The organism is Blastococcus sp. TML/C7B, from assembly GCF_016612845.1.
Classification (GTDB): domain Bacteria; phylum Actinomycetota; class Actinomycetes; order Mycobacteriales; family Geodermatophilaceae; genus Blastococcus.
In genome coordinates this window covers 1305442-1359063 of record NZ_JAEOAA010000002.1, presented here as the reverse complement: position 1 = coordinate 1359063, position 53622 = coordinate 1305442, and the positions used below count along the sequence as shown (strand labels likewise).

The 53622-nt window shown below is 74.6% G+C and carries 63 protein-coding genes, 1 tRNA gene and 4 pseudogenes (2 of these 68 cut by a window edge); 36 read left to right on the top strand and 32 right to left on the bottom strand.

Annotated elements, in window-relative coordinates; genetic code table 11:
* Positions 1-793: the 5' portion of a winged helix DNA-binding domain-containing protein gene (locus JKP76_RS19495; protein ID WP_200492440.1), read on the bottom strand. It extends 272 nt beyond the left edge of the window; only the first 793 of its 1065 coding nucleotides appear in the window; the start codon lies at positions 791-793; the stop codon falls past the left edge of the window.
* 190 nt (positions 794-983) lie between these two features.
* Here JKP76_RS19495 and JKP76_RS19490 point away from each other — a divergent pair, with 190 nt between their 5' ends.
* From JKP76_RS19490 to JKP76_RS19480, 3 genes are all read left to right on the top strand, one after another.
* Positions 984-1424, top strand: a complete 441-nt coding sequence (locus JKP76_RS19490; RefSeq protein ID WP_200492439.1) for a DUF1801 domain-containing protein — start codon at positions 984-986, stop codon at positions 1422-1424.
* An 86-nt stretch (positions 1425-1510) separates the two neighbouring features.
* The gene (locus JKP76_RS19485; RefSeq protein WP_200492437.1) at positions 1511-1759 is read left to right on the top strand and encodes a three-helix bundle dimerization domain-containing protein; all 249 of its coding nucleotides are present in this window, start codon (positions 1511-1513) and stop codon (positions 1757-1759) included.
* A gap of 41 nt (positions 1760-1800) precedes the next feature.
* Positions 1801-3432: an ATP-binding cassette domain-containing protein gene (locus tag JKP76_RS19480; protein WP_309233063.1), complete on the top strand. Its 1632-nt coding sequence runs from the start codon at positions 1801-1803 to the stop codon at positions 3430-3432.
* A 102-nt stretch (positions 3433-3534) separates the two neighbouring features.
* Here the strand turns inward: JKP76_RS19480 and JKP76_RS19475 are convergent, their stop codons facing one another.
* Positions 3535-4362 carry a DUF4190 domain-containing protein gene (locus JKP76_RS19475; protein ID WP_200492435.1) on the bottom strand — a complete coding sequence of 276 codons (828 nt, stop codon included), beginning with the start codon at positions 4360-4362 and terminating at the stop codon, positions 3535-3537.
* Between the two features lie 298 nt (positions 4363-4660).
* Here JKP76_RS19475 and JKP76_RS19470 point away from each other — a divergent pair, with 298 nt between their 5' ends.
* The gene (locus JKP76_RS19470; protein WP_200492434.1) at positions 4661-5977 is read left to right on the top strand and encodes a D-arabinono-1,4-lactone oxidase; all 1317 of its coding nucleotides are present in this window, start codon (positions 4661-4663) and stop codon (positions 5975-5977) included.
* Between the two features lie 123 nt (positions 5978-6100).
* Here the strand turns inward: JKP76_RS19470 and JKP76_RS19465 are convergent.
* The 3 genes and pseudogenes from JKP76_RS19465 to JKP76_RS19455 all read right to left on the bottom strand — a co-directional run.
* Positions 6101-6904: pseudogene (locus tag JKP76_RS19465) on the bottom strand (oxidoreductase); the annotation flags it as partial.
* 40 nt (positions 6905-6944) lie between these two features.
* Positions 6945-8207, bottom strand: coding sequence for an MFS transporter (locus JKP76_RS19460; RefSeq protein ID WP_309229503.1), 1263 nt, complete (start codon positions 8205-8207; stop codon positions 6945-6947).
* A 36-nt stretch (positions 8208-8243) separates the two neighbouring features.
* The gene (locus JKP76_RS19455; protein WP_200492430.1) at positions 8244-9425 is read right to left on the bottom strand and encodes a zinc-dependent alcohol dehydrogenase; all 1182 of its coding nucleotides are present in this window, start codon (positions 9423-9425) and stop codon (positions 8244-8246) included.
* A 502-nt stretch (positions 9426-9927) separates the two neighbouring features.
* On the opposite strand from JKP76_RS19455, the gene JKP76_RS19450 reads away from it, so the two are divergent.
* The 3 genes from JKP76_RS19450 (at position 9928) to JKP76_RS19440 (ending at position 12784) form a co-directional block, all read left to right on the top strand.
* Entirely contained in the window at positions 9928-10728 is an 801-nt protein-coding gene (locus tag JKP76_RS19450) for a M23 family metallopeptidase (protein WP_309229504.1), read from the top strand.
* Positions 10729-10824: 96 nt separating this feature from the next.
* Positions 10825-11739 (top strand): cation diffusion facilitator family transporter, encoded by a 915-nt coding sequence (locus JKP76_RS19445; protein ID WP_200492428.1) that lies wholly within the window; start codon positions 10825-10827, stop codon positions 11737-11739.
* Positions 11740-11815: 76 nt separating this feature from the next.
* Entirely contained in the window at positions 11816-12784 is a 969-nt protein-coding gene (locus JKP76_RS19440) for a cytochrome c oxidase assembly protein (protein ID WP_309229505.1), read from the top strand.
* 72 nt (positions 12785-12856) lie between these two features.
* On the opposite strand, the gene JKP76_RS19435 is transcribed toward JKP76_RS19440, so the two are convergent.
* The gene (locus JKP76_RS19435; RefSeq protein WP_309229506.1) at positions 12857-14443 is read right to left on the bottom strand and encodes an MFS transporter; all 1587 of its coding nucleotides are present in this window, start codon (positions 14441-14443) and stop codon (positions 12857-12859) included.
* Between the two features lie 78 nt (positions 14444-14521).
* Between JKP76_RS19435 and JKP76_RS19430 the strand changes: the two genes are divergently transcribed.
* The 4 genes from JKP76_RS19430 (at position 14522) to serB (ending at position 19112) form a co-directional block, all read left to right on the top strand.
* Positions 14522-15031 (top strand): metallophosphoesterase, encoded by a 510-nt coding sequence (locus JKP76_RS19430; RefSeq protein WP_200492424.1) that lies wholly within the window; start codon positions 14522-14524, stop codon positions 15029-15031.
* Positions 15028-15894, top strand: a complete 867-nt coding sequence (locus JKP76_RS19425; protein WP_200492423.1) for a putative RNA methyltransferase — start codon at positions 15028-15030, stop codon at positions 15892-15894. Before JKP76_RS19430 ends, JKP76_RS19425 begins: the two co-directional genes overlap by 4 nt.
* 90 nt (positions 15895-15984) lie before the next feature.
* Positions 15985-17736 carry a cytochrome c oxidase subunit I gene (gene ctaD / locus JKP76_RS19420; protein WP_200492422.1) on the top strand — a complete coding sequence of 584 codons (1752 nt, stop codon included), beginning with the start codon at positions 15985-15987 and terminating at the stop codon, positions 17734-17736.
* A 122-nt stretch (positions 17737-17858) separates the two neighbouring features.
* Positions 17859-19112 carry a phosphoserine phosphatase SerB gene (gene serB / locus JKP76_RS19415; protein ID WP_200492421.1) on the top strand — a complete coding sequence of 418 codons (1254 nt, stop codon included), beginning with the start codon at positions 17859-17861 and terminating at the stop codon, positions 19110-19112.
* A gap of 66 nt (positions 19113-19178) precedes the next feature.
* On the opposite strand, the gene JKP76_RS19410 is transcribed toward serB, so the two are convergent.
* The 3 genes from JKP76_RS19410 to JKP76_RS19405 are packed head-to-tail and all read right to left on the bottom strand — an operon-like array spanning position 19179 to position 21067.
* On the bottom strand, positions 19179-19748 hold the full coding sequence (locus JKP76_RS19410) for an isochorismatase family protein (protein ID WP_200492420.1): 570 nt from the start codon (positions 19746-19748) through the stop codon (positions 19179-19181).
* Positions 19749-19758: 10 nt separating this feature from the next.
* Positions 19759-19917: a hypothetical protein gene (locus JKP76_RS21905; protein ID WP_242472026.1), complete on the bottom strand. Its 159-nt coding sequence runs from the start codon at positions 19915-19917 to the stop codon at positions 19759-19761.
* Positions 19895-21067: a nicotinate phosphoribosyltransferase gene (locus JKP76_RS19405; protein ID WP_242472025.1), complete on the bottom strand. Its 1173-nt coding sequence runs from the start codon at positions 21065-21067 to the stop codon at positions 19895-19897. Before JKP76_RS19405 ends, JKP76_RS21905 begins: the two co-directional genes overlap by 23 nt.
* A gap of 59 nt (positions 21068-21126) precedes the next feature.
* On the opposite strand from JKP76_RS19405, the gene clpS reads away from it, so the two are divergent.
* Together clpS and JKP76_RS19395 are read left to right on the top strand one after the other, a co-directional pair.
* Complete coding sequence (clpS, locus tag JKP76_RS19795; RefSeq protein ID WP_200492419.1) at positions 21127-21423, top strand: ATP-dependent Clp protease adapter ClpS; 297 nt, start codon at positions 21127-21129, stop codon at positions 21421-21423.
* Positions 21420-21920 carry a DUF2017 family protein gene (locus JKP76_RS19395; protein WP_200492418.1) on the top strand — a complete coding sequence of 167 codons (501 nt, stop codon included), beginning with the start codon at positions 21420-21422 and terminating at the stop codon, positions 21918-21920. Before clpS ends, JKP76_RS19395 begins: the two co-directional genes overlap by 4 nt.
* Here JKP76_RS19395 and JKP76_RS19390 read toward each other — a convergent pair.
* Positions 21859-22212, bottom strand: coding sequence for a hypothetical protein (locus tag JKP76_RS19390; protein WP_200492417.1), 354 nt, complete (start codon positions 22210-22212; stop codon positions 21859-21861). The two genes, JKP76_RS19395 and JKP76_RS19390, sit on opposite strands and share 62 nt — an antisense overlap.
* A gap of 98 nt (positions 22213-22310) precedes the next feature.
* Here JKP76_RS19390 and JKP76_RS19385 point away from each other — a divergent pair, with 98 nt between their 5' ends.
* The 7 genes and pseudogenes from JKP76_RS19385 to JKP76_RS19355 all read left to right on the top strand — a co-directional run bounded on the left by JKP76_RS19385 (position 22311) and on the right by JKP76_RS19355 (position 27469).
* Entirely contained in the window at positions 22311-22796 is a 486-nt protein-coding gene (locus tag JKP76_RS19385) for a Mov34/MPN/PAD-1 family protein (RefSeq protein ID WP_200492415.1), read from the top strand.
* A gap of 128 nt (positions 22797-22924) precedes the next feature.
* Positions 22925-23203: a MoaD/ThiS family protein gene (locus tag JKP76_RS19380; RefSeq protein WP_200492413.1), complete on the top strand. Its 279-nt coding sequence runs from the start codon at positions 22925-22927 to the stop codon at positions 23201-23203.
* 46 nt (positions 23204-23249) lie between these two features.
* A pseudogene (locus JKP76_RS19375) lies at positions 23250-24201 on the top strand (PLP-dependent cysteine synthase family protein).
* Positions 24202-24268: 67 nt separating this feature from the next.
* Positions 24269-25096: a glutamate racemase gene (murI, locus tag JKP76_RS19370; protein ID WP_200492412.1), complete on the top strand. Its 828-nt coding sequence runs from the start codon at positions 24269-24271 to the stop codon at positions 25094-25096.
* Entirely contained in the window at positions 25093-25836 is a 744-nt protein-coding gene (locus JKP76_RS19365; protein WP_200492411.1) for an MBL fold metallo-hydrolase, read from the top strand. Before murI ends, JKP76_RS19365 begins: the two co-directional genes overlap by 4 nt.
* Before the next feature lie 97 nt (positions 25837-25933).
* A complete protein-coding gene (locus tag JKP76_RS19360) occupies positions 25934-26893 on the top strand; it encodes a DNA polymerase domain-containing protein (RefSeq protein WP_200492410.1) in 960 nt (319 codons plus the stop codon).
* 93 nt (positions 26894-26986) lie between these two features.
* A complete protein-coding gene (locus tag JKP76_RS19355) occupies positions 26987-27469 on the top strand; it encodes a DUF4262 domain-containing protein (protein ID WP_200492409.1) in 483 nt (160 codons plus the stop codon).
* A 3-nt stretch (positions 27470-27472) separates the two neighbouring features.
* Here the strand turns inward: JKP76_RS19355 and bcp are convergent, their stop codons facing one another.
* The 3 genes from bcp to JKP76_RS19340 all read right to left on the bottom strand — a co-directional run bounded on the left by bcp (position 27473) and on the right by JKP76_RS19340 (position 29215).
* Positions 27473-27967, bottom strand: coding sequence for a thioredoxin-dependent thiol peroxidase (gene bcp / locus JKP76_RS19350; protein ID WP_200492408.1), 495 nt, complete (start codon positions 27965-27967; stop codon positions 27473-27475).
* Between the two features lie 86 nt (positions 27968-28053).
* Positions 28054-28458 carry a YjbQ family protein gene (locus JKP76_RS19345; protein WP_200492407.1) on the bottom strand — a complete coding sequence of 135 codons (405 nt, stop codon included), beginning with the start codon at positions 28456-28458 and terminating at the stop codon, positions 28054-28056.
* A gap of 97 nt (positions 28459-28555) precedes the next feature.
* Positions 28556-29215 carry a DUF4337 family protein gene (locus JKP76_RS19340; protein ID WP_200492406.1) on the bottom strand — a complete coding sequence of 220 codons (660 nt, stop codon included), beginning with the start codon at positions 29213-29215 and terminating at the stop codon, positions 28556-28558.
* A 122-nt stretch (positions 29216-29337) separates the two neighbouring features.
* Between JKP76_RS19340 and rph the strand changes: the two genes are divergently transcribed.
* Together rph and rdgB are read left to right on the top strand one after the other, a co-directional pair.
* Positions 29338-30078, top strand: a complete 741-nt coding sequence (gene rph, locus JKP76_RS19335) for a ribonuclease PH (protein WP_200492404.1) — start codon at positions 29338-29340, stop codon at positions 30076-30078.
* On the top strand, positions 30075-30689 hold the full coding sequence (gene rdgB / locus JKP76_RS19330; RefSeq protein ID WP_200492403.1) for an RdgB/HAM1 family non-canonical purine NTP pyrophosphatase: 615 nt from the start codon (positions 30075-30077) through the stop codon (positions 30687-30689). Before rph ends, rdgB begins: the two co-directional genes overlap by 4 nt.
* On the opposite strand, the gene JKP76_RS19325 is transcribed toward rdgB, so the two are convergent.
* Positions 30676-30861, bottom strand: a complete 186-nt coding sequence (locus JKP76_RS19325) for a hypothetical protein (RefSeq protein ID WP_200492401.1) — start codon at positions 30859-30861, stop codon at positions 30676-30678. The genes rdgB and JKP76_RS19325 overlap by 14 nt on opposite strands.
* A 52-nt stretch (positions 30862-30913) precedes the next feature.
* Positions 30914-31444 carry a VanZ family protein gene (locus tag JKP76_RS19320; protein WP_200492400.1) on the bottom strand — a complete coding sequence of 177 codons (531 nt, stop codon included), beginning with the start codon at positions 31442-31444 and terminating at the stop codon, positions 30914-30916.
* A gap of 109 nt (positions 31445-31553) precedes the next feature.
* Here JKP76_RS19320 and JKP76_RS19315 point away from each other — a divergent pair, with 109 nt between their 5' ends.
* The gene (locus tag JKP76_RS19315) at positions 31554-32186 is read left to right on the top strand and encodes a dihydrofolate reductase family protein (protein WP_200492398.1); all 633 of its coding nucleotides are present in this window, start codon (positions 31554-31556) and stop codon (positions 32184-32186) included.
* Between the two features lie 10 nt (positions 32187-32196).
* Here the strand turns inward: JKP76_RS19315 and JKP76_RS19310 are convergent.
* Positions 32197-32277: transfer RNA gene (locus JKP76_RS19310), tRNA-Leu, on the bottom strand.
* Between the two features lie 88 nt (positions 32278-32365).
* On the opposite strand from JKP76_RS19310, the gene JKP76_RS19305 reads away from it, so the two are divergent.
* Both JKP76_RS19305 and JKP76_RS19300 read left to right on the top strand, forming a co-directional pair.
* Positions 32366-32596 (top strand): DUF3618 domain-containing protein, encoded by a 231-nt coding sequence (locus JKP76_RS19305; protein ID WP_200492396.1) that lies wholly within the window; start codon positions 32366-32368, stop codon positions 32594-32596.
* A gap of 4 nt (positions 32597-32600) precedes the next feature.
* Entirely contained in the window at positions 32601-33092 is a 492-nt protein-coding gene (locus JKP76_RS19300; RefSeq protein WP_200492394.1) for a DUF427 domain-containing protein, read from the top strand.
* An 18-nt stretch (positions 33093-33110) separates the two neighbouring features.
* Here the strand turns inward: JKP76_RS19300 and JKP76_RS19295 are convergent, their stop codons facing one another.
* Both JKP76_RS19295 and JKP76_RS21900 read right to left on the bottom strand, forming a co-directional pair.
* Positions 33111-33743, bottom strand: a complete 633-nt coding sequence (locus JKP76_RS19295) for a TetR/AcrR family transcriptional regulator (RefSeq protein ID WP_200492392.1) — start codon at positions 33741-33743, stop codon at positions 33111-33113.
* Between the two features lie 18 nt (positions 33744-33761).
* Positions 33762-34472, bottom strand: coding sequence for a hypothetical protein (locus JKP76_RS21900; protein WP_242472023.1), 711 nt, complete (start codon positions 34470-34472; stop codon positions 33762-33764).
* A gap of 70 nt (positions 34473-34542) precedes the next feature.
* Here JKP76_RS21900 and JKP76_RS21895 point away from each other — a divergent pair, with 70 nt between their 5' ends.
* Positions 34543-34998 (top strand): EAL domain-containing protein, encoded by a 456-nt coding sequence (locus JKP76_RS21895; RefSeq protein ID WP_309233062.1) that lies wholly within the window; start codon positions 34543-34545, stop codon positions 34996-34998.
* 24 nt (positions 34999-35022) lie between these two features.
* On the opposite strand, the gene JKP76_RS19285 is transcribed toward JKP76_RS21895, so the two are convergent.
* Positions 35023-35652, bottom strand: coding sequence for a histidine phosphatase family protein (locus JKP76_RS19285; RefSeq protein WP_309229508.1), 630 nt, complete (start codon positions 35650-35652; stop codon positions 35023-35025).
* Between the two features lie 58 nt (positions 35653-35710).
* Here JKP76_RS19285 and JKP76_RS19280 point away from each other — a divergent pair, with 58 nt between their 5' ends.
* The gene (locus JKP76_RS19280) at positions 35711-36565 is read left to right on the top strand and encodes an aldo/keto reductase (protein ID WP_200492390.1); all 855 of its coding nucleotides are present in this window, start codon (positions 35711-35713) and stop codon (positions 36563-36565) included.
* A gap of 78 nt (positions 36566-36643) precedes the next feature.
* On the opposite strand, the gene JKP76_RS19275 is transcribed toward JKP76_RS19280, so the two are convergent.
* Positions 36644-37525, bottom strand: coding sequence for a DUF559 domain-containing protein (locus JKP76_RS19275; protein WP_200492388.1), 882 nt, complete (start codon positions 37523-37525; stop codon positions 36644-36646).
* 162 nt (positions 37526-37687) lie between these two features.
* Between JKP76_RS19275 and JKP76_RS21890 the strand changes: the two are divergent.
* From JKP76_RS21890 to JKP76_RS19265, 3 genes and pseudogenes are all read left to right on the top strand, one after another.
* Positions 37688-37957 (top strand): annotated as a pseudogene (locus tag JKP76_RS21890) (acyl-CoA dehydrogenase family protein); the annotation flags it as partial.
* A 61-nt stretch (positions 37958-38018) separates the two neighbouring features.
* Positions 38019-38843, top strand: coding sequence for an acyl-CoA dehydrogenase (locus JKP76_RS19270; RefSeq protein WP_309233079.1), 825 nt, complete (start codon positions 38019-38021; stop codon positions 38841-38843).
* Positions 38836-39507: a PaaI family thioesterase gene (locus JKP76_RS19265; RefSeq protein ID WP_200492386.1), complete on the top strand. Its 672-nt coding sequence runs from the start codon at positions 38836-38838 to the stop codon at positions 39505-39507. The genes JKP76_RS19270 and JKP76_RS19265 overlap by 8 nt, the downstream gene beginning before the upstream one ends.
* Positions 39508-39511: 4 nt before the next feature.
* Here JKP76_RS19265 and JKP76_RS19260 read toward each other — a convergent pair whose 3' ends face one another.
* The 6 genes from JKP76_RS19260 to JKP76_RS19235 all read right to left on the bottom strand — a co-directional run bounded on the left by JKP76_RS19260 (position 39512) and on the right by JKP76_RS19235 (position 45223).
* Positions 39512-40612, bottom strand: a complete 1101-nt coding sequence (locus tag JKP76_RS19260) for an NAD-dependent epimerase/dehydratase family protein (protein WP_200492384.1) — start codon at positions 40610-40612, stop codon at positions 39512-39514.
* Positions 40613-40657: 45 nt separating this feature from the next.
* The gene (locus JKP76_RS19255; protein WP_200492381.1) at positions 40658-40996 is read right to left on the bottom strand and encodes a cupin domain-containing protein; all 339 of its coding nucleotides are present in this window, start codon (positions 40994-40996) and stop codon (positions 40658-40660) included.
* Positions 40899-42275, bottom strand: a complete 1377-nt coding sequence (locus JKP76_RS19250) for an MFS transporter (RefSeq protein ID WP_200492380.1) — start codon at positions 42273-42275, stop codon at positions 40899-40901. Before JKP76_RS19250 ends, JKP76_RS19255 begins: the two co-directional genes overlap by 98 nt.
* The gene (locus JKP76_RS19245; protein ID WP_200492378.1) at positions 42272-42856 is read right to left on the bottom strand and encodes a helix-turn-helix domain-containing protein; all 585 of its coding nucleotides are present in this window, start codon (positions 42854-42856) and stop codon (positions 42272-42274) included. The genes JKP76_RS19250 and JKP76_RS19245 overlap by 4 nt, the downstream gene beginning before the upstream one ends.
* A gap of 138 nt (positions 42857-42994) precedes the next feature.
* The gene (locus JKP76_RS19240) at positions 42995-44347 is read right to left on the bottom strand and encodes an MFS transporter (RefSeq protein ID WP_200492376.1); all 1353 of its coding nucleotides are present in this window, start codon (positions 44345-44347) and stop codon (positions 42995-42997) included.
* 42 nt (positions 44348-44389) lie between these two features.
* Positions 44390-45223 carry an alpha/beta fold hydrolase gene (locus JKP76_RS19235; RefSeq protein ID WP_200492375.1) on the bottom strand — a complete coding sequence of 278 codons (834 nt, stop codon included), beginning with the start codon at positions 45221-45223 and terminating at the stop codon, positions 44390-44392.
* A gap of 85 nt (positions 45224-45308) precedes the next feature.
* On the opposite strand from JKP76_RS19235, the gene idi reads away from it, so the two are divergent.
* From idi to JKP76_RS19210, 6 genes and pseudogenes are all read left to right on the top strand, one after another.
* Positions 45309-45851 carry an isopentenyl-diphosphate Delta-isomerase gene (gene idi / locus JKP76_RS19230; protein ID WP_309229509.1) on the top strand — a complete coding sequence of 181 codons (543 nt, stop codon included), beginning with the start codon at positions 45309-45311 and terminating at the stop codon, positions 45849-45851.
* A 183-nt stretch (positions 45852-46034) separates the two neighbouring features.
* Positions 46035-46517, top strand: a pseudogene (locus JKP76_RS24265) (polysaccharide deacetylase family protein); the annotation flags it as partial.
* A 55-nt stretch (positions 46518-46572) separates the two neighbouring features.
* Entirely contained in the window at positions 46573-46824 is a 252-nt protein-coding gene (locus tag JKP76_RS19220) for a hypothetical protein (RefSeq protein ID WP_200492650.1), read from the top strand.
* A gap of 73 nt (positions 46825-46897) precedes the next feature.
* Positions 46898-47038, top strand: coding sequence for an SDR family NAD(P)-dependent oxidoreductase (locus JKP76_RS23075; RefSeq protein ID WP_304504745.1), 141 nt, complete (start codon positions 46898-46900; stop codon positions 47036-47038).
* Positions 47035-47673, top strand: coding sequence for an SDR family oxidoreductase (locus JKP76_RS19215; protein ID WP_309233061.1), 639 nt, complete (start codon positions 47035-47037; stop codon positions 47671-47673). The genes JKP76_RS23075 and JKP76_RS19215 overlap by 4 nt, the downstream gene beginning before the upstream one ends.
* A 25-nt stretch (positions 47674-47698) precedes the next feature.
* Positions 47699-47965 carry a hypothetical protein gene (locus JKP76_RS19210; protein ID WP_200492643.1) on the top strand — a complete coding sequence of 89 codons (267 nt, stop codon included), beginning with the start codon at positions 47699-47701 and terminating at the stop codon, positions 47963-47965.
* 4 nt (positions 47966-47969) lie between these two features.
* Here the strand turns inward: JKP76_RS19210 and JKP76_RS19205 are convergent, their stop codons facing one another.
* The 6 genes in view from JKP76_RS19205 to JKP76_RS19180 are tightly spaced (at most 48 nt apart) and all read right to left on the bottom strand, a layout consistent with a single transcriptional unit that may run on beyond the window.
* On the bottom strand, positions 47970-50297 hold the full coding sequence (locus JKP76_RS19205) for a SpoIIE family protein phosphatase (RefSeq protein ID WP_200492374.1): 2328 nt from the start codon (positions 50295-50297) through the stop codon (positions 47970-47972).
* The gene (locus JKP76_RS19200) at positions 50294-50929 is read right to left on the bottom strand and encodes a biliverdin-producing heme oxygenase (RefSeq protein WP_200492373.1); all 636 of its coding nucleotides are present in this window, start codon (positions 50927-50929) and stop codon (positions 50294-50296) included. Before JKP76_RS19200 ends, JKP76_RS19205 begins: the two co-directional genes overlap by 4 nt.
* An 11-nt stretch (positions 50930-50940) precedes the next feature.
* Positions 50941-51498, bottom strand: coding sequence for a DUF488 family protein (locus JKP76_RS19195; RefSeq protein ID WP_200492372.1), 558 nt, complete (start codon positions 51496-51498; stop codon positions 50941-50943).
* Positions 51499-51524: 26 nt separating this feature from the next.
* Positions 51525-51869, bottom strand: a complete 345-nt coding sequence (locus JKP76_RS19190) for a hypothetical protein (protein WP_200492370.1) — start codon at positions 51867-51869, stop codon at positions 51525-51527.
* A gap of 48 nt (positions 51870-51917) precedes the next feature.
* Positions 51918-52748 carry an ABC transporter permease gene (locus JKP76_RS19185; RefSeq protein ID WP_200492368.1) on the bottom strand — a complete coding sequence of 277 codons (831 nt, stop codon included), beginning with the start codon at positions 52746-52748 and terminating at the stop codon, positions 51918-51920.
* Positions 52745-53622: the 3' portion of an ABC transporter ATP-binding protein gene (locus JKP76_RS19180; RefSeq protein ID WP_200492366.1), read on the bottom strand. The gene runs 52 nt beyond the window's last position; the window shows 878 of its 930 coding nt (coding positions 53-930); the start codon falls outside the window, past its right edge — the gene reads right to left on this strand; the stop codon is at positions 52745-52747. Before JKP76_RS19180 ends, JKP76_RS19185 begins: the two co-directional genes overlap by 4 nt.

Here is a 53622-nt window from a genome sequence, read left to right as displayed (position 1 = left end):
CCTCGCGGTGAGCGGCCAGCAGCTCCGGCGTCGCGGGGTCGAGGAAGTACTCGGTGCCGTCGACGGTGGTGGCCTCCAGGTCCGCCCGGGCCGCGGCCAGGCCGGCGCGGGCGTCGCGCACCGTCAGCCCGGACCAGCGGGCCAGGTCGTGCACGGTGGCCGGGCCGTGGCCGGCGAAGAACCGGCCGGCCAGCTCGGCCAGCGCCTCCTCCCGCTCGAGCCGGCGGGGCTCGGGCACCCACTCGTCGAGCAGCACGAACTGCTGCTCGCCGTCGACCGTCGGGCCGAGCACGCCGTGCCCGCACTGCGCCGCGTACCAGAGCAGGTGGTAGCCCCGCTGCCCGGTGACGGCGACGCCGGCGGCGTCGATGGCGGCCAGCAGCTCGGCCCGCGACAGCCGCATCCCGCCGGAGAGCGCGGCGACGACCGCCTCGCACGCCCGCGCCGCGTCGTCGTCACCGAGCCCGAGGCCGGCCCGGCGCTTGGCCGCACCGGCGAGGGCCCGGCCGCCCATGAGCTCCAGCATCCAGTGCAGGTCCTCGGCGGCGGTCAGGTGCAGCGTGCCGCGCATCGGCCAGGAGCGGACGATCTCGCCGCGGTCCAGCGCCGCCACGACCGCGGCCCGCGACCGCTCGGCCGTCCGCAGCGCCACCGAGGTGAGGGCGCCGGGTTGGTCCTGCCCCTGGGCGGCGAGCAGCCGGCGCACCGCCCCGACGGGGCCCTCGGCGCGGGGGCCGGCCAGCCGCTGGGCGACCAACCGCAGCAGCCCGATCTCGGAGGGCGTCGTCGTCACCCGCCCACCGTGGCACCGGGGTCCGACGATTCCCAGGCGGGCGCGCACGCCGGTAGCGTGCCGGGGGTGACTGGGATGCGGGGTTCGCGGGCGGAACGGCGCAGGCGGATCGTGGCCGCCGTCCTCGTGTTCGCGATGATCATGGCGGCCGCGGCGACGGCGCTCTCCATCGCTCTGGGCTGAGGCCGTCGTGACGTCGGCGATCGAGGAGTGGTTCGCCGCGGCGGGCCCCCGCGAGGCCGAGCTGCGGCGGGTCGACGCGCTCGTTCGTGAGGCCGCCCCGGCGCTGGACCGGCAGCTGGTCCCGGCCGGCTCGGGGCAGATGCTCGGGTACGGGCTGATGCCTTACCGGCCGCGCTCGGCGAAGGTCGCGACGACCTGGCCGCTGATCGCCCTGGCGGCGCAGAAGCGGCACCTCTCCCTCTACGTCTGCGCCGTCGTCGACGGGGGATACCTCGCCGAGACGCGGGCCGCACGGCTGGGGAAGGTCTCCTGCGGGAAGAGCTGCATCCGGTTCAGCTCGCTGGACCGCGTCGACGCCGACGAGCTGGGTGCGCTGCTGCGCGACGCCGTCGCCAGCACGTCGTCCGGGCGCAACGGGTACTTCACCAGCGCGTCGCCCCCGGCGTGACCTAGGTCCCTGGCGCGGGGGTGGGCGCCCCGGCACGGTGGAGGAGCCGGAGTGATCCGGCACTCCCTAGTCCGCGGAGGACGTCGATGACCCTGACCGTCCCGTCGAGCCACCCCGACCCGTCGTCCGAGCTGCCCTGCACCGAGATCGGTGACCCCGCCGTCGAGCAGGCCGTCGACCGGCTGCGCGGTGAGTTCGCCGGCCGGGTGCGTCCGCAGCTGGTCGTGCGCGTGGTCCGGGAGAGCCGGCGCGACCTCGGCGGATCGCCGGTCGGGGCCATGCCCGAGCTGGTCGAGCGGCTGGCCCGCTACCGCCTGGACACGCACATCGGCTGACCGCCCGGCAACCGGCTTGCCCCCGCCGGGAGGATGTCCGCGTGGGCATCGGAGCGGGATCGGTCGACGTGAGCGGGGTGCGGCACACCCTGTCCGACGGGCGGGTGCTGCTGGACGACGTCTCCTTCCGCATCGGCGAGGGGGCGCGGGCTGCCCTGGTCGGCGAGAACGGCGCGGGCAAGACGACGCTGCTGCGGATCATCGCCGGCGACCTGGTCCCCGAGGCCGGGGCGATCGCGCGGACCGGCGGGCTGGGCGTCATGCGCCAGTTCATCGGCTCGGTGCGCGACGACACCACGGTGCAGCAGATGCTCGTCGACCTCTCGCCGCCCGCCGTCCGCACCGCCTGGGACGCCGTGCAGGCCACCGAGCTCGCGCTCATGGAGACCGATGACGAGCGCTCCCAGATGGCCTACGCCGAGGCGCTGGGCCAGTGGGGCGACGTCGGCGGGTACGACGCCGAGGTCACCTGGGACACCGTGACCGTCGCGGCGCTCGGCGTCCCCTACGACCGGTGCAAGTACCGCGAGCTGTCCACCCTCTCCGGCGGTGAGCAGAAGCGGCTCGCGCTGGAGGCGCTGCTGCGCGGGCCCGACCAGGTGCTGCTGCTCGACGAGCCGGACAACTACCTCGACGTCCCGGGGAAGCGGTGGCTGGAGGAGCGGCTGCTGGAGACCCGCAAGACGGTGCTGTTCGTCAGCCACGACCGCGAGCTGCTGGCCCGGGTGGCCGACCGCGTCGTCACCGTCGAGGGCGGAGCGGCGTGGGTGCACGGCGGTGGCTTCGTCAGCTACCACGAGGCGCGGGCCGCGCGGCACGAGCGGCTGGCCGAGCTGCGTCGGCGCTGGGACGAGGAGCACCAGCGGCTCGTCGACCTGGTGCGCACCATGCAGCAGCAGGCGGCGAACTCGCCGGACATGGCCAACCGGTACCACGCGATGCAGACCCGGCTGGCGAAGTTCGAGGCGGCCGGCCCGCCGCCCGAGCGGCCGCCGGAGCAGAAGGTGTCGATGCGGCTGCGCGGCGGGCGGACCGGGGTGCGCGCGGTGACCGCCGAGCAGCTGGAGCTCTCCGGGCTGATGCAGCCCTTCGACCTGGAGATCTTCTACGGCGACCGCGTCGGCGTGCTCGGTGCCAACGGGGCGGGCAAGTCGCACTTCCTGCGGCTGCTGGCCGGGCAGTCCGTCGCGCACACCGGCGACTGGCGGCTCGGCGCCCGCGTCGTCCCCGGGTTCTTCGCGCAGACCCACGCCCACCCCGACTGGCAGGACCGCACGCCGGTCGACCTGCTGTGGCACGGCGAGCCGGGGCGGCCGGGGGTCGACCGCGGCCGCGCCATGGCGGCGCTGCGCCGGTACGGGCTCGCGGGCGCAGGGGACCAGCCGTTCCGCACCATGTCCGGCGGGCAGCAGGCGCGCTTCCAGATCCTGCTGCTGGAGCTCTCCGGCGCCACGCTGCTGCTGCTCGACGAGCCGACGGACAACCTCGACGTGCTGTCGGCCGAGGCGCTGGAGGAGGCGCTGGCCGCGTTCGACGGCACCGTGCTCGCGGTGACCCACGACCGCTGGTTCGCCCGGTCCTTCGACCGCTTCGTCGTCTTCGGCGCCGACGGCCGGGTCTACGAGTCGGCCGAGCCGGTGTTCGACGAGACCCGCGTCGCCCGCGCCCGCTGACCACGTCCGGCAGGCGATGGGTCGGGGCCCGAGCTGATCACCGTCTGCGAGCACTGGTAGGGGTGCGGCGCGCGAGGAGGGTGATCAACTCGGGTCCGGAGGTCACTCGATGGCGAAGAAGACCCGCTCGTCGGAGTCCCAGCTGAACGTCGGCTCGATCGAGAGCTGACCGCCGACCAGCCCCGCGGGGGCGACGTCCATGCAGAACTCGAAGGTGTCCGATCCACCCGGGTTGAGTGTCGGGGCGTCCATCGAGTCGTCCGGAGTCACGGCGGAGCACTCCGAGTCGCTGTACTGGCGGGAGTCGGAGCCGTGGAAGATCGCGGTCAGGTCGAAACCGGGCTGTCCTTCGTCCGCGCCCGTGTACGTGACGGTCAGCTGCGCGAGGACGTACTGACCCTCCGGCGCGTCGTTGAACTGGTTCGCACCAGCCACGATGTCGTTGGCGTCCAGCTGCACGGAGTCCACGACGACCTCGTAGTCCCCGATCTGGGCCGGGGTGCCGAGCGGCACCACCTCGTCGACGGCCTCGTCCTCCTGCTGCGACGTCTCCTCGGCGGGCGATTCGCCGATGGACGAGGTGCTGGTCTGCCGGTCGAGGTCTTCGGCGACGTCGTCGAGGACCTCCGAGTAGAACGCCTGCGTGGCGAGCACGATCGCGAATGCCAAGACCGATGTGACGAGCCCGGCCACCGCGAACCCGAAGCCGTGGTGAGTGCCCTTGCGTGCCCGCAGGAGCGCCGGGATTCCGAGGCCCAGCCCGACGAGCGCGAGCACCGCTGCGAGGTTGTTGATGATCGGGATCCAGCTGAAGATCAGAGCGATGATGCCCAGAACCATGGACGCGATCGCCAGACCTGCGCCCTTCTTTGTCGGGGCGTACGGCGGCGGCGCGTAGGACTGGTACGGCGCCTGCGGGGGCTGGGACAACGGAACTCCTCGTCACGGGTGGCGATACGAGGCGGGACCGTATGTCGGATCGGTCAAGGTCTCTTCTTCCCGACACGCGACGAACGGACACGTCATGGCATCTCGGCACCCCAACCGTCACGAGGGCCCGTACCGCCCCGCGTGACTCGCGCGCTCCCGGCCCCGCCGTGCGCTGGTGCACCTCCGTGATCGACGTGGTCCGGGCGTGAGCCCGGGTGAGGCGCTTGACCAGGACGGGGACCGGTCGAGAGGCTGCCCGGGTCCAGGCGCGGGACGTGCCCGGCGAACCGGAGGAATCATGGCGGGCGACGGCACGTGGCGGAACTGGGCGGGCAACCAGCGGGCGGGGGCGGTGGACGTCGTCCACCCCGCGGACGCCGAGGCCATCGCGACCGCCCTCGTGCAGGCCGCCGCCGCCGGCAGGCGGGTGCGGCCGATCGGCTCGGGCCACTCGTTCACCGCCATCGGCCGGCCCGAGGACGTGCAGCTGGTGCTCGACCGGCACGACCGGCTGGTGGGCATCGACGACAGCGGCCTGGTCACCGTGCAGTCGGGCATGCCGCTGCACCGGCTGAACGCCGAGCTCGCGGCGCGCGGCTGGTCGCTGACCAACCTCGGGGACATCGACCGGCAGACCGTGTCGGGCGCGCTGTCCACCGGCACGCACGGCACCGGGGCGCGGTTCGGCGGGCTGGCCACCCAGCTGCGGGCCCTGGTCCTGGTGCTGCCCGACGGCTCCCGGCTGCAGTGCTCGGCGACCGAGAACGCGGACGTCTTCGCCGCCGCCCGGGTCGGCCTCGGCGCGCTCGGCGTCCTCGACACCGTGACCCTCCAGGCGGAGCCGGCGTTCGCGCTGCGCGCCGAGGAGGGCCCGGCCCGGCTCGGCGAGCTGCTCGAGGGGTTCGACGAGTTCATGACCTCGACCGACCACGTCGAGTTCTACTGGTTCCCGCACACCAGCCGCTGCCTGACCAAGCGCAACACCCGCGTCCCGCTGGACGCCGGGCTGTCACCGCTGCCGCGGTGGCGCGCCGTCTGGGAGGACGAGGTGCTCTCCAACGCCGTCTTCGCCGGCATCGTCGCCGCGGGCCGGCGGCGGCCCGAGCGGATCCCGCGGCTGGCCGCCTTCGCCTCCGGCGGGCTGGGCGCGCGCACCTGGACCGACGCCTCGCACCGGGTCTTCGTCAGCCGGCGCCGGGTCCGCTTCCTGGAGATGGAGTACGCCGTCCCGCGCGCGGAGGCCCCGGCGATCCTCACCGAGCTGCACCGCATCGCGAAGGCGGGGGAGTTCCACGCCGCCTTCCCCGTGGAGGTCCGGGTGGCCGCCGCCGACGACATCACCCTGTCCACCGCCTCCGGCCGCGACACCGCCTACATCGCCGCGCACGTGCCGGCCCGCACCGAGCCCGGTGCGTGGTTCGCCGCGCTCGAGTCGATGGCCGGCAGCGTCGGCGGCCGGCCGCACTGGGGCAAGCTGCACGGCCTGGACGCCGCCGCGTTGCGCACCCGCTACCCGCGTTTCGACGAGTTCACCGCGCTGCGCGCGCGGCTGGACCCGGCCGGCGTGCTCGGCAACGCCCACCTGGACCGCGTGCTCGGCCCGGTCGGCGGCTGAGCCGCCGCCCGGGCCGGTGGCCGGCTGACGCCTACAGGTCTCGACGTCGGGCTCGCCGGTGCCGCCGATGCGGTCGAGCTCCTGCAGCTCCAGCGGCCCGAGCTCGCGCGCGGAGGCGAGCATGTTCTCCTCCAGGTGCGCCACCGACGAGGTGCCGGGGATGAGCAGCACGTTGGGGGATCGGGCCAGCAGCCAGGCCAGCGCCACCTGCATCGGCGTCGTCTCCAGCCGACGGGCCACCGTCTCCAGCGCCGCCGACTGCAAGGGGGTGAACCCGCCGAGCGGGAAGAACGGCACGTAGGCGATGTCCTCGCGGGCGAGCGCGTCGATCATCGGGTCGTCGTCCCGGTGCACGAGGTTGTAGTGGTTCTGCACGCACACGACCGGGGCGATCGACCGGGCCTCGGCCAGCATCTGCGTGGTCACGTTGCTGACGCCGAGGTGCTTGACCAGCCCCTCCTGCTGCAGCCGGGCCAGGGCCTCGAACGGCTCGGCGAGGGAGCGTTCCTCGGGTGCGGCGAAGCCGGGCATCCGCAGGTTCACCACGTCGATGGCGTCGACCCCGAGGTTGCGGAGGTTGTCCTCGACCGCGGAGCGCAGCTCCTCGGCGCCGAGCGCCTCGGGCCACCCGCCCTCCGGCGTCCTCCGCGCACCCACCTTGGTCACGAGGACGAGGTCCTCGGGATAGGGGTGCAGCGCCTCGCGGATGAGCTCGTTGACCACGTGCGGGCCGTAGTAGTCGCTGGTGTCGATGTGGTTCACGCCGAGCTCGACGGCCCGCCGCAGCACGGCGACCGCCTCGGCGCGGTCGGCCGGCGGCCCCATCACGTGCGGGCCCGCGAGCTGCATGGCGCCGTAGCCGAGGCGGAAGACGGGCCGCCCGCCGAGCGGGTAGGTGCCGGAGGGTTCTGCGGTGCCGATGGTCATGGCCGCCTCCCTACCCGGATGCGGCCGGTCATGCGCGGGCTCAGCGCGCGCCGACGGGCTCCGGGAGTGCTGCCGGGGCGGCGGGGGGCGTGCTCGTCACCGGACGGCGGTGACCCCGCCGGACCTGGAGCGCGAGGCCGGCGCCGGCGACGGCCAGCCCGGCGCCGACCCACATCGGGGCGGTGAGGCCGTACCCCTGGGAGATGACGAGCGCGCCCAGCGCCGCGCCCAGGGCGTTGGCCACGTTGAACGCCGCCTGGTTGGCGGCCGAGACGAGGCTGCCGCCGGGTACGTCGGCCGCCTCGATCACGCCGTTGAGCACGATCGGTCCCAGCGCGAAACCGAGCGCGCCGAACAGCACCAGCAGGACGACGGCGGCGACGGCGCTGCGGGCGGAGAACGCGAACACCGCGAGGACGACGGCGACGCCGAGCATCCCGACGGCGACGAACCCGAACGCCCAGCGCGTGCCCAGCCGGCCGCCGACCAGCGTGCCGATCGTGGTGCCGACGCCGAAGAGGGCGAGCACCGGCGTGACGCTGCCGGAGGAGAAGCCGGCGAGGTCGGTGAGGATCGGCGTCACGTAGCTGTAGACGGCGAAGGTGGCGGCGAACCCGACCATCGTCAACGACAGCACGAGCCAGACCTGCCGGCTGCGGAAGGCGGAGAGCTCGGTGCGGAGGTCGGCCGGCTCGCCGGCGTCCGAGGGCAGCCAGGCGAGCAGGCCGGCGATCGTGAGCAGGCCGATGCCGGCGATCGCGGCCAGCACCAGCCGCCAGCTGGTCTGCTGGGCGACCCAGGCGCCGGCCGGGACGCCGACGACGTTGGCCAGCGTCAGCCCGGTGACCATGAGCGAGATCGCCTGGGTGGCGCGCTGCGGGGCGACCAGCCGGCGGGCCGCGATCGCGCCGACGCCGAAGAACGAGCCGTGCGCGAGCGCGGTGAGCACGCGCGCCGCGGCGAGCGTGCCGTAGGTGGGGGCGGCCGCCGCGAGCAGGTTGCCGACGGTGAACACGGCCATCAGCGCGACGAGCGTCTGCCGGGGCGTGAACCGCAGGCCGACCGCCGTGAGGGTGGGCGCGCCCACGACCACGCCGATCGCATAGGCGGAGATGAGCAGACCGACGGCGGAGACCGAGACGTCGAGGCCGTCGGCGATCTCGGGCAGCATGCCCATGACGACGAACTCCGTCGTCCCGATGCCGAAGGCGCCGATGGCGAGGGCGAGGAGGGCGCGGGGCACGAGGGGGTACAGCTCCCGGGCGCCCCGGCCCATGCCCCGATCGGCGGTGCGGCTGCTCACACCGGGGGCGGGCGGGTGCCCGCCCCCGACGAGCGGTCAGGGCTGGAGCAGGACCTTGACGGCGCCGTCCTTCTTCTCGCGGAAGTTGGCGTAGGCCTCGGGGGCCTGCTCGAGCGGCACGCGGTGGGTGGCGAAGTCGTCCACGCCGAGCGGGTCGCCGTCCAGCAGCAGCGGGAGGATGTCGGGCACCCAGCGCCACACGTTGGCCTGGCCCATGCGCAGCTGGATCTGCTTGTCGAACATGCGCATGAGCGGCATGGGGTCGGTCGCGCCGCCGTAGACGCCGGACAGCGAGATGGTGCCGCCGCGGCGGACCGCCTCGATCGCGGTGTTGAGCGCGGCGAGCCGGTCGATCCCGGCCACCTGCATCACCTTCTCCATGATCGCGTCGGGGACGACCGCCGTGGCCTTCTGCAGCGCGGAGGCGATGGGGGAGCCGTGCGCCTCCATGCCGACGGCGTCGATGACCGCGTCGGGCCCGCGGCCGTCGGTGAGGTCGCGCACGCGGGCCACGACCTCGTCCTGCGCGGTGCTGTCGATGACGGTGATCCCGTTGCGCCGGGCGCGCGCGAGCCGCTCGGGGACGACGTCTGCGGCGATGACCTGGCCGGCGCCGAGGTGCTTGGCGATCCTGGTGGCCATGTCGCCGATCGGGCCCAGGCCCAGGACGAGGACGCTGCCGCCCTCGGGGATGCCGGCGTACTGCACCGCCTGCCAGGCGGTGGGGAGGACGTCGGAGAGGTAGACGTAGCGGTCGTCGAGCGGGGCGTCGGGCACCTTGATCGGCAGGGTGTTGCCGAAGGGGACGCGGAGGTACTCGGCCTGCCCGCCGGGCACCTGCCCGTAGAGCTTGGTGTAACCGAACAGCGAGGCGCCGAAGCCCTGCTCGCGGTTCTGCGTGGTCTCGCACTGGGAGTTCAGCCCCTGCGAGCACATCCAGCAGGTGTTGCACGAGATGTTGAACGGGACGACGACGCGGTCACCGGCCTTGAGCGCGGTCACCTCGCTGCCGACCTCGCGGACGACGCCCATCGGCTCGTGCCCCATGATGTCGCCGACGGTCATGAACGGCGCCATGACCTCGATCAGGTGCAGGTCCGAGCCGCAGATGCCGGTCGAGGTGATCTCGACGATCACGTCGGTGGGGTCCTGGATCGTCGGGTCGGGAACGGTGTCCACCCGGACGTCGCCTCGGCCGTGCCAGGTCACTGCGCGCATGTCGTTCGCTCCCTCTGTAGAGCCGGAATTCGGCCGTCGCGAGGGTCTTCTGCCCCTCCGTGAGCCAGGTCGCGCGACTTTCAACCACACGCCGCGCGCCTCTTACCGAGCGTTACCGACTGGCTACTCGATGTTGAATGCCAGCCGTGCAGTTCCGTGGTGCGGACCACAGAACTGCAGGTCGATACCCCGTCGCGCAGATCACGAACCGATCACGACGTGTTTACATGGGCCCCGCCCTTCTCCCCGGGGGCACGGCAATGCCCCCTACGGAAGCTCCAGGTGCATGACTTTGCTCCACCACGATCGCCGCGTCGACGACGGTCGGGGGACCGCTCCGGCGGCCCCGGCCGGAAGCCCCGCCCCCACCCGCGCGACCGCGCGGAGCCGGGCCGGCCGGGTCGATGCGACGACACCCTCGCGGGTTCCCGAGCAGCGCCAGGGGACGGCGCAGCCCGAGGGGACCACCGACCGGCCCGACGCGGCTGAGCGCACCCGTCCCGTGCCGTTCCCGCGGACCGGGGCCGAGGCCCTCGACGCCGCCGGGACGCCGCGCCCGCGGCGCGGCCGGCACCGGGTCCCGACCGTCCGCCGCCGTCCGGCGTTCTACCTCGCCGCCGGTCTGGTCGGTGCGGTGAGCCTGGGTGCGCTGATCGACACCGCGCCCTCGGCGGGCGCCGAGGGCACCACCGCGACCGAGACGGTCAGCGTCGCCGAGCAGCTGGGCATCGACGCGTCCGCGACCGCGACCCTCCCGTCCGACACCGACTCCACCCGGCTGCTGCAGGACATGGTGGCCAGCCGGAACGCGCGCGACGCCGAGTCGACCGCCGCCGCGACCGCCCAGGCGCAGGCCGACTTCCTCGTCGCCGCCGCGGCCGCGGAAGCAGCCGCCGAGGCGGCCCGCCCGAAGGTGGTCGCCCCGATCCAGGGCGCCCGCCTCACCAGCGGCTTCGGCGGTCGCTGGGGCACGGTGCACACCGGGATCGACCTCGCCGCCCCGATGCGCACCCCCGAGTACTCGGTCATGGACGGCGTGGTCCTCGAGGCCGGTCCGGCCAGCGGTTACGGGCTGGCCGTCTACATCCAGCACGACGACGGCACCGTCACGGTCTACGGCCACATGGACGAGATCCTCGTCCAGCCCGGCCAGGTCGTCCGGGCCGGCGACACGATCGCGCTGCTGGGCAACCGGGGGCAGTCCACCGGCCCGCACCTGCACTTCGAGGTGCACCTGGGCGGGCTGGACGGCACCAAGGTCGACCCGCTGCCGTGGCTCCGGGAGCGCGGCGTCCAGATCTGACGTCCCCCACGCGCACGGCGACGCCCCCGACCGGATCCGTCCGGGCCGGGGGCGTCGCGCGTCCGGCACACTTCCCCGCAGGGGAGAGGAGGACGCATGGGGCACGACCACGGGCACGCGGGCACGGCCGCCGGCAACCGGCGCGGCCGGCTGGCCGTCGTCCTCGGCCTCACCCTCGCGGTCCTGGTCGCCGAGGTCGTCGGCGCGGTCCTGAGCGGGTCGCTCGCCCTGCTGGCCGACGCCGGGCACATGGCCACCGACGCCGTCGGTATCGCGCTGGCGCTGGCCGCGGTCGGCCTGGCGCAGCGGCCGCCGAAGGGACGGCGCACCTTCGGCTGGCAGCGCGCCGAGATCCTCGCCGCCGTCGCCAACGGGCTGCTGCTGCTCGGGGTGGCCGGGTACGTGCTGGTGGAGGCGGTCCGCCGCATCGGCGACCCCCCGGAGATCGCCTCCGGCCTGGTGCTCGCCGTGGGCTCGGTGGGCCTGGCCGTCAACGTGGTGTCCCTGGCCGTCCTGCACCAGGGGCGGGGGGAGTCGCTCAACGTGCGCGGCGCCTACCTCGAGGTGCTCGCCGACGCGCTCGGCTCGGTGGCGGTCATCGCCGCCGCGCTCGTCATCACCGTCACCGGCTGGACGCACGCGGACACGGTGGCCTCCCTGGCCATCGGCGTCCTCGTGCTGCCCCGGGCCTGGAGCCTGCTGCGGGAGGCCCTCGACGTCCTGCTCGAGGCCGCGCCCCGGGGTGTCGACCTCGAGCACGTCCGCGAGCACATCCTCGGTGTCGACGGCGTCCTCGGCGTCCACGACCTGCACGCCTGGACGATCACCTCGGGCTCGCCGGTCCTCTCGGCGCACGTCGTCGTCACCGACGAGGCGCTCGCCGCCGGGCACGGCGGCCGGGTCCTCGACGCGCTGTGCGAGTGCCTGGGTGCGCACTTCGACATGGACCACTGCACCTTCCAGCTGGAGGCGCAGGCGCACGCCGGCCACGAGGCCCCCGTCCACGACTGACCGGGCCCGGCACCCGCCGGCCGCCGCGGGTGGGACAGTGGTGCCGGACGGTCGGACGGTGGGGACGGAGGCGTCGGTGGAGCACGACCACGGGCACGGGCACTCGGGCATGTGGGTGCCGGACGAGCCACCCACCTGGGGCCGGGTCTTCCTGCCGCACCTCGAGCCCTGGTCGGTCCTCGCCGTCCTCGGGCTGGTCGGGCTGGTGCTCTACCTCGTGGCCGTCGTCCGGCTGCAGCGGACCGGCGTGCGCTGGCCGTGGTGGCGGACCGCCGCCTGGATCGCCGGCACGCTGTCGCTGTTCGCGGTGACCGGCACGTGGCTGAACGGCTACAGCATGGTGCTGTTCAGCCTGCACATGGTCCAGCACATGGTCCTGGCGATGATCACGCCGATCCTGCTGCTGGTGGCCGCCCCGGTGACACTGGCGCTGCGCACGCTGCCCCGCGGGCAGGGCGCCGCCGCCGCGCCGCGGGCGCTGCTGCTGAACTTCCTGCACAGCCGGTTCACCCGGTTCCTCGCGGCGCCGGGGTTCACCGTGCCGCTGTTCATCGCCAGCCTGTACGGGATCTACTTCACGCCGATCTTCGACGCGCTGATGAGCACCCCGGCCGGGCACCAGTTCATGCTGGCGCACTTCGTCGTCACCGGGCTGCTGTTCTTCGGCCCGGTCATCGCCCAGGACCCGTGGCCGAACACCCACAGCCACCCGACCCGCATCCTCGAGCTGGTCATCCCGGTGCCGTTCCACGCCTTCTTCGGCGTCGCGGTCATGATCGCCAGTTCGCTGCTGGTCGACAGCTTCGCCGACCCGCCGGCGTCCTGGGGCATCGACCCGGTCGGCGACCAGACGGTGGCCGGCGGGATCGCGTGGTCCTTCGGGGAGCTGCCGACGGTGATCGTGCTCATCGTCGTCCTGGTCTCGTGGATGGGCTCCGACGAGCGCCGCGCCCGGGCCCTGGACCGTGCTGCCGACCGCGACGGCGACGCCGAGCTCAGCGCCTACAACGCCCGCCTGCGGGCCATGGCCGAGCAGAGCCGCTGACAGCAGCGGCGCGCGCCCGCGGGTGCGGACCCGGCGGGAGGCCTCCGGCCCCGCGCCGGGTCCGCACACGTGCTAGCCGGCGTGCACGAGGGCCTCGCCCTCGGCCGGCAGGTCCTCCTTGGTCGCCTTGATCAGCACCGCGGCGACGACGGCGCCCAGCACCAGCAGCACCGAGGCCCAGGTGAAGGCCGTGGTGTAGCCCTCGACCTGCGCCGCGAGGCCGACCCGCGCGTCCTGCGGGTCGGCGCCGCCGGCGATCGCGTCGGCGGTGGAGGAGCTGATCGCCGCCACCGACAGCGAGGCGAGGACGGCGGTGCCGATGGAGGCACCCACCTGCTGGGTGGCGTTGAGCATCGCGCTCGCCGCACCCGCGTCGTGCTCGCCGGCACCCACCAGCGCCAGGTTCGACAGCGGCACGAAGGTGAAGCCCAGGCCCAGGCCCAGCAGCACCTGGCCCGGGAACGGCAGCGCCCAGAAGCTGGTGTCCAGGTCGACGAACGACAGCGTGAACAGCCCGGACGCGGCCAGCAGCCCACCGGCGACCATGAGCGGCCTGGGCCCGATCCTCGGCAGCAGCGCGCTGGAGGCGCCCGCCGCGATGAAGACGCCCAGGCTGACCGGCAGCGAGGCCACGCCCGCGACCACCGGCTCGTACCCGAGCACCTGCTGGAAGTACAGGCTGAGGAAGAAGAAGGCGCCGATGAGGCCGGCGCCGACCAGTGTGGAGGTCAGGAACGCCCCGCCGCGGTTGCGGTCGAGCACGATGCGCATCGGCAGCAGCGGGTTGCGGGTGCGCAGCTCGAGCACCACGAACCCGACGACGAGCAGCAGCCCGGCGACGATGAACAGCCAGGCCGGGCCGTCGGACCAGCCGCTGGCCGCCGTCACCATCTCGCCGCCCCCGCGGGCGTTGGCCTCCGCGGCCTCCGCCGCGTTGGACTGCGCGGCCTCGGAGACGCGGGTGAAGCCGTAGACGATCGAGGCCAGGCCGAGGGTGACCAGCACCGCGCCGGGGATGTCGTAGCTGGTGTCACCGGGCGCCCTGCTCTCCGGCACGACCGGGATGGCCAGCACGATGGCGAGCAGCGCCACGGGCAGGTTCACCCAGAAGCACCAGCGCCAGTCGGCGTACTCGGTGAGGACGCCGCCGAGCAGCAGGCCGATCGCGGCGCCACCGCCGGCGATCGCGCCGTAGACGCCGAAGGCCTTCGCGCGCTCCTTGGGCTCGGTGAACAGCACGGTGATCAGCGCCAGCGAGGCGGGGGCGAGCAGCGCGCCGAAGACGCCCTGCAGGGCGCGGGCGCCGAACAGCATCGCCTCGTTCTGCGCGAAGCCACCCAGCGCGGAGGCGGCGGCGAAGCCGGCGGCGCCGACCAGGTAGGTGCGCTTGCGGCCCCAGAAGTCGGCGATGCGGCCGCCGAGGAGCAGGAAGCCGCCGAAGGTCAGCGTGTAGGCGGTGACGATCCACTGCTGCGAGGCGGTGCTGATGCCCAGGTCGTCGGTGACGGCCGGGAGTGCGATGTTGACGATCGTGGCGTCGAGGATGACCAGCAGGACGGTCATGGCGATGACGCCCAGCGCCAGCCATCGGCGCTCGTAGGGCTCCTCGGCGGGGGCCTGCGCGCCGGCGGCGGAGGCGGGTCGTTCGGGGTGGGTCACGAGGTCCTCATCGGTCGTTCGGGTGGGGCGGGTTCGCCGGCCGAGGGGAGCGCCGGGGCCGCCTGCGACCATGGGGCCGTGCCGGTCTCCCTGGTGATCACCTCGGACACGCACGTCCCGAAGCGGTCGCGCGATCTGCCGCATTCCCTGTGGACGGCGATTTCCTCCGCCGATGTGGTGATCCACGCAGGTGACTGGGTCGACGTCGCGCTGCTGGACCTCCTCGAGGAGCGCTCGCGCCGGCTGGTGGCCGTGCACGGCAACAACGACCACGGTGTGCTCCGCGAGCGGCTGCCCGAGGTCGCGCGCGTGGAGCTGGAGGGGCTGCGGTTCGCCGTCGTCCACGAGACCGGCGACGCGAAGGGCCGGGAGGCCCGCTGCGCGGCGCGCTTCCCCGGCACCGACGTCCTCGTCTTCGGGCACAGCCACATCCCCTGGGACACGACGGCCCCCACCGGGCTCCGGCTGCTCAACCCGGGCTCGCCGACCGACCGGCGGCGGCAGCCGCACGGCACCTTCCTCACCGCGGTCGCGGACGCCGGCCGGCTGCGGGACGTCGTCCTGCACGCGGTGCCGCCGCGCGCATGAGCACCCGCCCCCCGCTGCCCGCGGCCGCCGTCGCCGTCCTGGCCTGCCCCGTCTGCGCCGCGTCGCTGGCGGTGGGTGAGGGCGGCGACGTGCTGCGCTGCCCCGCCGGGCACTCGTTCGACCGCGCGCGCCAGGGGCACGTCACGCTGCTGCCGCCCGGGCACCGCGCGCCCTCGGGCGACTCGGCCGAGATGGTGGCCGACCGGATCGCCTTCCTCGCCGCCGGCCACTACGCCGGCGTCAGCGCCGCGCTCGGGGATGCCGTGCTCGACGCCGGTGGGGCGCCGCCCGCGCGGCTGCTGGACCTGGGCGGGGGCACCGGCCAGCACCTGGCCGCCGTCCTCGACCGGCTCCCGGCCGCGGCCGGGGTCGTGCTGGACTCCTCGCCCTACGCCGCCCGCCGGGCCGCCCGCGCGCACCCGCGGGCGCTGGCCGTCGTCGCCGACACCTGGGCCCGGCTGCCGGTGCGCGACGGGGGAGCGGACCGCGTCCTGGTCGTGTTCGCCCCGCGCAACGGCCCGGAGATCGCCCGCGTGCTCGCCCCGGAGGGCCGGCTGGTCGTGGTCACGCCGGCCGCCGAGCACCTCGGCGAGCTGGTCGAGCCGCTCGGGCTGTTGCGCGTGGACCCGGACAAGGCGGCCCGGCTCGCCGGCGCCCTCGAACCGCACCTCGCACCGGTCTCCCGGACGGCCCGCCGCGACGTGCTGCGGCTGGACCACGCCGCCGTCGGCACCCTGGTCGGGATGGGGCCGCACGCCCGCCACCTCCCGGCCGGCGTCCGCGCCGCCCAGCTGGCCGCCCTGCCCGAGCAGGTCGAGGTCACCGTCGCCGTCGACGTCGCGGTCTACCGCCGCGCCGGCTGACCCGCGGCCCGGCCCGGACGACGGCGCCCCGCGACGCGCCCGCCCCGTCCCGCGGCAGGGTCGGCGGAGGGCCCGTCTAAGCTGCCGGACGTGACGATTGCACCGGCGCCCATCGTGAGTCGGCCGAGCCCGGCTCATGTGGTCGAGAAGGGCTCGCGGCTGTCCAACCTGCTGCGGACCACCGACCACAAGACCATCGGCCTGATGTACCTGACGACGTCGTTCGTCTTCTTCATCCTGGGTGGCCTGATGGCCATGCTGATCCGGGCGGAGCTGGCCCGACCGGAACTGCAGTTTCTGTCGCCGGAGCAGTACAACCAGCTGTTCACGATGCACGGCACGCTGATGCTGCTGATGTTCGCGACGCCGCTGTTCTTCGCGTTCTCGAACCTGATCATGCCGCTGCAGATCGGTGCGCCGGACGTCGCGTTCCCGCGGCTGAACGCCTTCTCCTTCTGGCTGTTCCTCATCGGGTCGCTGATCGTGGTGTCGAGCTTCGCGACCCCGGGTGGCGCGCCGGACTTCGGCTGGACGGCCTACACGCCGCTGTCGAACGTGGCGCACAGCCCCGGCGTCGGCGGCAACCTGTGGATCGGCGGCCTGGCCGTCAGCGGCCTGGGCACGATCCTCGGTGGCGTCAACTTCATCGCCACGATCATCTGCCTGCGCGCTCCGGGCATGACGATGTTCCGGATGCCGATCTTCACCTGGAACACCCTGGTGACGTCGGTCCTGATCCTGCTGGCGTTCCCGATCCTGACCGCGGCCCTGATGGGGCTGCTGCTGGACCGCAACCTCGGGTCGCTGATCTACTCCGCCGAGAACGGCGGGCCGATGCTGTGGCAGCACCTGTTCTGGTTCTTCGGCCACCCCGAGGTCTACATCATCGCGCTGCCGTTCTTCGGCATCGTCACCGAGATCATCCCGGTGTTCGCCCGCAAGCCGCTGTTCGGCTACAAGGGCATGGTCGGGGCGACCCTCGCGATCGGCTTCCTCTCGCTGGCCGTCTGGGCGCACCACATGTACGCCACCGGCGCGGTGCTGCTGCCCTTCTTCGCCTTCCTCACCTACCTCATCGCGGTGCCGACCGGCCTGAAGTTCTTCAACTGGATCGGCACCATGTGGCGGGGTCAGATGACCTTCGAGACGCCGATGCTGTTCTCCATCGGCTTCATGGTCACCTTCCTCCTGGGTGGGCTCACCGGTGTGCTGCTGGCGTCCCCGCCGCTGGACTTCCACGTGCACGACTCCTACTTCGTGGTCGCCCACTTCCACTACGTCGTCTTCGGCACCGTGGTGTTCGCCGCCTACGCCGGCATCTACTTCTGGTTCCCCAAGATGTGCGGCCGGATGCTGGACGAGCGGCTGGGCAAGCTGCAGTTCTGGATGACTTTCATCGGCTTCCACGGCACCTTCCTCGTGCAGCACTGGCTGGGCAACGAGGGCATGCCGCGCCGCTACGTGGACTACCTGCCCACCGACGCCTTCACCACGCTGAACATGATCTCCACGATCTTCAGCTTCGTCCTCGGCGCCTCGGTGATCCCGTTCCTGTTCAACGTGGTGCGGTCCTGGAAGTACGGGAAGCTCGCCCTGCGCGACGACCCCTGGGGCCACGGCAACTCCCTGGAGTGGGCCACCTCGTCCCCGCCGCCGCGGCACAACTTCGTGGAGATCCCGCGCATCCGCTCCGAGCGCCCCGCGTTCGAGGCGCACTACCCCCACCTGGTCGACCGGCTGCAGCACGAGGCGCACGCCGGCAAGCGCCACGACCCCTACGCCAGCGAGCTGCTCGCCGGCACGGGTCCGCGCCAGGGGCCGAACGACCCCGACCCGACCTGAGCACCGCCCCGTCCACGCGGGGAGCACGACCTCCGAACGCCCCGTCGGCCTCACGGCCGGCGGGGCGTTCGCCGTCAGGGGCACCCGCCGGGGCCGCGGAGCCGGTGCGGCACGATGACGGCGTGCCGCTGGACCCCACGCCCCGCCTGCCCGAGGACACCTCGGCCGTCACCGCCCGCGCGCTCCTGACGGTCAGCGGCGCCGACCGCCCCGGCGTCACGGCCCGGCTGTTCACCGCCCTCGCCGGGGGCGGGCCCGCCGTCGAGGTGCTCGACGTGGAGCAGGTGGTCGTGCACGGGCAGCTCGTGCTGGGCGTGGTCGTCGGCGTGCTGCCCGTCGACGGCGACCCCGCGGTCGACGAGGCCGCGCTGCTCGCGCACCTCGGCCGGCTGGCCACCGCCGTCGCGGCCGACGCCGGCGTGCGGGTCGACGTCGAGCCGGCCACCACGGACCCCGCGTCCGTCGCCGCGGGCCGCCCGCACCACGTCATCCTGCTGGGCCGTCCGGTCACGCCCGAGGCGGTCGGCGGCGCGGCCCGCGCGATCGCCGCGGTCGGCGGCAACATCGACGCCATCCGCCGGCTGTCGGACTACCCGGTCACCAGCTTCGAGCTGACCGTCTCGGGGGCCGCGGCCACCGCCCTGCGCACCGAGCTGGCCGCCGTCGCCGCCGCGACCGGCACCGACATCGCCGTCGAGCGGGTCGGGCTGGCTCGGCGCAGCAAGCGGCTGATCGTCCTCGACGTCGATTCCACCCTGGTGCGCGGCGAGGTGATCGACGAGCTGGCCGCCCGCGCCGGTCGCGCCGCCGAGGTCGCCCGCATCACGGCCGCCGCCATGAACGGCGAGCTGGACTTCGCCGAGTCGCTGCGCAAGCGGGTCGCCGTCCTGGCCGGGCTGCCGGTGGAGGTGCTCGACGAGGTGCGCGAGCACCTGGTGCTCACCCCGGGCGCCCGCACGCTCATCCGCACGCTGCAGCGGCTGGGCTTCCGCTGCGGCATCGTCAGCGGCGGCTTCACCCAGATCACCGACCCGCTGGCCGAGAGCCTGGGCCTGGACTTCGCCGCGGCCAACACCCTCGAGGTCGTCGACGGGAAGCTGACCGGCGGGCTCGTGGGCGAGATCGTCGACCGGGCCGGCAAGGCGCGCGCCCTGGCCCGGTTCGCCGCCGAGCACGGCATCCCGCTGGACCAGACCGTGGCGGTCGGCGACGGCGCCAACGACCTGGACATGCTCAACACCGCCGGGCTGGGCATCGCGTTCAACGCCAAGCCGTTCGTCCGCGAGCAGGCGCACACCGCGCTCAACCAGCCCTACCTCGACGCCGTCCTGCAGGTGCTCGGCTTCACCCGCGACGAGGTCCTCGACGCGGTGTGACAGGGACTTTCGGTACCGAAAGTCCCCCGGCTCTCCGGACTTTCGGTACCGAAAGTCCCGAGGGGGTCAGGCGGGGGTGTGCGGGCTGCCCTCCAGCTCGACGCCGGCGGTGCGGAGTTGGACGAGCGCGGCCTCGGTAGTGGCCTGCGAGACGCCGGCGGTGAGGTGCAGCAGCACCCGGGTGGTCAGCCCGTTGGCGACGGCGTCCAGGGCGGTGGCGCGCACGCAGTGGTCGGTCGCGATGCCGACGACGTCGACCGCGTCCACCCCCTGCGCCCGCAACCACTCGGCCAGCCCGACGCCGTCGGCCGACCCCTCGAAGCCCGAGTAGGCGGCGGCGTACTCGCCCTTGTCGAACACCGCCTCGATCGGCCCGCGGTCCAGTGACGGGTGCAGCTCCACCCCGTCGGTGCCGACGACGCAGTGCCGCGGCCAGGAGTCGACGAAGTCCGGGGCGTCGGCGAAGTGCGCGCCCGGGTCGATGTGGTGGTCCCGGGTGGCGACGACGTGGTCGTAGCCACCGCCCGCCATGTGCCGGGAGACCGCGGCGGCGACGGCCGCACCACCGGCGACGGCCAGCCTGCCGCCCTCGCAGAAGTCGTTCTGCACGTCGACGACGATCAGTGCGCGGGTCATCGGAGCTCCCTCAGGCGGTGACGGTGTCGAGGACGGGCTCGCCGCGGGACAGCGCGAACGCCTCCGGCGGCAGGGCACCGATGGCCTCGGCGTGGTGCGCCTTCGCCCGCCGCAGCGCCTCGGCGGGGGAGACCGGCTCGGTGATCTCACCGCCGCGCACCAGCGGCACGAGCAGGTCGCGGTCGCCCGGGCGCGCGGCGACAGCGCCGGCGGTGACCAGCTCGGCCGTGGCCACGCCGTCGCCGTCGTGCCGGCGTACGGCGGACTTTCCGGCCGCCCACCGAGCGCTTGCCCTCGGACTTCTTGGCCACCGGCACGCCGTCCCGCTCGACCAGCTTGTAGACCATGCCGACCGTGGGGGCGCCCGAGCCGGTGACCAGCGAGGTGCCCACGCCGTAGCCGTCGACCGGGGCAGCGGCCAGGCCGGCGATGGCGTACTCGTCGAGGTCGCTGGTGACGACGATGCGCGTGACGGTCGCGCCGAGCTCGTCGAGCAGCTCGCGGGCGCGGGTGGCCAGGGTCGGCAGGTCGCCGGAGTCCAGCCGGATGCCGCCGAGCTCGGGGCCGGCGACCTCGACCGCGGTCCGGATGCCCTGCTCGACGTCGTAGGTGTCGACCAGCAGCGTGGTGCCCTTGCCGAGTGCGGCGACCTGCGCCTCGAAGGCCGACCGCTCGTCGTCGTGCAGCAGCGTGAAGGCGTGCGCGCTGGTGCCCGTCGTCGGCACCCCGTAGCGGCGGCCGGCCTCGAGGTTCGAGCTGGTCGAGAATCCGACCAGGTGCGCGGCGCGCGCGGCGGCGACGGCGGCCTCCTCGTGCGTGCGTCGGGAGCCCATCTCGATGCAGGGCCGCTCGCAGGCGGCGGAGATCATGCGTGCCGCCGCCGACGCGATCGCGCTGTCGTGGTTGAGCACTGACAGCGCGAGGGTCTCCAGCAGCACGCCCTCGGCGAAGGACGACCGCACGGTGAGCACCGGGGAGCCGGGGAAGTAGAGCTCGCCCTCGGCGTAGCCGTCGATGTCGCCGGAGAAGCGGAAGTCCGCCAGCCAGTCCAGCAGCCGCGCGTCGGTGAGCCCCTGCTCGCGCAGGGCGGCGAGCTCGTCGTCGCCGAACCGGAAGTGCGGCAGCGCCTCCAGGAGCCGGCCGGTGCCGGCGAGCACCCCGTACCGGCGGCCGTGCGGCAGCCGGCGGGCGAAGACCTCGAAGACGCACTGGCGGTCGGCGGTGCCGTCGGCCAGGGCGGCGGCGACCATCGTCAGCTCGTAGCGGTCGGTGAAGAGCGCAGGAGACGGTGGGGGAGTCAGCCCGGTGTCCACAGCCATGATCGGGAAGCGTAGGCGGGCGCCGGGAGCGGGGCAGATCGGCGTCCTATGGTGGAGCCGTGGCCGGACCTCTCGCTCCGACGTGGACGCCGGAGAGCACCAGCGAGGAACGCAGCGACCTCGACCGCCCGTGGGTGACCATCGTCTGGAACGACCCGGTCAACCTCATGACCTACGTGACGTTCGTGCTGCAGGAGCTCTTCGGCTACGACGAGGCGACGGCGACGTCGCTGATGCTGCAGGTGCACCACGACGGCAAGGCGGTCGTCAGCTCCGGCCCGCGCGAGCGCATGGAGCACGACACCAGCCGGCTGCACGCCTACGGCCTGTGGGCCAGCTACCAGAGGGATGCATGAAGCCCTTCAGGGCCGCGCGCAGCGGCGAGCTCGTCGCGGGCCTCGAGCCGGCGGAGGCGCAGATCCTCGGACTGCTGCTCGACCAGCTCGAGCAGCTGCTCACCGCCGATGCCGAGGACGTCGCCGACGACCCGGTCGTCGAGCGGCTGTTCCCCGACGGACACCGCTCGGACGCCGGGATGGCCGCCGACTACCGGGAGCTCACCGAGGCCTCGCTGCGCAACGGCAAGGCCGATGATCTCGCGACGGTGCGGGCGTCGCTGCCCGCCGGGGGCGGCGACGTGAGGCTGGACGCCGACCAGGCCGGGGCGTGGCTGCGCACGAGCAACGACCTGCGCCTGGCGCTGGGCACCCGGCTGGGCATCACCGAGGAGACCGAGCCGCCCGAGGACGTCGCCGACGAGACCGACCAGCAGCTGGCCGTCTACTACTGGCTCACCGCGCTGCAGGGGTCGCTCGTCGACGCGCTGGTCGCTTCTCGGTCCGGCCGAAGGTGAGCAGCACCAGCGCGGCCAGCAGCAGGGCGAGCACGAAGAACACGTAGACCATGCCGTGCAGCTCGACGTCGTTGATCCAGGCGCCGACGCAGGAGACCAGCGTGATCGCCGAGAGCGCCAGCAGGAACAGCAGCGCGAGCGCCCGCAGCGTCACCATGATCACGACCGACGCGCGGTCGTTCGGGTCGCCGGTCACGTAGCCGCGGTGCCGGAACATCCCGCGGGCGCCGAGCACCAGTGCGGGCAGCGGCGCCAGCAGCACACCGGTGATCAGCAGAGCGTCATCCCACACGGCTGCGAACCGTATCGGTCGGCCGCCGACCGGTCGCCCGCGCGGTCGCCGCACGGCCCTCCGCGGGGCACCGGATCGGCGCCGCCTAGACTGGCCCCGTGCTGCGCATCGACCGCGCGACCTACGACGCCATCGTGGCCCACGCCCGGGAGGACCACCCGGACGAGGCCTGCGGCGTCGTCGCCGGGCCCGAGGGCACCGAGCGCCCGGAGCGCTTCATCCCCATGCTCAACGCCGCGCGGTCGCCGACGTTCTACGAGTTCGACTCGGCCGACCTGCTGCGGCTGTACCGGGAGATGGACGACCGCGACGAGTGGCCGGTCGTCGTCTACCACTCGCACACCGCCACCGAGGCCTACCCGTCGCGCACCGACGTCGGCTACGCCTCCGGGCCGGCCGCCGACCCGCGCACCCACTACGTGCTGGTCTCCACCCGGCACCACGAGAAGCAGACGGGGCTGGTCGGCGACGACGTCGAGTTCCGCAGCTTCCGGATCGTCGACGGCGAGGTGAGCGAGGAGGAGGTCGAGATCGTCGAGTCCTACCTCTTCGGCCACTCGCCGACCACCGTCGTCTACGACTGACCGGTGGACTCCCCGTCGCTGCGGAATCCCGCGCGACGACCGGGCGTTGGGCCCGCTAGACGCACCACGCCGCTGCCTCCGTGCAGCATGCCCCCGATCAGCGCAACCCCCTGAGGAGAACGCACGCCATGGCCATCGAGGTCCGGATCCCCACCATCCTGCGCACCCACACCGGCGGCAACAAGACCGTGTCCGGCAGCGGCGCCACCCTGTCGGCGCTCATCGACGACCTCGACGCGCAGCACTCGGGCCTGAAGAACCGCCTGGTCACCGAGGAGGGCAAGCTGCACCGCTTCGTCAACGTCTACGTCAACGACGAGGACGTGCGCTTCACCGGTGCGCTGGACACCCAGGTCAAGGACGGCGACTCGGTGACGATCCTCCCGGCGGTCGCGGGCGGCTGCTGAGCGGCTCCGCCCCGCCCGGTCCCACCCCCCTCCCGGAAGAGCTCCCATGGCCCGCTTCGCCTCCCTCGTCGACTCGCTCGGCGGCACCCCGCTCGTCGGGCTGCCGTCGCTGTCGCCGACGCCCGACGTCCGGCTGTGGGCCAAGCTCGAGGACCACAACCCCACCGGCTCCATCAAGGACCGCGCGGCGATCAAGATGATCGAGGCGGCCGAGAAGGAGGGGCGGCTGCACCCCGGCTCGACCATCCTCGAGCCGACCAGCGGCAACACCGGGATCTCGCTGGCGATGGTCGCCCGGCAGCGCGGCTACCGGGCTGATCTGCGTCATGCCGGAGAACACCTCGGTGGAGCGCCGCCAGCTGCTGGAGATGTACGGCGCGCAGATCATCCCCTCGCCGGCGGCGGGCGGGTCGAACCAGGCCGTCGCCATGGCCAAGGAGCTCGCCGCCCAGCACGACGACTGGGTGATGCTCTACCAGTACGGCAACCCGGCCAACGCCCAGGCGCACTACGAGGGCACCGCCCCGGAGATCCTCGCGGACCTGCCCTCGATCACCCACTTCGTCGCCGGCCTGGGGACGACGGGGACGCTCATGGGCTGCTCCCGCTACTTCCGCGAGCACAAGCCCGGGGTGCAGGTCATCGCCGCCGAGCCGCGCTACGGCGAGCTGGTGTACGGCCTGCGCAACATCGACGAGGGGTTCATCCCCGAGCTGTACGACGCCTCGCTGCTGGACTCCCGGTTCTCCGTGGGCCCGGACGACGCCGTGCACCGCACCCGCCAGCTGGTGGAGCGCGAGGGCATCTTCGCCGGCATCTCGACCGGCGCGATCCTGCACGCGGCGCTGGGCATCGCGGACAAGGAGGTGGCGGCCGGGCGCAGGGCCGACATCGTCTTCATCGTCTGCGACGGCGGCTGGAAGTACCTCTCCACCGGCGCGTACGCCGGCACGCTGGAGGAGGCGACCTCCGCGCTGGAGGGCCAGCTCTGGGCCTGACGGTGCGCGCGATCACGGTGGCGGGAGCGCGCGGCGGTCGGACCCTGCGGCTAGCCTGACCCGCGACATGGGGACGACGCAGCCGGGTGCGGACGCACCGATCGGCATCTTCGACTCGGGCGTCGGTGGGCTGACCGTCGCCCGGGCGGTGCTCGACCAGCTCCCGGGCGAGGCGATCCGCTACATCGGCGACACCGCGAACGGGCCGTACGGGCCACTGCCCATCGCCGAGGTGCGCCGGCACTCCCTCGCCGTCATGGACGGTCTGGTCGCCGACGGCGTGAAGATGCTCGTCGTCGCCTGCAACTCGGCGAGTGCTGCGTCCCTGCGCGACGCCCGCGAGCGCTACGACGTGCCGGTCGTCGAGGTCGTGCTGCCCGCCGTCCGCCGGGCCACCGCGGCCACCCGCACCGGTCGCATCGGCGTCATCGGCACCCAGGCCACGATCACCAGCGGCGCGTACGAGGACGCCTTCGCCGCGGTGCCGGGGCTCACCGTCACCAGCGCCGCCTGCCCCAGCTTCGTCGACTTCGTGGAGCGCGGGGTGACCAGCGGCCGGCAGCTGCTCGGGCTCGCGCAGTCCTACCTCGACCCGCTGCTCGCCGCGGGCGTGGACACCGTCGTCCTGGGGTGCACGCACTACCCGCTGCTGACCGGTGTGCTGTCCCTGGTGCTGGGTGACGACGTCACGCTGGTCTCCAGCGCGGAGGAGACCGCCAAGGACGTCTACCGCGTGCTGACCGGCGCGGACCTGCTGCGCGCCGAGGACGCACCCGCGCCGCGGCACGCCTTCCTCGCCACCGGCGACCCCGAGCCGTTCGCCCGGCTGGGCCGGCGGTTCCTCGGCCCGGAGATCGGCTCGGTGCTGCGCGCCGGCGCGGTGGGGGCGGCGTGAAGCTGACCGTCGTGGGGTGCAGCGGCAGCGGCCCCGGCCCGGCGTCCCCGGCGTCGAGCTACCTCGTCGAGCACGAGGGCTACCGGCTGCTGCTCGACCTCGGCAACGGCGCGTTCGGCGCGCTGCAGGGGCTGATCGACCCGGGCACGGTCGACGCGGTGTTCCTGTCCCACCTGCACGCCGACCACTGCCTCGACGTCGCGCCCTTCGTGGTGTGGCACCGGTACTCCAAGCGCTCGCCGGGCCGGCTCGTGCCGCTGTACGCGCCGGTGGGCGCCGAGCGGCGGCTGGCGCTGGCCTACGACCTGGACGGCGACGGGCTCACCGACGTCTTCGACTTCGTGCCGGTCGGCCCCGGCGCGCTGACCATCGGCCCGTTCGAGGTGCAGCTGGCGCGCACCGCGCACCCGGTCGAGACCTACGCCATCCGGCTCACCGCGGGCGGGCGGTCGCTGGTCTACACCGGCGACACCGGCACCTGCGAGCGGGTCGTCGAGCTGGCCCGCGGGGCCGACGTGCTGCTCGCCGAGGCGGCGCACCCCGACGACGACCGCGACCAGCCGCCCGGGCTGCACCTCACCGGCCGGCAGGCCGCCGAGCACGCGGCGGCGGCCGGGGTGGGTCGGCTGCTGCTCACCCACATCCCCGCGTGGGTGGACCGGATCGCCCAGCTCGCCGCCGCGAGCGCGGTCTTCTCCGAGACCGAGCTCGTGCAGCCCCTCGGCGTCTACGACATCTGAACGGCCCCGCGCTGGGATCAGGGAACCTGATCCCAGCGCTTCCTCCCTCACGGTGCACGGTGAGGTAGGACGCGCTGCGGTGAGGTAGGAAGGCGGGATGACCGGCGCGGAGGAGCTGGACGGCGTCCCGCTGAGCAGCCTGGACGCACCCCTCGGCGACGGGCTCGACGTCACCAAGGGCGACCTCGTGACGTACCTGGCCGCGGTCGCGGACCGGATGCTGCCGGGCCTCGCCGGCCGGCCGCTGTCGGTCATGCGGGTGCGCCCCGGCCAGGCCCCGTTCATGCAGCGCAACGTCAGCAAGGGCGCCCCGGAGTGGGTGCGCACCGTCCCGGTGTGGGCGGGCAGCGCGCACCGCGAGGTGCACCAGGTGCTCTGCGACGACCGCCGCACCCTCGTCTGGCTGGGCAACCAGCGGGCCGTCGAGTTCCACGTCCCGTTCCTGCGCGTCGACGAGCCGGAGCCGACCGGGCTGGTGCTCGACCTCGACCCGCCCGAGGGCGCGGACTTCGGCGCCGTGGTAGGTGCGGCCCGGCTGGTCCGCCGCGCGCTGGAGGACGCCGGGCTGGACGGCGCGGTGAAGACGAGCGGCTCGAAGGGGGTGCACGTCGTCGTCCCGGTGAGCGGCTCGTCGTTCGAGGACGTCGCGGCCGCCACGCGGGCGCTCGCCGCGCGGACCGCCGCGCTGGACCCGGAGGCCGCGACCACCGCCTACCTGAAGGAGGACCGCGGCGGCCGGGTCTTCGTGGACTCGACCCGCTCGGGCCAGGGCACGATCGTCGCCGCGTACAGCCCGCGGATCCGGCCGGGGCTGCCGGTCTCCTTCCCGGTGGCGTGGGACGACCTCGACGAGGTCCGCCCGGCGGACTTCACGGTGACGACGGCGCCGGGCCTTCTCGGCGACGCCGATCCGTGGGCCGACGCCCTGCCGGCTCCGCAGTCGCTGCCCGCCGACCTCGTGGCCGAGGGGCACACCATCCCGGTCGCGCGGGTGCAGGCCATGCACGAGGGCAAGCGCCGCAAGCGGGCGCGGGAGGCCGGAGGCACGGAGGGCTGACAGTTCGGCCCACCCGGTCCACACCGGCCCGGCCCCTCCACAGATCGCGTCCGGACGGCCCCGCGGGTGGCCCCGGGCGTGAGGGTTTCCGGCATGACACCCGACGCGCAGACCATCGCCTGGCTCGACCAGGAGGACGCCCACCTCGCCCAGCTGATCCGGCGGCACGGCTGGGCCGTGCAGTACGTCGCCGCCGACGAGGACGAGGGCACGTCCTTCGCCTACACCGTCGGCCTCTTCGGACTCGGCCACCCCGAGCTCGCCGTCGTCGGGGTCGGCTACGCGACTGCGTGCGGGCTGCTCAACCGGGTGGGGGACCTGGTCCTGGACGGGCGGGACCTGGTGGCCGGGGAGGTGATCCGTGACGACGACGGCGTGCCGGTGCTGACGGTCGAGGAGCTGCCCAACCCCGGCGAGGTGCTGTTCTCCGCCAACCGGTTCTACCAGCGCCCCGACGAGTTCTCCGTGCCGGCCTACCAGCTGACCTGGGCGCTGCCCGGCGGCGTCTTCCCGTGGGACCACGCCTGGTCGTGCGAGCCCGACTGCCAGCCGCGCCCGGGGGAGTGGCGCGCGTGAGCCTCAGTCGATGCCGAGGTCGCGGCGCAGCTTGGCGACGTGGCCGGTGGCCTTGACGTTGTAGGACGCCTTCTCGACCCGGCCCTCGGCGTCGATGACGAACGTCGAACGGATCACCCCGACGACCTGCTTGCCGTACAGCTTCTTCGGCCCGAACGCGCCGTAGGCGGTGAGCACCTGCTTGTCCTCGTCGGAGACCAGGGTGATGGAGAGGTTCTCCTTCTCCCGGAACCTCATCAGCTTCTCGACCGGGTCGGGGGAGATGCCGATGATGTCCAGCCCGGCCTCGGCGAGGTCGCCGGCCGCAGCGGTGAAGTCGACGGCCTGGGTGGTGCAGCCCGGGGTCAGCGCCGCGGGGTAGCAGTACACGATGACCCGCCGGCCGCGGTAGGACGACAGGGACACCGGGTTGCCCTCGGCGTCGGGCAGCGTGAACTCCGGGGCGGGCTCGCCGGGGGTGAGGCGGACGGGTGCCGTGTCGGTGCTGCTGTCGGTCATGCCCGGCATCCTGCCGTGTCCTGCCGACGCCGCTGCACCGGGTCCGCGCGCCGTCCGCGGGATCCGGCCCCGGGCCTCAGCCGGCCTCAGCCGGCCAGGAACGAGAAGCGGACGTGCCGCTGGTGGTTGTCGGTGTTGGTGTCGACCAGGCAGATGCGCTGCCAGGTGCCCAGCTGCATGCGCCCCTCCAGCACCGGGACGACGGCGTGCGGCGGCACGAACGCCGGCAGCACGTGGTCGCGGCCGTGACCCGGGCTGCCGTGCCGGTGCCGCCAGCGGTCGTCCCGGGGGAGCAGCTCGTCGAGCTGGGCCAGCAGGTCGTCGTCGCTCCCGGCGCCGGTCTCGATGAGCGCGATGCCGGCGGTGGCGTGCGGGACGAAGACGTGCAGCAGCCCGTCGACCTCCTGGCGCACGAACTCGGCGCACTCGTCGGTCAGGTCCACCACGACCGGCACGCCCCCGGTCCGGACGGCTCGCAGCTCAGATCTCATGGAGGGCATCCTGCTCGTCGCCGCGCGCAGGCGCCGCGCGATCGCGCGCCGGAACGGACGCCCGGAACCGGTCGCCGGGTCGTCCGTGCGGGTGCCGTCAGCCCAGGTGTGCCCAGAGCACGGCGCCGCCGCCGATCAGCAGCCCGGCACCGCCGATCGCCAGGGTGGCGACCTGGGGCAGGTAGCGGCGGAAGACCGTCGCGATACCGCCGAAGAACAGCGACAGGGCGAGGAACACCGTGGCCAGGTCGAAGCGGTCGCCCTTGTCGTCCGCGGCCACCGCCTCCTGGTAGGCGGCGTCGGCCTCCTCGGACAGCGCGTTGCCCTGGGCCCACTCGGCGAGGGAGTAGGGGGAGCCGGCGTCGGCGTCGAACGGGTCGGTGACCTCGTCGCCCGTGGTGTCGTACCAGTCGACGGTCTCGGCCAGGGAGTCGGAGAAGAACGACTCGCGCAGGACGTCGGCGGCCTCCTCCTGCCCGGTGATCCGCAGCTCGGCGTACTGGAGGAAGAGGGTGCGGTCGAAGTTGTACTGGCCGGTGGCGTCGCCGTAGACGTCGGCGGCCTGGCTGGTGAGCGTGTTCGACTGCGCGTACCCCTGGATGGCGTTGCCGCCGTAGATGGCCGACCAGTACGCGCTCCACGCCGTCGCCACGGCGGCCAGGCCGAGCAGGAACGCCGCGAGGATCTCGGTCCGCCGGCCCCCGTCCCGGGCGTCGGGGTCGGCCGGGGTGGCAGGGGCGGCGAACTCGGTGCTCACATGCATCCTCGCTGGTCAGACGCCCGGGCGGGCGTGGTCGCGGCGGACGATAAGGCACCGGTGATCACCGTCGCGGCCCGCCACCTCGGAGGTGTGACGGGTGCGCACTACTGTCGACTCCCGTGAGTGCGCCCTCTTCCGCCGCCCGTGCCGACGGCCGCGCGGCCGACCAGCTCCGCCCGGTGACCATCACCCGCAACTGGCTCGACCACGCCGAGGGTTCGGTGCTGGTGGAGTTCGGCCGCACCCGCGTGCTGTGCGCGGCCAGCGTCACCGAGGGCGTGCCGCGCTGGCGCAAGGGCTCGGGCCTGGGCTGGGTCACCGCCGAGTACTCGATGCTGCCGCGCGCCACCCACACCCGGAACGACCGCGAGTCGGTCCGCGGCAAGATCGGCGGGCGGACCCACGAGATCAGCCGGCTCATCGGCCGCTCGCTGCGCGCCTCGATCGACCTGGGCGCATTGGGCGAGAACAGCATCGCCATCGACTGCGACGTCCTGCAGGCCGACGGCGGCACCCGGACCGCGGCCATCACCGGCGCCTACGTCGCCCTCGCCGACGCCGTCTCCTGGCTCGGCGAGCGCGGGAAGCTGGCCACGCCGCAGCCGCTCGTGCAGTCGGTCGCGGCGGTCAGCGTCGGCGTCATCGACGGGGAGCCGCGGCTGGACCTCGCCTACGAGGAGGACGTCCGCGCCGGCACCGACATGAACGTGGTCTGCACCGCCGACGGCGGCTTCGTCGAGGTGCAGGGCACCGCCGAGGGCGCCGTGTTCGACCGGGCCACCCTCGACGCGCTGCTGGACCTCGCCGTGGCGGGGTGCGCCGACCTGACCCGGCTGCAGGCCGACGCGCTCGCGCGATGAGTACCCGGCTCCTGCTGGCCACCCGCAACGCGGGCAAGCTCGCCGAGCTGCAGCGGCTGCTTGTCTCCGCCGTCCCCGGTGTGGAGGTCGTGGGGCTCGCCGACGTCGAGGAGTACCCGGAGGCGCCGGAGACCGGGGCGACGTTCACCGAGAACGCCCTGCTCAAGGCGCGGGAGGCGGTGCGCTACACGGGGCTGCCGGCGGTCGCCGACGACTCGGGGCTGACCGTGGACGCGCTCAACGGGATGCCGGGCATCCTCTCGGCGCGCTGGGCCGGCCGGCACGGGGACGACGAGGCCAACACCGCGCTGCTGCTCGCGCAGCTGGCCGACGTCCCCGACGACCGGCGGGGCGCGGCGTTCGTGTGCGCGGCGGCGCTGGTCCTGCCCGGCGGCGCCGAGCGGGTGCTGGAGCGGGAGTGGCGCGGGTCGGTGATCCGCGAGAAGCGCGGCGGCAACGGGTTCGGCTACGACCCGGTGTTCGTGCCCGAGGGGCTGGAGGTCACCTCGGCGGAGCTGTCACCGGGGGAGAAGGACGCGCGCAGCCACCGCGGTCAGGCGTTCGCCGCGCTGGTGCCGGTCATCGCGGAGGTGCTGGTCAGCCGAGGCTGAACCAGTCCACCGCGGCGAGCTCGTCGCGCAGGGCGTCGTAGATCGGGTGGTCGCCCTCCGGGGCGGCGTGCCGGCCGGCCCGGTCGACGTCGGCCAGCGAGGCGATCGTCTCGAGGGCGACCGGGCCCTCCGGGGCGCGGTGGCGTCCGGCGGCGAGGATGGCGTTGCTCATACCCCGGAGTTCGGCGCCCAGGGGCTCTGGCGCGAGCGCGCTCCGGCGGGCCTCACCCCCAGGGGTGAGTGGGCACCCGCGGTTCGGCGTCCCGATCGGCCCGGTCGGCCAGCGCGAGCACCCCGCGGGCCAGCAGCACGCCGACGGAGAGCCCGAGGGTGTTCATGGCCCAGTCGTTGGTGTCGCAGGCCCGGCCGATCGCCGGCAGCGCCGACTGGGCGGTCTCGACGAGGGCGGAGAGCCCGGCGCCCGCGGCCAGCACGGCCCACGGGCGGCGGGTGGCCAGCGCGGCGAAGACGGCCGCCGGCAGCAGCAGCGCCACGTTGGCCAGCAGCTCCACCCGGCCCAGGGCGGGCAGCGCGAACTGGACGGTGCAGCCGCCGCCCGAGGCGCCCTTGCCCGACGGCGTCAGCGTGAGCGCGAGGACGGCGAGCAGCGACAGGGCGGTCAGGGCCCGCAGCACGCGCGCGCCGGCGGCTCCGCGGCGGAGTGCGGCATAGCCGACGGCGCCGCAGCCGAGCACGGCGAGGAACAGCGCCACCGGCACCAGCGCCGCGTGGTCCAGCAGGACGTCGGTGATCATCGGGAGCCGAGCCTAGGGGGCGCTGCGTCCGACGATCGCACGGCGATGAGTCGTGCGGCGTCGCGGCGTCTACCCGGGGACGGGACGACCGACCGCACGGGAGCACGCCATGGGGCAGATCCACATCGAGCTGTTCGCCACCCTCGACCTGGTCGGGCAGGCGCCCGGTGGCCCGGACGAGGACCCCGAGGGTTTCCCGTTCGGCGGCTGGCAGGCGCCACTGCTCGACGAGGTGTCCGGCGCGCAGATTGGTGCCGCCTACGAGGGCACCGACGCGCTGCTGCTGGGCCGGCGCACCTACGACATCTTCGCCTCCTACTGGCCGCACCAGTCCGGTGGTGAGGACGGCGAGATGGCCGCGCTGTTCAACGGGATCCCGAAGTACGTGGCCTCGCGCGGCCGCCCCGACCTGACCTGGGCCGGGTCCTCGCAGCTGGCCCCCGACCTGCCCGCCGCGGTGCGCGAGCTCCGCGACCGGCACGAGCAGGTGACCGTCGTCGGCAGCCTGGACCTCGTGCAGACCCTCCTGCGGGAGAAGCTGTTCGACCGGCTCGACCTGTGGGTGCACCCGATCGTGCTCGGCGTCGGCAAGCAGGTGTTCGGCGGCGGCGCGGTGCCCACGAACCTCACGCTGCTGGAGCCGCCCGCTGCCGGGACGACGGGGGCCGTGCTGCTGCGCTACGGGCTCGCCGACGGCGTGCCCGCGACCGGCGACATGGGCGCGCCCGACCGCGGCGTCTGAGCGTCCGACGTGCGGGAGGCGGGAGTCGAACCCGCACGCCCGAAGGCACCAGATCCTAAGTCTGGCGTGGCTGCCGTTACACCACTCCCGCGTGGGCACGGAGTCTAGGAGCACCCCTCCCGGATGACGGGCGACACGGTGGATGGGCCGGGTCGGCGCAGGTCTGGCAGGCTGTCGGGGTGCCTCGCGACCCTCGACAGATCCAGCTGGAGATCGACGCCGCCCGCGAGTCGCTGGCCGCCACGCTGGACCAGCTGACCTACCGGACGAGCCCGACGCGCCTGCGCGCCAAGGGGCAGGACGCCGTCGTGCGCTGGCTGCAGACGCCCGCGGGCATGGCCGCCGCCGGCGCCGTAGGCCTGTTCGTCACCTTCGTGGTCGTCCAGCGGGTCCGGCACCGCAAGGGCTGAGCCCGTGGTCCGCCGGGATCCCGTCGGCCCCGGGCAGGAGTCCGTCTGGGACTACCCGCGGCCGCCCTCGGCCGAGGTGGTGGGCCGGCACGTCGTCGTCGAGCTGGGCGGGCGGACGATCGCCGACACCCGGCGGGCGATCCGCGTGTGCGAGACCAGCCACCCGCCGACCTACTACGTGCCCCGGGACGACGTCGTCCCCGGCGTGCTCGAGCGCGCCGCGGGCGGGTCGTGGTGCGAGTGGAAGGGCGCGGCGACGTACTGGGACGCCGTCGTCGACGGCCGCCGCGTCGCCGCGGTGGGCTGGTCCTACGAGCAGCCCACCGCAGGCTTTGAGCACCTCGCCTGCGCCGTCGCGTTCTACCCGGCGCGGGTGGACCGGGCCACCGTGGACGGCGAGCTCGTCCGGCCGCAGCCGGGGGAGTACTACGGGGGGTGGATCACCGACGAGGTGGTCGGCCCCTTCAAGGGCGCGCCCGGCACGTTCGGCTGGTAGCCGGCCGGGCGCGCCGCCTCAGATCCGCGCGCCGTGCGCCCGCAGCAGCGGGACGGCGATGTTCTCGACGACCGCGTCGGCGAACTCCTCGTTGACCGGCTCGCCGTTGACCAGCCAGCGCTGGATGACGGGGGCGCCGATCGCCTCGGCGACCAGGGAGCCGGCGAAACCGGGGTCGGTCTCGCCCCGAGCCTCGGCGCGGGACCACATCTCGTCGAAGGTCTGGCGCCAGATGGCGACCGGGCCGTCGCGGAAGGCCTCGGCCAGCTCCGGGTGGTGCTGCATGGAGGAGAGCATTGCCTGGGTGGCCGCGCCGGCGGGGCTGGTGACCAGCTTCGCCATCGAGCGGAGCAGGACGTGCAGGTCGCCGATGAGCGAGCCGGTGTCGATCTTGGCCTCGGTCTCCGCGGCCTGCGCGGCGTTCAGGTCGGAGACGGTGTCGACGACCAGCTCCTCCTTGGTGCGCCACCGGCGGTAGATCGTCGCCTTGCCGACCCCGGCCTTCGCGGCCACGGCGTCCATGGTGAGCGCGCCGTAACCGACGTCGGCCAGCAACCGGAGGATCGCTGCCCGGATGACCCCGTCCCGGCTGGGATCACGCGGGCGGCCGCCGCGGCTGGGTCGTTGTTCGGAGGCGGAGAGAACGGACATGACCCTAACCTTAGGGACTCAAGTCTCGAAACTGCGACAAGTTCGCCTGTGAGTCGGCTGTGACGCACCCGGTGGGGCCATGACGTGGGTTCGCGCGCGCCTCCAGCACCGCCGCCCGGGGTGGGCCATCCTGCTGGCGTGGGGACGAACTGCGCCGGCGCCTGCAGCTGCCGCGCGCACTGGGAGGTGCCCGGTGCCGCGTCGCGGGTGCTGTTCGCGACCGCTGTCGGGCACGTGCTGCCGACCGTGGCGCGGACCGCGCGCTCGCTCGGCCTCGAGGTGGCCACCGCGCCCCGGCTGGTCGAGGTGGTCGATCCCCGCGGTGGTCGGGGCACCGAGCGGCTCTTCCAGCGGCTGGCCCGCGAGCTGACCGCCGCCGAGCTCGACGCTCTCCGCGTCGCCACCGACCCGCCGGCCGGTGGCGCGGCCCGCACCGCCCGCCTGCTCACCGCCCCCAGCCTCGCCGTCGAGCTGGCCCGGCGGGGCGTGACCGTCGAGGTCGGCGTCCTGGCCGAGGCCGAGCTCTGGTCGGCCTACCAGCCGATCGTCCGGCTGGCCGACCGCACGGTGGTCGCGCACGAGGCGCTGCTGCGCGGCCTCGTCGACGGTCGCGAGGTGGGCGGCGGCGACCTCTTCTTCGTCGCCGAGTCCGCCGGCTGGCTGGACCGCCTCGACCGGATCGGCCGCGAGTCGGCCATCGCCGGGGCGGTGCCCTGGCTGGGGGACCACGACCTGTTCGTCAACTCCGCTCCGTCCTCGATCTACCGGCCGGCAGGTCTGCCTGGCCTCCACCGAGCAGGTGGCGCACGCCTCGGGTCTGGCTCCCGAACAGCTGGTCTTCGAGGTCGTCGAGTCCTACGCGATCGCCGACCGCGGGCACCTCGTCTCGGTGCTGGAGCACTACCGCTCCCTGGGCTGGCGGGTCGCCCTGGACGACGTCGGCGCCGGCTGGTCGAGCCTGTCGCTGCTGGCCGCCGTCCGCCCCGAGGTGGTCAAGCTGGGCAAGGGCCTGGTGCAGGCCTTGCCGGACGACGGCGCGCGCACGGTCCTGACGGCGGTCATCGACCTCGCCCACGAGCTCGGCGCGACCGTCGTCGCCGAGGGCGTGGAGAGCGAGGAGCTCGCCGAAGCGGTCACCGCGCTGGGCGCGGACCTCGGTCAGGGCTGGCTGTTCGGCCGCCCGGTCCGGCGCGAGCAGCCCGCGGAGGAGCAGTCCGGCCGCTTTCAGCCGGTGGGGATCACCCGCTCCCGGTAGGGGCAGAAATGGCCATTTCTGCCCTCAGCGCAGGCCCCACCCGGTGAGCGCCGGCCGGTCGTGCTCGTGCCCGAGCACGCCGTAGGCCGCCGGCGGCAGCGCGAACAGCGCCCCCGCATCCGGCGCCAGGCCGAGCCAGCGGGCCGTGAGGATCCGCAGCACGTGCCCGTGGGCGACCAGGGCGACGTCGCCGTCCCCGAGCCGGGCGCGGGCCCGGTCGAGCACGCGGTCCACCCGCACCGCGACCTGCGCCAGCGTCTCGCCGGGGGTCTCGCCCGGCACGGTCCCGTCGGTCCAGATCGACCAGGTGCGACCCAGGTCGGTGCTGATCTCCGCCGTCGTCCGGCCCTCGTAGCCGCCGTAGTCGAGCTCCACCAGGTCCGGATCGGTGCCCGTGACGTGCAGGCCGGCCAGCTCGGCGGTGCGGGCGGCCCGCTGCAGCGGGCTGGTCCACACCGCGGCGAACCGGCGCGACCCGAGGCCGGCGCGCAGCGCCCGCGCCTGCTCCTCGCCCTCGGTCAGGAGCGGCAGGTCGGTGAGCCCCGTGTGCTGCCCGTTCCGGCTCCAGTCGGTCTGGCCGTGCCGCAGCACGATGATCTGCCCCACCCGCCCGCCGATGATCTGCCCCACCCGCCCGCCGATGATCTCTCCCACCCGGCCATCGAACACGCCGCCGGGAACACCCGCCCGCCCGGCGGTGCTGGCCGATGACATGACCACTGCAGAACTCAGCGACACGTTCACCATCGGCGGGGACCTCCCCGTGCACCGCCTCGGCTACGGCGCCATGCAGCTGCCCGGTCCGGGCGTCTGGGGCGAGCCGGCCGACCGCGCCGCCGCCGTCCGCGTCGTCCAGGCCGCCGTCGAGCAGGGGGTCGACTTCATCGACACCGCCGACTCCTACGGACCCGAGGTCAGCGAGCAGATCATCGCCGAGGCGCTGCACCCGTACGGCGAGAACCTGGTCATCGCCACCAAGGCCGGCCTCACCCGGCAGGGCCCCGGCATCTGGACGCCGGTCGGCCGCCCCGCCTACCTCAAGCAGCAGGTCGAGCTCTCCCTGCGGCACCTCAAGGTGGACCGCATCGACCTGATCCAGCTGCACCGCATCGACGCCGAGGTGCCGCTGGCCGACCAGCTCGGTGCCTTCGCCGAGCTCAAGGCCGAGGGCAAGGTCCGCCACATCGGCGTCTCCGAGGTGTCGGTGGAGGAGCTGGAGGCGGCCCGCGAGATCACCGAGATCGTCAGCGTCCAGAACCTCTACAACCTCACCAACCGGCAGAGCCAGGACGTGCTCGACTACGCCACGGCCGAGGGCATCGCCTTCATCCCGTGGTTCCCGATCGCGACCGGTGACCTGGCCTCGCCCGAGAGCCCGGTGGCCGACATCGCCCGCGAGCTGGACGCCACGCCGTCCCAGGTCGCGCTGGCCTGGCTGCTCCAGAAGTCGCCGGTCATCCTGCCGATCCCCGGCACCAAGTCCGTCGACCACCTCACGGAGAACCTGGGCGCCGCCGGCGTCCGCCTCTCCGCCGAGGACATGGCCCGCCTGGACGCGCTCGCCTGATCCACCCCGGGACTGCGCGAGTCATGCGAACTCGTGGTCATCGCGGGCTGACGGCCACGAGTTCGCATGACTCGCCGGTCACCGGGGTCGCCCGGCGGTGAGCGCGGCCCGGATCGCGGCGACCACCTGCTCCGGGCGGCCCCGCACGTCGGCGGACGTGAACCGCAGGACCGTCCACCCGGCCAGCACGAGACCGTTCTGCCGCCGGAGGTCCTCGACGAAGACCCGGCGCTCGCGGTGCACATCGCCGTCGAACTCGACCAGCACGCGGTGCTCCGGCCAGGCCAGGTCCACCATCCCGAGGAAACGGCCCCCTGCGCGGACGACGTGCTGCAGCACCGGTCGCGGCAGCCCGGCGACGTGCAGCAGCCACCGCAGCACCGACTCCATCGGGGACCCGGCCAGCCGGTCGGCGCACGGGAGGACCTGCCGGGCCGTGGCGACGCCCCGCCGTCCCGCGGAGCGCGCGACGATCGCAGGGAACTCGTCCTCGGGGAAGCCCCGGGCCAGCATCTGGTCGGTCACGGCCAGCAGGGACGCCGGCGGCACCGTGGCCGCCAGGTCGATCCAGGTGCGGCTCGGGGAGGTGACCACGATCCCGTGGCGACGCCGGGTTTCCGGAGCCGGCACGTCCGAGAAGTGCAGGCGGCGGTCGCGGCGGTGACGTCGCCGGACGTTGCGCGGAACGGTGACGTGGACGGGCTGGTCCCGCGGGACGAGCGGCACCTCGAGGCCCCAGAGCGACGCCGCGGTGAGATGGCTGATCACCGCGCCGTCGGGAGCGCCCAGGAGCACGGCCTGGATCTGCGCCAGCTCGTCGGCGACGGCCGGCAGGTAGGTGTCCCGCGACGAGCGGCGGACGCCGGCGTGCCGCAGCTGCCAGTCGGTGATCCCGGCCTCGCGGGCGCCCCGCCGGTCCAGCGGGCCGGGGACACGCGGCGGGACCGGCGGCGTGGGCATGCGGGCAGCGTGCCGAACGGAGGCGCCAGCTCGTCGACGTCGTCCACAGGTGGCCCGAGTTCTACGAACTCGTGGTCATCGCGGGCTGATCGCCACGAGTTCGCAGAACTCGCGGACGGACCCGGCGCGACGACGAGGTGCGGCACGCGTCACCATGGCGTCATGGACGCCGAGGACTTCCGCCAGGTCAGGGACGCCGTTCGCCAGCTGGTGCGCGAGGAGGTCATCCCGCTCGAGGAGCGCATCGAGGAGGAGGACCGGATCCCCGACGAGCTCCGCGCCCAGATCGCCGAGATGGGGCTGTTCGGCTACGCCCTCCCCGAGGAGTACGGCGGCCTGGGCGTCGGGATGGTCGAGGACGTCGCGCTGGCCATGGAGTTCGGCTACACGACGCCGGCCTTCCGCTCGCTGTTCGGCACCAACAACGGCATCGCCGGCCAGGTGATCGCCAAGTTCGGCAGCGACGAGCAGAAGAAGAAGTACCTGCCCGGGGCTGGCTGCCGGCGAGCTGATCGGCTCGTTCGCGCTCACCGAGGCCGAGGCCGGCTCGGACCCCGCCGGGCTGCGCACCTCCGCCCGCCGCGACGGCGACAGCTGGGTCATCAACGGCAGCAAGCGCTACATCACCAACGCCCCGCTGGCCGACCTGTTCATGGTCTTCGCCCGCACCAACCCCGAGGAGAAGGGCGGCCGGGGCATCTCGAGCTTCGCCGTCGAGACCTCGACGCCCGGCGTCACCGTGGGCCCGAAGGACAAGAAGATGGGCCAGTCGGGAGCCTGGACCGCCGAGGTGTTCTTCGACGACGTGCGGGTGCCCGCCGAGGCGCTGATCGGCGAGGAGGGCCGCGGCTACGCCAAGGCGCTCACCGTGCTCTCCCGCGGCCGGCTGCACATCGCCGCGCTCTGCGTCGGCATGGCCCAGCGGGTGCTCGACGAGTCGGTCGCCTACGCCGCCACCGCCAAGCAGGGCGGCGCGCCGATCGGCCGGTTCCAGCTGGTGCAGGCCATGCTGGCCGACATGCACGCCGAGCTGCTCGCCGGCCGCAGCATGGTCCGCGAGGTCGCGGCCCGCTACGACAGCGGCGAGGACATGTCCATCGGCCCCTCGTCGGCCAAGCTCTACTGCACCGAGATGGTCGCCCGGGCCACCGACAACGCCGTCCAGATCCACGGCGGCATGGGGTACCTGCGCTCCACCCCGGTCGAGCGGTTCTACCGCGACGCCCGCCTGTTCCGCCTCTACGAGGGCACCAGCGAGGTGCAGCGCGTGATCATCGGCGGCGGGCTGCTGCGCGAGGCCGGCATGCCACGTGGCTGAGGACCGGGAGGCGCGGCGCGCGGTCGTCGGCGGGCTCGGGGACGCGCTGCGGGAGCTGGTCGACGCCGCCGTCCGCACCGAGGTGCCGATGGCCGAGCTCGACGACGTCGCGACGGCGGTGCGGGCCCTCGCCGAGCGGCTCAACGCCGACCGCCGCGACCTGCACGAGATCGCCACCGTGGACGACCCGGAGACCGGCGAGCGCTGGTTCAGCCCGGTCTACGGGCCCGGCAACCCGGTGGCGCCGCCGGTGCACGCCAGCGACTCGCCCGACGGTCGGTCGGTCGGCCGGGTCACCTTCGGCAAGGCCCACGAGGGCCCGCCCGGGCTGGTGCACGGCGGCGTCGTCGCCACCGTCCTGGACCACGTGCTGGCGCGCGCCGTGCGCGCGGCGGGGCGCGGCGGGCTCACCGCGACGCTCACCGTCACCTACCGGCGGCCGGTGCCGCTGGGCGTGCCGGTGGTCGCCAAGGCGGAGATGGGCGCGACCGAGGGGCGGCGCACCGTCGCCACCGCCCGGCTGGTCGCCGAGGACGACCCGGCGACGACGCTCGCCGAGGCCGAGGGGCTGTTCGTGGCGCTGCGCCCCGAACGGGCCGCCGACGTGTTCGCCGCGACCGGCCGCCCGGTCGCGGCGTGGACGACCCGCACCGGCGACCAGTAGCGGTTCAGCCGGGGCCGGGTGCGCCCGCGGGATCGAGTTCGGGGCCGTTCGCCGGCCGGAGCAGCGCGCCCGGTCCGCCGGTGCCGGCGGCCAGCGCGGCGACGAACGAGCGCAGCACGTCGTCGCTGCGGTGCGCGGGTGCCCAGCCCAGCTGCGTGCGGGCGCGCGTGGTGTCCATGGCCGGCAGGGACGTGCCCAGGTCCAGCCACCCGGGTTCCGTGGGCACCAGGTGCGCCGCGAACGCGACCTGCAGGGGGACGCGCACCGCCATGGCGGGCACCGGGACCCGGCGGCTGCCCAAGGCCTCGGCGATCCCGGCGGCGTCCAGCAGCGGGTCGGCGGCGATGTTGAAGGGGCCGGGCGCCCGCCGGTCGACGATGCGGACCAGCGCGTCGGCGACGTCGTCGGCGTGCACGAAGGACAGCGCCAGGTCCGGCAGCGGCAGCGGCAGGAGCCGGGCGAGCGCGCCGGGGACGTGCCGGGCGGCGGCGAAGAGCAGCGGGCCCAGGAAGTAGCGGCCGATCTCGCTGCCCGCCTCGGGCTGGAGGACCAGGGTCGGCCGCGCGATCGACAGCACGGTCGACGTCCGGTGCGCGAGGACCTGGCGCACGACGCGTTCGGCCTCGACCTTGTCCCGGCTGTACTGGGCACTCGGGATGCCGGTGGTCGGCCAGTCCTCGCCCACCTGCCGGCCGACGGCCCCCGCGGCGTAGGCGCCGATGGAGGACATGTGCAGGACGTGCGGCACCCCCGCGGCGGCGGCCGCCCGGGCCACCCGCCACGAGCCGTCGACGTTCACCCGGTGCAGCCGGTCGGGCTGCCGGCCGGGCTGCAGCGCCCAGGCGAGGTGCACCACCACGTCGGCGCCGTCGACGAACTCGGTCAGGACGTCGTCGCTGCCCGCGTCGCCCAGGTCGGCGGAGAACCACCGCACGCTGTCGTAGGGCGCGACGGCCGGCGGCGTCCGGCGGGCCAGCCCGCGCACCTCCGCGACGCCGCTGCCCGGCGCGGTGAGCAGCCGCAGCAGCGCCGTCCCCACGTTGCCGCTCGCGCCGGTGACCGCGACCGTGGCGCCCTGCAGGTGTCCGGGGGAGAGCTCAGCCATGACCTGCCGCTACCCGGGCGGCCCGGTGCCAACCGGCGTCCCGGCTCACTCCGGGCCCAGGTGCCCGCCGTCCGGGTCCGCCGACCGGCCCTCCTTGAGCTCGACGAAGAGGGCGTGGGAGGCGGTGTCGCCGGTGTTCTCCCCGGCGTGCCGCTGCGCGGGCAGCCACCCGGCGCGGCCGGCGGTCAGCTCGACGTCCCGGTGCTCCCCGCCCGCGTGCAGCCGCCGGCGGAACGAGCTGAGCGTGACCATCACGCTGTCCGGGTGCTCGTGCGGGGTGGTGCGGTCACCCGGCGCGTCGGTGTACTCCAGCACCCGCACGCGCTCGTTCTCGAAGACCACGCGGTAGTGCTGCGGGTTGGTGACGACGGGGTCGAGGGTCATGCCGGGACTGTCCACCGCCGGGTGCGCCCGGACCAGGGTCCTCGGGCCGCAGGCCGAGGGAGACGACCGCCACCAGCAGCATCGCGCCGGTGCCGGCGAGCAGCCCGGTGGCCAGGCTCGTCGCGTCGGCCAGCCGCGGCACGACCAGGCTGCCGAGCACGCCGCCGAGCATCAGCGCCAGCGACGACACCGAGACGGTGGTCGAACGCCGGCCCGAGTCCGTCCGGTCGTGCAGCAGCTGCTTGCGCGCGGGCCAGGCGGCGGCGTTGAGCAGGTAGAACAGCGCGTAGGCGACGGCGGCGGGCGCGACACCGGGCGCGCCGGCCACCGCCGCGACGGCCCCCGCTGCCAGCACCGAGGTGCCGGCGCTGACGGCCACGACCGAGCCGCGGGCCGCCCGCCCCAGCGCCGGGGCGAGCAGCGCGCCGAGCGCGGCGGCGCCGAAGGAGACCGCGGTGACCACGCCGAAGACGGCCGAGCCGCGCTCGGGGGAACCGGCGAGGTCGGCGAAGTGCAGCGGGCCGAGCAGCTCGAGGGAGGTGAGCACCACCCCGACGAGGAACGCGACGCCCAGCAGCAGGCGGAGCAGCCGGTCGCGCAGGACCCCGCGCACCGCCGTCCCGACGACGAGCGGCACCTCCCGCATCCCGGCGCGCAGTGCGGGCCGCCCGGACGCCGGAGGGCGCCGGACCGGCACCACCAGCACGAGGACGGCGGTGACGTGCACCAGCGCGAGGGCGGCGGCCAGCACGAGTGGCGCCGCGAGGGCGGCCGCGCCGCCGCGGTCGAGGAGCAGCGGCAGGGTGCCGCCCAGCACCGCGCCCGCGGTCAGGCCGCCGGCGTCGGCCGCGCCGGCCTGCGCCAGGCCGCGGGACACGTCGGCGCCTGGGTCCCCGCCGCGGACGGCGTCCACGTACCAGGCCTCGAGCGGCCCGGAGTCCAGGGCGCGGGCGACGCCCTGCAGGGACCAGGCGAGCGCGAAGGCGGGCACCGAGTCCGCGACGGCCATGGTGAGCAGCCCCGCCGTGGTGAAGACCCCGGCGGAGGTGAGCACCGCGCGGTGGCCCAGGGCGTCGGCGAACCCGCCGGTGGGCAGCTCGAGCACGAGGGTCACCGCGCCGTAGAGCGCCACGCACAGCCCGATGTCGGCGGGGGAGAGCCCCCGCGCGGTGGCCAGCAGCACCGAGACCGGCACGACGATGCCGACCGGCAGCCAGCGCAGCGCGGTCAGGCCGACGAACCGCCGGCGGGCGCGGTCCGCGGTGAGGGCGGCGGTCACAGCGGCTGCTCCTCGAGGGGGAAGAGGTCCAGCAGCAGGCGGACCAGCGGCTGCCCGGGCTCCTCGTGCTCGTCGCGCCAGCGCTGGACGACGGCGTTGAGCTCGCCGACCAGCTCGCGGGCCCGGGCGGGGGAGAGGCGCAGCGCCCAGTCGTTGAGCGAGGCGGTGGCGCGCCACTCGTCGTCGTCCTGCTCGCGGTTGGCGGCGAACGCGGCGAGCATCCGTCGCTGCTGCGCGACCAGCCGGTCGGTGAGCTCGTCGACGACCTCCCGGCCGCCGGGCTCGGCCAGCAGCTCCTCGCTGTTCCAGCGGGTGCTGCGGTGCAGCGCCCGCCACCACCGCTCGCGGCCGGTGCCCTCGCCGGGGACCTCCTCCACGAAGCCGAAGCCGGCCAGCTGGCGGAGGTGGTAACTGGTCGCCCCGCTGCTCTCGCCGAGCCGCTCGGCCAGCCGGCTGGCGGTGGAGGGCCCGTCGCTGCGCAGCGCGGCGAGCAGGCTCATCCGCAGCGGGTGGGCCAGCGCGCGCAGCGCCCGGACGTCACGGACGTCGATCGCAGGTTCAGGAGGCGGGGTGGGTGCCACGCGTCCACGGTAGATTGCAAAGAGATGTTTGCAAAGGTTTCTTTGCAGAGCTGCCGATGGTGCGCGGGCGGCGTCCTCCCTGCCCGCAGCGCGTCCTCCCTCGTGGTGCGCGGTGGGGGAGGACGCTCGACGATCAGGTCACCTGATCGTGGCGGGGGCGGCGGGGTCGTGCTCGAGGGCCTGGCCGCGGCGCTCGGGCAGCGCCAGCGAGGCGAGCGCGGCGAGGGCGAAGAAGGCGGCGAACACGCCGAACACCAGGCCGGTGCCGCCGGCGTCGACCAGGGGCGGCACGCACAGCGGAGCGGCGATCGAGGCCAGCCGGCCGAAGCCCGCGGCCGCGCCGGCGCCGGTGGCCCGCAGTGCGGTCGGGTAGATCTCCGGCGTCACGGCGTAGAGGGCGCCCCACGCGCCGAGGTTGAAGAACGACAGCACCATGCCGGTGAGCAGGACGGTGGTGTCACCGTCCGCGGAGGCGAACAGCACCGCGCCCAGCGCCGAGCCGACCAGGAACGTGGCCAGCGTCGGGCGGCGGCCCCACTTCTCGATGAGCACGGCGGCCGTCGCGTACCCGGGCAGCTGGGCCAGCGTGATGATCAGCGTGTACTGGAAGGACTTGACCAGCGAGAAGCCGTCCTCGAACAGCAGCGTCGGCAGCCAGATGAAGGCGCCGTAGTACGAGAAGTTGATGCCGAACCAGACCGTCCACAGCGCGGCGGTGCGCCCGCGTGTCCCCGGCGCCCACAGCGCCCGCAGCCCGGGCGCCGGAGGTGCCGGCGGGGCCTGGGGGGAGGGCGCCGGCGCGACACCGGCCGCCGTCTCGAAGCGGCGCACGGTCGCCTCGGCCTCGTCGGTGCGCCCGCGCAGCTCCAGGAAGCGCACCGACTCCGGGAGCCCGCGGCGCACCACGACGGCGTACAGCGCGGGCAGCGCGCCGAGCGCGAGCGCCCACCGCCAGCCGTCGTCGCTGCGCGGGACGACGAAATAGCCGATCAGCGCCGCCAGCGTCCAGCCCACCGCCCAGAACGCCTCGAGCAGCACGACGACCCGGCCGCGCACCCGCGCCGGCGCGAACTCGCTGACCAGCGTGGAGGCGACCGGCAGCTCGGCGCCCAGGCCCAGACCGATGAGGAAGCGGAACACCAGCAGCGCGCCCACCGACCACGACAGCGCCGCCGCGCCGGTGGCGAAGCCGAAGACCAGCAGGGTCAGCGCGAACACCTGGCGGCGGCCGAAGCGGTCGGCCAGCAACCCGCCCAGCGTCGCGCCCAGCGCCATCCCGGCGAAGCCGATGGAGCCGATCCAGGACAGCTCGGTCGAGGTGAGCGCCCACTGGGCCGCGAGCGCCGTCATCACGAACGAGATGAGGCCGACGTCCATCGCGTCCAGGGCCCAGCCCAGGCCGGAGCCGAACACCAGCCGGCCGTGCTCCCGGGTGAAGGGCAGCCGGTCGAGCCGCTGGGCCCGGGAGGTCGGGGACGTCGTCGCCGTCATGCGGTCAGTCTGCCGACGACGTGGCGCCCCTGCCCGCGCTGGTCAGGGAGCGGCGCGGACGTGCGCGGTCACCAGCTCGGCGACGCGGTCGGCGGCCAGCTCGGGCAGCCAGTGCGGCACGCCGTCGAGCACCTCCAGCCGGTAGGGGGCGTCGACGTAGCGGGCGGTCGCCTCGGTGGCGGCCCGGCCGAGGAAGGGGTCGCCGGTGCTCCACACGTGCAGCGTGGGCACCCGCACCGTGCCCACCGGGTCGCGCGCCGACCACGGCAGCGCCCGGTACCAGCCCAGCGCGCTGGAGAGCGCGCCCGGCTCCCGCATGCGGCGGACGTAGTGGTCGACGAGGTCGTCGGCCAGGCCACCGCGACGCAGCACCCGGCGCAGGACCGCGCCGTCGCCGGCGAGCAGCAGCTGCTCGGGCACGACCGGCAGCTGGAACACCGCCATGTAGAGCGAGCGCAGCGCCTGGTCGCTGGTGACCATCGCCTTCGACATCGCCGCCGGGTGCGGCACCGACAGAGCGGTGAGGGTCCGCACCCGGTCGGGGTACCAGGCGCCCAGCGCCCAGGCGACGCCGGCGCCCCAGTCGTGCCCGACCACGTGCGCGCTCTCCAGCCCGGCCGCGTCGAGCAGGGCGAGCACGTCACCGGCGGTCTGCCGCAGCCCGTAGTGCGCTCGCACCCTCGGCCGGGCCATGGGGGAGCAGCCGCGCTGGTCCGGCGCCAGGGTGCGCAGCCCGTGCTGGTGCAGCGCGGGGGCCACGCGGTCCCAGGCGGCGGAGTCCTGCGGGAAGCCGTGCAGCAGGACGACGGGCTCGCCGTCGGCGGGGCCGGCGTCGCGGACGTCGAAGGTCAGGCCGTCGCGGCGGAAGCTGTCCATGCCCCGACTCTGCCCCGCGCCGGCCCCGCGCGCACCGGGTGCACCGGCACGGGCGGGTGTCGCCCCGGTCAGGGACGATGGGCCGGTGACCTCCCCCTCTCCCGAGATGATCGTCCTGGTCGACGACGACGGCCGGGCCATCGGCACGATGCCCAAGCCGCTCGTGCACCACGGGGAGACGCCGCTGCACCGCGCCTTCTCGGCCTACCTCTTCGACGACGCCGGCCGGCTGCTGGTCACCCGCCGGGCCGCGGGCAAGCAGACCTTCCCGGGCATGTGGACCAACACCGTGTGCGGCCACCCCGGTCCGGACGAGGACGACGCCGCCGCGATCGCCCGCCGTGCCGCGTTCGAGCTGGGCCTGCAGGTGCGCGACCTGCGCCCTGCCGTGCCCGGGTACCGGTACCGCGCCGAGTTCCAGGGCGTCGTGGAGAACGAGATCTGCCCGGTCTACCTCGGCCGGTTCGCCGGCTCGCCCGCGCCCGAGCCGACCGAGGTCGGCGAGTGGGAGCTGCTCGACTGGGCGGCGTTCCGCCGCCGGCAGGAGACCGAGGGCGACGCCTGGTCGCCCTGGTGCCGCGAGCAGGCGCGGCTGATCGAGGAGGCCGGGCTGGTCCCGGCCGCCTGACCCGCCGTGATCGCAGCAGCACGGCCGGTGATCGCATCTCGTCACGCTGTGCAACCCTCCGGCTGCGCTCCGAACGGCTGCGGCGCGTCGCCCGGTGCCTCCACCGGCGCGCCGGGAGCCGCTGCTGCACTCGCGGCATGGAGCGACGCCGGTTCCTGCTGACGGCTCGCCGCAGGACTCGCCGTGGCCGCCACCGGGCGGGGGGCGGTCACGGGCACGCGCGCGGGGGAGGGCGACCCCGTCGCGCCGCCCGCCCCGCCGCGCCCCGACCCGGTCGAGGCCGCCGTCGAGGTGCCGGCCGGCCCGCTCCCGCCGCCCACCGGCGTGGTCACCGCGCTCCCCGGCGAGGGGGACGGGCTCGCGCTGACCATCGACGACGGCACGAGCAGCGAGGTGGTCGCCGCCTTCGCCGCGCTCGCCGTCGACACCGGCATCCGGCTCACCTTCTTCCCGAACGGCTGCTACCGCTCGTGGGAGGAGAACGCGGCGACCCTCCGCCCGCTCGTGGAGTCCGGCCAGGTGGCCCTGGGCAACCACACCTGGTCCCATCCCGACCTGACCACGCTGGACGACGCAGGGGTGGCCGAGGAGATCACCCGCAACCGCGACTTCCTGGAGGCGACGTTCGGCGTCCGGACGCCCTTCCTCCGCCCGCCCTTCGGCGCCGCACGACGGGCGCACCGACCGCATCGCCGCCGACCTCGGCCACCCGACGATCGCCATGTGGAACGGCACGCTGGGCGACTCCCGCGTGCTCACCGGGGCCGAGCTGGTCGGGTACGCCCGCGAGTGGTTCACCGCGCAGGCCATCGTCGTCGGGCACGCCAACCACCGGAGCGTCACCACCGTCTACGGCGAGCTGCTCGACCTCCTGCGCGAGCGCCGGCTGCGCACGGTCACCCTCGCCGACGTCTGGGCGGTGCCCCGCCCACCGTTCTCCGGCGTCGCCGCCACCGCCCTCGTCCGCCGCTGAGCGTCCCGCGCTGCGGACCGCCGGGTTCTCCGCGAGGCTGTCCGGAGCCGATCGGGACTGACTGGGGGACCGGATGCAGGAGCCGTTGGAGGGGCGCGTCGCGCTCGTCACGGGCGCCGCGAGCGGGCTCGGCCGGGCCACCGCGCTCGCCCTGGCCGAGGCCGGGGCGCACGTGGCCATCGCCGACATCGACGCGACGCCGGCAGCGAGGTGACGCGCGGCCTGGTCGCCGACGCGGGCGGCAGCGCGGAGGTCGTCGCCCTCGACGTCACCGACGACGAATCCCGGCGCGGCGTCGTCGGCGGGCTCTTCGACGCGCACGGCGACAGCTTCGACATCCTGGTCAACGTCGCCGGCATCGACCGGCCCGGCTACATCACCGACATCGACCTGGCCGACTACCGGCGGGTGCAGGCGGTGAACTTCGAGGGCCCGGTCTTCCTCACCAGCGAGTTCACCAAGCGGGTGCAGCACCTGCCCGAGGGGCGCACCGCCGACGTCGTCCACATCGTGTCGCTCTCGGCGATCACTTCGGGCAGCGGGGCCATCGCCTACAACGGCTCGAAGGCCGGCTTCCTCAACGCGACCCGGTGCATCCAGCGGGAGCTCCGCGAGAAGGCGGTCCGGCAGCCCGACGGCAGCGAGCGGCCCTTCCCGTGCCGGGTGCAGGCGGTCGTCCCGGCGGCGATGGACACCCCGATGATGGAGCAGTGGGGCATCCCCTCCCACCTGATGATGCCGCCGGCCGCGGTCGCGGAGATGGTGCGCACCCTCGTGCTGCTGCACCCGTCGGCGTTCGTGCCGGAGATGCAGATCGTGCCGCGCCTCGAACCGAACTTCCCTCGGTGAGCCGGGGAGAGGAGGCTTCGTGAGCATGGCTGCAGCGGATGGGAGCGACCCGGGGATGCCCGGGTCCGACGCGGTGGAACCCCGGAGCCGGTTGGGGCCCGGCGACCTCGCCCCCGACGAGGAGCGGCTGCTCGCCGCCCTCGAGCGGGACGCGCGCGGGCTCCCGGAGATCCCGGTGCGGGACACGATCCCCGAGGTCACGCAAGCGGTGAGCGCCCGCCCGGGTGACCGGGTCGGCCCACCGGACGACGGGCTGACCCCGCTGTTCGCCGCGCCCGAGCTCGACGACTGACCGCTCAGGCCCCCGGGCTCACCCGGACGGCCAGCAGCGCGACGTCGTCCTCGGCGCGGCCGGGGAGGAGCCGGCCCAGCAGCGCGTCGCACAGCTCGGCCACCGGGGAGTCGCGCAGGTCGGTGAGGGCGCCGGCCAGCAGCGCGACGCCGTCGTCGAAGACCTGGTCGCGGCGCTCCACGAGCCCGTCGGTGCAGACCAGCAGCGTGCTGCCCGGCGGGAGCAGCAGCTCCTGGTCGGTGCGCGGCCGGGCCGGGTCGACGCCGAGCAGCAGCCCGGGGCGCGCGCCGTCCAGCACCTCGACGGCGCCGTCGGGGGTGAGCAGCAGCGGCGGGAGGTGCCCGGCGCTGGCCCAGCGCAGCCGTGCGGGGCCCCCGGGCCCGGCCGGCGGCTCCAGCCGGCCGACCAGCACCGTGGCCATCGCCCCGAGGACCAGGCCCTCGATCGCGGCGTCCAGCCGGCTCAGGACGTCGGCCGGGCCGGCGCTGCTCGCGTAGGCGATGCCGCGCAGCAGCCCGCGCAGCTGGCCCATGGTGGCGGCGGCCCGCGTGTCGTGGCCCACGACGTCGCCGATGACCACGGTGGTCGAGCCGTCGGGCTGGGTGAAGACGTCGTACCAGTCGCCGCCGACCTGGGCCTCGCGCGCCGCCGGCACGTACCGCACGGCCAGGTCGAAGCCCGCGGGCGCGACCGGTGCGGTGAGCAGGCTGCGCTGCAGCGTCTCGGCGGCGCGCACCACGCTCCGCGAGCGGGCGTAGAGGGCCTCGAGCAGGGAGGTGCGCAGCTCGCCGGCCTCGGCGAGCTCCGCGGCGGTCCAGGGCTCCGACCGGCCCCGGACGGTCTCCCGCCACGCGTCGAAGGACTTGCGCGGGCTCAGCCGCACGTCGTCGCCCTCGCCCTCGGCGATCGCCTTGTTGTGCGGGTCGCCGCCCCAGTCGATGTGCCGCACGGCCTCGTCCCGGAACCACAGCACGTACTGCCCGCCCGGCAGCGGCAGCACCAGCGCCCCGCGCACCGGGACCTCGTCGGCCACGACTCCCGGGGCGTCCGCCGGCAGCGCGTCGGACGCGACGACGTCAGACCCCTGGCGCGCGGCCCAGGCGGCGAGCGCGTCGGCGACTGCCCCGGGCAGCTCGGCGCCGCTGCTGCGGGTGCGCCCCTGCAGCCGGACGACGACGCCGTCGGCGGGCACCAGGTCGAGCAGGCCGGGGGAGCCCAGCAGCGCGTCGGTCAGGGCCCGGTCCTCGTCCAGCGCCGCGGTGGCGAGCCGGGTCAGCGTGGTCCGCGCCTGGAGCGCGCGCCGGACCTCGTCCTCCTCGGCCCGGTCGACCAGGCGCAGCGACAGCGTCGACCCGAGGAACTCCGCCGCCGCGCGGGTGGCGTAGGGCGGGGCGTGCGGACCGCTGTAGTGGTGGCAGGCGATGAGGCCCCACAGCCGCTCGCCGCGCAGCAGCGAGATCGACATGGAGGCGTGCACGCCCATGTTGCGCAGGTACTCGACGTGGATCGGCGAGACGCTGCGCAGGGTGGAGAAGGTGAGGTCCAGCGGCTCGCCGCTGACCGGGTGCGCGACCGGGTGGATCGGCGAGGGCACGTAGCTCACGTCCGAGATCAGCCGGACCCAGTTCTTCTCGTACAGCGCCCGCGCCTGGGCCGGGATGTCGCTGGCCGGGTAGTGCAGGCCGAGGAAGGAGTTGAGGCCCTCGACCTTCGCCTCGGCGACGACCTCGCCGTTGTAGTCGGCGTCGTAGCGGTAGACCATCACCCGGTCGAAGCCGGTCAGGCTGCGCACCGCCTGCGCGGTGATGTCGTACAGCTCCTGCAGCGAGCTCGCCCGGTTGAGGTCGGCGATCGTCCCCCGGACCGCCTGGTAGGTGTTCGGGAAGGAGAACGGCCGCGGACCGCGGGCCGGCTCCAGCTCCACCACCAGGCAGGCGACCGGCGCGCCGTCCGGGCCGTTCCGCCCGGCCCGGACCACGACCCGGTGCAGCAGCGCGTCCACCGGCTCCTGCCGGCCGCCGACGTCGAGGGTGACCTCGACGGGGTTGCGCTCCCGGAGGTCGCCGAACGCGCTCGCCGAGCGCACCACCGCGCCGGCCGCCGCGACCCCGATGACCTCGGACAGCGGGCGGCCGAGCGCCTCCTGCCACGGCATGCCGACGAGCTGCTCGAGGTTCTCCGACGCCTGCTCCACGACGAGGTCGGGGTCGCTGACGGCGAGCAGCACGCCACGGGGCTGGATGCTGCCCGGCACGTGGATGGGCTCGCGCTCGCAGTTGGTGAGGTCCACCGGGGTGCCCGGGGTCAGGAGGTCGATCTCCCCGGCCGTCACGCGGGAACGCCCGGCCGCGCCGCCGGACGGCACCAGCCGGCCAGGTCCGCGAAGGTGCTGCGCGCGGCGGCGAGCACCGCGGTGGCGTCGCCGCCCCCGGCGACCCGGGCGCGGGTGGCGCGCCGGAACGCCGCCCACATCGCCCCGGTCTCGCTGCCGTAGGGGGAGAAGGCGCGGATCGTCACGTCGGCCAGGCCGGGCAGCCCCGCGAGGTGGCGGTCGATGAAGACCCCGCCGAGCGTGGAGCCCTCGAGCACGTACATCCGGCCCAGCGCCTCGTCGGTGCCCCCGACGGGCGGCAGCTCGGGCGATCCGGCCGACGGTGCGGCGCCCAGGGCGGCGAGGTCGCCGGCGAACAGCGCGGTGCGGCGGCGGCGGGGCCAGGTCAGGGGCTCGGCGTCGGCGGGGTGCTCGCCGGCCCACCGGTCCAGACCGGCCTCGGCCGCGCGCCAGAAGCCGTGCATCAGGTCCAGGACGTGCGCCAGCCGGTCGCGGTCCAGGTCCGGGTCGAGCAGCGCGAGGGTGCGCTCGACGTCCTCGTGCTCGGCCGCCGTCCCCGTCCGGAGCAGGCGCAGCACGTCCTCGTCGGTGCTGCCGTCGTCAGGGCGTGCAGCCTCGTTCCCCGCATCCATCGCCCTCGACCCTAGGCGACCGGCCCCTCGCCCCGGGAGCCAGCCGTCGCCGGCCAGTGGACGAGGCCGTCCGCGGCGAGGACGGCGCCGTCGGCGGTGCGGTGCGGCGCCTGCCGCCCGTCGGGCATCAGGTGGGTCACCGGCACGCCCCGGGCCAGGACGGCGACGTCGGCGATCAGCCGCCGGTGGCAGCGCCACCACACGCTCTCGCTGCACATCACCGCCACCGTCGCGTCCCCGGCGGTGGCGAGCAGCTCGTCGAGCGCCTCGGCGAACTCCGGCGTCCGGGTGTGCGCGGCGTAGGCGGCGAACTGCGCGACGGTCCACCAGCCGTCGGCGACCGGCGCTCCCGCCGGCAGGCTGCGCCGGCCGCCGAGCCGGGCGTCCCAGCGGTAGCCGACGCCGAGCTCCGGCACCCAGCGCTCGAGCTCCTCCCGGCGGACGTCGGGGTTGACCCGGCTGCCCGGGAAGCGGCGCACGTCGACGAGCTCGTCGAGACCGGCCGCGCGCAGCGCGGCGCCGAGCTCGGCGCGGTCGCGCGGCCCGTGGCCGACGGTCAGCAGCGGCACGGTCCAGGCCTGCCCGTGCCCGCTCGTCAGCCCGTCGCCCGCGCCGCCGCGGCGTGCAGCGAGCGGATGAACAGGACCTCCTCGCCCGACCGGCGCAGCCAGGTGCGCAGCCCCGCGACGTCGGCCCGGTTGCGGTCGCGCAGCTGGCCGAGGTTCACCTGGCGGGTGCTGGCCTGCGCCCGCTGCGCGGTGGGCAGCGCGCGGCCCTCGGCGCGGGCGACGGCGGTCAGCCCGGCGCCCAGGAAGACCAGCTCCCGGATCTCGGTGAGCTCCTCCAGGAGGGCGTCGGCCGCGGGGTCCTCGGCGGCCAGCAGGGTCAGGAACTCGTCGGCGCGGCGGCGCCCCTCGGCGGCGGAGTCGTCGGAAGTCACCGCACCACTGTCCCCCGGCCGGTGTGGCCGGGGGGCAGGGGGTGCTCGTCAGGCGTCGCGGCGGGAGAAGACCACCCAGGCGACCGCGAGCAGCGCCGCCACCTCCGCGGCGAAGACCGCGAAGCCGGGCAGCGGCGCCATGAGCTCGGGGTTGAAGGACACCGGCGCGGCGATGGGGGAGCCCGCGTTGCCCGGCAGCAGCTTCGCCGTCCACTCGCCCCACGCGCCCGGCAGCAGGAAGGCCATGGTGCCGACGACGAAGACCAGGGCGAGCACGGCCGACAGCGCGGCCGCGGTGTGCCGGACGAGCAGCCCGACGGCCGCGGCGAGCAGTCCCAGGCCGGCCAGGTAGAGGCCGCTGCCGACCAGCGAGCGCAGCACGCCGTCGTCGGTCAGCGCCAGACCGACGCCCTCGCGGTCGAGGAACCAGTTGCCGGCGAGGTAGCCGGCCACTGCGGTGACCGTGCCGAGCACGAACAGGGTGCCGGTGAGGACCAGCGCCTTCGCCGCCAGCACGGAGCCGCGCTTCGGGGTGGCGGCCAGCGTGGCCCGGATCATCCCGGTGCCGTACTCGGCGGTGACCGTCAGCGTGCCCAGGACGACGGCGGTGATCTGGGCGAACGTCATGCCGAAGGTGATGAACGAGCCGGGGGACTCGTCGGCCTCCCCGCTGGCCAGCCACTCGGCGTTGGTGGCGCAGATCAGCGCGGTCATCCCGGCGCCGAGGACGAAGAGCATCACGGCCGACCACACGGTCGAGCGCACCGACCAGAACTTGATCCACTCCGAGCGGAGGGTGGAGCCGAACCCGGGTCGCGTGCCGGGCACGTTGCGGCGCGGGTCGAGGACGACGGTGCTGCTGGTGGCGGTGACGGTCATCGGGGAGCTCCTGCGTGGTCGGCGCCGGTGCGAGCGGAGTACTCGACGCTCGAGGCGGTCAGGGTCATGAACGCGTCCTCGAGGGAGGAGCGCACGAGGGTCAGCTCGTGCAGGCGGAGGTCCGTGCCGGCGACCAGCTCGCCGACGGCGGCGGCGTCCAGTCCCTGCACGCGCAGCTCGTCGTCGACCGCGAGGACGTCGGCGCCGGCGGCGCGCAGCAGGTCGGTGACCGCGCCGCGCTGGGGCGTGCGGACGCGCACGAAGGAGGCGGCGTGCTCGGCGATGAAGTCCGGCATCGAGCAGTCGGCGAGGATCCGGCCGCGGCCGATGACCACGAGGTGGTCGGCGGTCAGCGCCATCTCCGACATCAGGTGGCTGGAGACGAACACGGTGCGGCCCTCGGCGGCCAGCTGCCGGGCCAGGGTGCGCACCCAGCGGATGCCCTCGGGGTCCAGCCCGTTGACCGGCTCGTCGAGGACGACGACGGGCGGGTCGCCGAGGAGCGCGACCGCGATGCCCAGCCGCTGGCCCATGCCGAGGGAGAACTTGCCGACGCGGGTGCCGGCGACCGCCTCGAGCCCGACCAGGCCGAGGACCTCGTCGACGCGGGCGTCGGGGATCCGGTTGCTCGCGGCCAGCCAGCGCAGGTGGTCCCGGGCGGAGCGGCCGGGGTGCAGCGCCTTCGCCTCGAGCAGGGCGCCCACCTCGCGCAGCGGCGCGGGGGCGTCGCGGTAGGCGCGGCCGTTGACCGTGACGCGGCCGGCGGTCGGCCGGTCCAGTCCGAGGACCATGCGCATCGTCGTCGACTTGCCGGCGCCGTTCGGGCCGAGGAAGCCGGTGACGCGGCCGGGGGCGACGGTGAAGGAGATGCCGT

Bases quoted from the DNA above. Each gene is read 5' to 3' on its own strand.
- JKP76_RS19485 (WP_200492437.1), top strand. From the start codon at position 1,511: ATGACCCTGACCGTCCCGTCGAGCCACCCCGACCCGTCGTCCGAGCTG.
- JKP76_RS19470 (WP_200492434.1), top strand. From the start codon at position 4,661: ATGGCGGGCGACGGCACGTGGCGGAACTGGGCGGGCAACCAGCGGGCG.
- JKP76_RS19455 (WP_200492430.1), bottom strand. From the start codon at position 9,425: ATGCGCGCAGTGACCTGGCACGGCCGAGGCGACGTCCGGGTGGACACC.
- JKP76_RS19445 (WP_200492428.1), top strand. From the start codon at position 10,825: ATGGGGCACGACCACGGGCACGCGGGCACGGCCGCCGGCAACCGGCGC.
- JKP76_RS19425 (WP_200492423.1), top strand. From the start codon at position 15,028: ATGAGCACCCGCCCCCCGCTGCCCGCGGCCGCCGTCGCCGTCCTGGCC.
- JKP76_RS19410 (WP_200492420.1), bottom strand. From the start codon at position 19,748: ATGACCCGCGCACTGATCGTCGTCGACGTGCAGAACGACTTCTGCGAG.
- JKP76_RS19405 (WP_242472025.1), bottom strand. From the start codon at position 21,067: ATGGCTGTGGACACCGGGCTGACTCCCCCACCGTCTCCTGCGCTCTTC.
- JKP76_RS19395 (WP_200492418.1), top strand. From the start codon at position 21,420: ATGAAGCCCTTCAGGGCCGCGCGCAGCGGCGAGCTCGTCGCGGGCCTC.
- JKP76_RS19380 (WP_200492413.1), top strand. From the start codon at position 22,925: ATGGCCATCGAGGTCCGGATCCCCACCATCCTGCGCACCCACACCGGC.
- murI (WP_200492412.1), top strand. From the start codon at position 24,269: ATGGGGACGACGCAGCCGGGTGCGGACGCACCGATCGGCATCTTCGAC.
- JKP76_RS19360 (WP_200492410.1), top strand. From the start codon at position 25,934: ATGACCGGCGCGGAGGAGCTGGACGGCGTCCCGCTGAGCAGCCTGGAC.
- JKP76_RS19355 (WP_200492409.1), top strand. From the start codon at position 26,987: ATGACACCCGACGCGCAGACCATCGCCTGGCTCGACCAGGAGGACGCC.
- bcp (WP_200492408.1), bottom strand. From the start codon at position 27,967: ATGACCGACAGCAGCACCGACACGGCACCCGTCCGCCTCACCCCCGGC.
- JKP76_RS19345 (WP_200492407.1), bottom strand. From the start codon at position 28,458: ATGAGATCTGAGCTGCGAGCCGTCCGGACCGGGGGCGTGCCGGTCGTG.
- rdgB (WP_200492403.1), top strand. From the start codon at position 30,075: ATGAGTACCCGGCTCCTGCTGGCCACCCGCAACGCGGGCAAGCTCGCC.
- JKP76_RS19325 (WP_200492401.1), bottom strand. From the start codon at position 30,861: ATGAGCAACGCCATCCTCGCCGCCGGACGCCACCGCGCCCCGGAGGGC.
- JKP76_RS19320 (WP_200492400.1), bottom strand. From the start codon at position 31,444: ATGATCACCGACGTCCTGCTGGACCACGCGGCGCTGGTGCCGGTGGCG.
- JKP76_RS19315 (WP_200492398.1), top strand. From the start codon at position 31,554: ATGGGGCAGATCCACATCGAGCTGTTCGCCACCCTCGACCTGGTCGGG.
- JKP76_RS19295 (WP_200492392.1), bottom strand. From the start codon at position 33,743: ATGTCCGTTCTCTCCGCCTCCGAACAACGACCCAGCCGCGGCGGCCGC.
- JKP76_RS19280 (WP_200492390.1), top strand. From the start codon at position 35,711: ATGACCACTGCAGAACTCAGCGACACGTTCACCATCGGCGGGGACCTC.
- JKP76_RS19275 (WP_200492388.1), bottom strand. From the start codon at position 37,525: ATGCCCACGCCGCCGGTCCCGCCGCGTGTCCCCGGCCCGCTGGACCGG.
- JKP76_RS19260 (WP_200492384.1), bottom strand. From the start codon at position 40,612: ATGGCTGAGCTCTCCCCCGGACACCTGCAGGGCGCCACGGTCGCGGTC.
- JKP76_RS19255 (WP_200492381.1), bottom strand. From the start codon at position 40,996: ATGACCCTCGACCCCGTCGTCACCAACCCGCAGCACTACCGCGTGGTC.
- JKP76_RS19240 (WP_200492376.1), bottom strand. From the start codon at position 44,347: ATGACGGCGACGACGTCCCCGACCTCCCGGGCCCAGCGGCTCGACCGG.
- JKP76_RS19235 (WP_200492375.1), bottom strand. From the start codon at position 45,223: ATGGACAGCTTCCGCCGCGACGGCCTGACCTTCGACGTCCGCGACGCC.
- JKP76_RS19220 (WP_200492650.1), top strand. From the start codon at position 46,573: ATGTGGAACGGCACGCTGGGCGACTCCCGCGTGCTCACCGGGGCCGAG.
- JKP76_RS23075 (WP_304504745.1), top strand. From the start codon at position 46,898: ATGCAGGAGCCGTTGGAGGGGCGCGTCGCGCTCGTCACGGGCGCCGCG.
- JKP76_RS19210 (WP_200492643.1), top strand. From the start codon at position 47,699: ATGGCTGCAGCGGATGGGAGCGACCCGGGGATGCCCGGGTCCGACGCG.
- JKP76_RS19200 (WP_200492373.1), bottom strand. From the start codon at position 50,929: ATGGATGCGGGGAACGAGGCTGCACGCCCTGACGACGGCAGCACCGAC.
- JKP76_RS19185 (WP_200492368.1), bottom strand. From the start codon at position 52,748: ATGACCGTCACCGCCACCAGCAGCACCGTCGTCCTCGACCCGCGCCGC.